Genomic DNA, 41,302 nt, shown 5'->3' with positions numbered 1-41,302 from the left:
ACGGGCCAGAATATATCAGTGGTAAGTTATCGGCATGGGCGGAAGGTCAAGGTATTCAGCTGATGTTTATCCAGCCAGGAAAACCCCAGCAGAATGCTTATATAGAACGCTACAATCGAACGGTGCGCTATGACTGGTTAGCCCAATACCTGTTTGAAAGTACCGAAGAGGTTCAGGATTACGCCACTCGTTGGCTCTGGCACTACAATCACGAGCGCCCTAATATGGGGCTTGGAGGGATCACCCCTCAACAGAAACTGGCCGCTGTGGTCTGAACTCTACTTTTGAAACCCTCTGAAAATGGGGGGATTACCTTGGCAAGGTTGAGTAAGTACGGACCCCATTTATCGAGTTTAACTAAGGCTAATTCTTTTGCTCTAACTTCGAGAACTGCCTAGCTCAGAGCAAGCTTGGTTATACACTAGACTGACAAGGAGAGGTGACATGTTGAAGTTTCTGGCAAGTACGGCAGGCATCATATTTATCATAGGCTTGGTCGTGGTTATCGGCCTATTAATGCTTATTTTCTGAGGCTATTATGGGGGAGCCTAAAAGGCCACAGAGATACCCATGACGGTTCTGAGTATTATTGCTGGTTATCTGGACATGTAATTTTACAAATATCTATTTGCTAGGTAAATCATCGTTTACTAGTGTGACAAGTGCACACGGGAAAGTGGTTAAACGCTGGTTACAGCTAACCGTGAAGAGAAAGATATCCCTTCATCAAATTGAAGAGGATATCTAGCCAATTATCGACTACGAAGGAGAGCTATCATGGCTGAACATCGTGGCGGTTCAGGTAATTTTGCAGAAGATCCCAAGCGCGCCTCTGAAGCAGGCAAGAAAGGTGGTGAGCATAGCGGAGGTAACTTCGCTAATGACCCCGAGAAGGCTTCTGAGGCGGGAAAGAAAAGCGGTGGCAACTTTGCCAACGATCCTGAAAAAGCGTCAGAAGCTGGCCACAAGGGTGGGCAGAATAGCGGCGGCAATTTCGCCAATGACCCCGAGAAAGCGTCTGAAGCTGGCAAGAAAGGCGGGCAGAACAGTCATGGTGGAGGCCGTAACTCCTGATGGCGCCAAGCCATAATTAAAGGAATTTTCAGTAAGCTTGGGAAAGGAATCCCCTGTATCTGCCAACGGTGTCTATAGCCGTTGGCGGTTTTTTTTAGGGCAAATGGAAAATATTGCTACGTTGACTTCCCTTTAACTCTTCGGCCGATGAATTGTAGAACGAATCTGTCGAGTCATGAAAGAAAATCAGCCAAGAACCCCGTCTGCTCCTATCAATCTCAGGGGAGCGTGCCTGTACCTATCATCTAGTATGCCATTAGCTAACTAACCAGATGCTCCCTCTTCTTTCCTGAGCGACTTGTTCAGTGTTGTCGAGCGTTCTTACAAGTTGGCCACATTGTCGGTTTCGTCGGCGATATCTTGCCCAAGAACACTTGCGATCGCATCCTTCAGGTTGATAAACCCTACCCAGATATCGACGGCGTTATACCCATGCAGAGGCTCTGCTGATCCCGAATATTATGTTTTATTAATCTAGGTCAGAGCCTTGATCTCACTACGTACGTCGATGCCGGGCCAGGCCCTGCGGTGTTAATTCAGCTAGCTTGATCCAGCGATCCTCAACTAGGTTGAAATTACCGCCATCTACTATGCTGCCCTTAGCCGACACATAGGTACGTGATAGGAGCCTGCCATGACAACACGATCACGAGACAGTATCGAAAATATCTGGGGAGAAAGAACGCCCTACGCTGGCCAATGGCTTGATCGCCTGGATTATCAGCTTGCCGACGATACGCCCGACCGCTGGGTACAATCGGCCTGCGTGCTGTGTTCGAACGGGTGCGGGTTAGACATCGGCGTCAAAGACGGGAAGATCGTCGGCGTGCGCGGTCGTAGTGATGACCGGGTCAATCGAGGCCGCCTTGGGCCGAAGGGAATGCACGGTTGGGTTGCCAATCACAGCGAAAATCGACTTACTCAGCCGCTGGTTCGCCGCGAAAGCGGAGAGCTGGAACCGACCAGCTGGGACGAGGCGATGGACCTGATTGTGCGTCGCTCAAAGGAAATCCACGAACGATATACAGCCAACGCGATAGGCTTCTACACCTCGGGCCAGCTGTTTCTGGAGGAATACTATACCCTCGCCGTGATTGGCAAGGCTGGCCTTGGCACGCCCCACATGGATGGTAATACCCGGTTATGCACCGCCACTGCTGCCGCAGCGTTGAAGGAAAGCTTCGGCTCGGATGGTCAGCCGGGTAGCTATACTGATCTGGACACGACCGACGCGATCCTCCACGTCGGCCACAACATTTCCAATACCCAGACCGTGTTATGGATGCGAATTCTCGACCGGCTACACGGACCCCGCCCGCCCAAGCTGGTGGTGATTGATCCGCGGCGTACGGCTACTGCGGCCGAGGCGGATGTTCACCTGGCGCCACGGGTCGGCACCAACGTGCCATTGCTCAACGGTCTGCTCAACTTGATCATTGAAGCGGGACACATCGACCAGGACTTCATCGACAATCACACAATGGGCTTCGATACGCTCAGGCAAACGGTGGCGAAGTATTCACCAGAGCGTGTTGAAGAACTGACCGGCGTGCCGGTAGCTGATCTGCGTGCTGCTGCTGCGATTCTCGGCGAGGCCAAAAGCCTAGTCTCGACAGTCTTGCAGGGCGTCTATCAGTCGAACCAGGCAACGGCTGCAGCGGTTCAGGTTAACAACATTAACCTCATCCGCGGGCTAATTGGTAAGCCTGGCAGCGGGATATTGCAGATGAATGGCCAGCCTACGGCGCAGAACACGCGTGAGTGCGGTGCCGACGGCGACCTGCCAGCCTTTCGCAATTGGGAAAACCCGGACCATGTCCAACAGTTGGCAGATGTGTGGAACATCGAGAAAGAGCAACTTCCAGCCTGGAAGCCGCCGACGCACGCACTGGAAATCTTCCGCTATGCGGAAAAAGGCACTTTGAAGATGCTCTGGATTTCGGCCACCAATCCAGCCGTATCATTACCGAACCTGCATCGTGTGCGTGCGATGCTTTCGCGTGATGATCTCTTCGTGGTAGTGCAGGATGGCTTTCATACCGAGACGACCGCGCTTGCCGATGTAGTGTTACCAGCAGCGATCTGGGGCGAGAAAACCGGTTGCTTCACTAACGTAGACCGAACGGTGCACATTTCACACAAGGCTATCGAGCCTCCGGGTGAAGCGCGCGCCGATCTCGATATCTGGCTCGATTACGCACGTCGGATGGATTTCCGCGATAAGGATGGCGAGCCGTTGATCAAGTGGAACACGCCCGAGGAGGCATTCGATGCGTGGCGCGAATGCACACGGGGACAACTCTGTGATTACACAGGGATGAGTTATGAAAAGCTAAGCGGTGGCTCTGGTATCCAGTGGCCATGCAATGAGCAGTATCCGGACGGGTGCGAGCACCTTTATACCGATCACGTCTTTCGCACATTTTATGATACAGCAGAAAATTTTGGCCATGATCTTGATACCGGCGCGGCCGTCACACCCAAAACATTCAAAGCTCTGCACCCCGCTGGTCGCGCTCTATTGAAGGGCACCGACTACGTTGCTCCTCACGAAACAGTGGACGACGATTACCCTTTACACCTGACCACTGGAAGAGTGGTGTACCACTTTCATACGCGGACCAAGACAGCCCATTCTCGAGAACTGAACGAAGCGGCGCCGGATGCCTTTATTCAGCTTAATGCCGAGGATGCAGCGCGTCAGGGGATCGAAGAGGGAGACATGTTGCAGATCGAGAGCCGGCGCGGTTGGGCATACGCTGTTGCGCGTCTTGGTGATATCGAACCTGGCCATCTGTTCATGCCGTTTCACTATGGCTACTGGGACGATGACGAGCGGTCACGGGCAGTCAATGAGATAACGCTGTATGAATGGGACCCGGTGAGCAAGCAGCCGTATTTCAAGTACGCCGCAGTGCGTTTACAAAAGATGCAGCTGGGCCAACCCTTCGAGCTGGATGATCCGAAACGCGACGAGCATTTAAAGGAAGCTTCAGAGAACCCCAGACAGCATGTGGCTGATTATCTCGGTCTGCTCGACGATAGCTCGCGCGCCACGGCCCAGGCGCTGTTTGGGGTGGCGGAAAAGCATAAGGCTGAGCCGGACATTGGTGCGATATGCAAAATGCTGGCGCGCTTCTCACAAGCGCATGCCGAAGACCTGCAGCCGTGTATTCAGCGCTATGGTGAAACCCAGATAAGAGAGGCAGACAAGCTGCTTGAGGTGCTTCAGCCAAGCCACCATGAAGGGCCTCTCTCGCTTCTGCGCGACCTGCATGACTGCTGGCTATTGGCACAGGAGTCGCATATATCGATTGTCGTATTGCAGCAGGCAGCGCAGGCGCTGCGCGACGATGAAATGATGGAACTATTGCAGCGCATGTCGGGGCACAATAGCCGGCAACTGGCTTGGCTGAAGACGCGGATCAAGCAGACCGCTCCGCAAAGCCTGATAGTGCCCAGCTGATGAGCGAGAACATGAAGAAGAATGTAAGATCGTTTGGCGGCCCGGAGTGGTTCTGGTCGCCGGTTGCCGCTGCACTCACGACGCTATTGATCGGGGGTGTAGCGCTAGTTGCCGGCCAACCTTGGCTATTCCCTAGCTTGGGGCCGAGCATTTATTTACATATGCACAAGCCCAACCTAGAGTCAGCCAGGCTTTACAACACAGTAGTAGGGCACGCGACTGGTGTGGCCGCAGGTGCAGTCGGTGTTCTGCTGACCGGGGCAAGCCAGGACCCATCGGTGCTGTCGAGCCAGACTATGGCTCTGTCGCGTGTCGGCGCGTCGGCCATCGCGATGGGCGTTTGCTTGTTTATTCAGCAACTACTCAAGGCCTCGCATCCACCTGCTGCGGCCACAGCTTTGCTAATCGCCTTAGGCGGTTTCAAGTTGATACCTTCCGATATACTTGCCATTGCGGTAGGGGTCGGGCTGATCGCCTTGGTCGGGGAACCGTTGCGGCGCGCGCGCGTGGGTATTTTGTTCGGTGGCAAGCGTAATCAATAGCTTGGGCCTAAGCGGGTTGCGGCGTATTTCGTGAAGCTAACAGTATGATGTAGTTATTTTCACGGCAAGGTTCTGGGGTGTCGCCGAGCTTATTTCCCTTTGCTACTGATCGTCCTTTATCGGCATCTTCGTGGCGCTAATTTCTAGGAGCTTTTCTTGTAGGACGCGGTAGGAGTTCGGGGCCCCATCTGCTCCATAGAATTATAATGGCGGCCTATCAACTCCAGTATTTCGTACAGCCAGCACTATTCCTTCTGGACAAGAATCGCATCCAGTAGACCTGGAAACCGACTATTCATGTCATCTTTACGTAGCGAATTCATGTGGGTCGTGCCGATAGTCTGAGTATGTACTAACCCGACATCTCGCAGTATCCGGAAATGATGCGACATGGTGGACTTCGGGCGGCCACCATCTAACTCGCCGCAGCTTGCCTCACCTAATTCGTCAAGGTGCCGAACAATTTCCAGACGCACAGGATCACTCAAGGCGTAAAGTAGACGCTCAAGAACGAACTCACTAACGGGGGGATGTTTGAAAGGGCGCATGGGTAAATCATACACGAATTTGCCCTTTGTCCATAGTTCGAATATTATCGAAATTAAGTAATAACCCTTTCGGAGAAACCTTAATGTCTGCGCTGTTCCAACCCTTCACGCTGAAAGACGTCACCCTGCGTAACCGGATCGCCATTCCCCCCATGTGCATGTACTCCGCCGAAGATGGCCTGATCAATGAGTGGCACCGTGTGCACTACGCATCCTTGGCACGCGGTGGAGCGGGGCTGGTGGTGATCGAGGCAACCGCCGTCTCGCCGGAAGGCCGTATCACACCCGGGTGCGCTGGTATCTGGAATGACGAGCTTGCCCAGGCCTTCGTGCCAGTGGTGCAATCGATCAAAGCGGCCGGTTCGGTGCCGGGTATCCAGATTGCCCATGCAGGGCGCAAGGCCAGCGCGAACCGTCCGTGGGAAGGCGATGACCATATCGGCGAGGATGATTCGCGTGGCTGGCAGACCATTGCCCCGTCGGCGGTTGCCTTTGGCGCCCACCTCAACAAGCAGCCGAAAGCCATGACGCTGGAAGATATTGCTCAGGTGCGCGAGGATTTCGTGGCGGCCGCTCGCCGTGCGCGCGACGCTGGCTTCGAGTGGCTGGAGCTGCATTTTGCCCATGGTTATCTGGCCCAGTCATTCCTCTCCGAGCACTCCAACCATCGTGATGACGCCTACGGCGGTAGCTTCGACAACCGTAGCCGTTTCCTCCTGGAAACACTGGCGGCGGTTCGCGAGGTATGGCCGGAACACCTGCCGCTGACAGCTCGTCTCGGTGTTATCGAATACGACGGCCGGGACGAACAGACCCTGAGCGAGGCTATTGAGCTGACACGTCGCTTTAAGGATGGTGGGCTGGACCTGCTCAGCGTCAGTATCGGTTTCACCATTCCCGAGTCCAATATTCCCTGGGCCCCGGGCTTCATGGGCGACGTTGCTCAGCGCGTACGGCGCGAGGCGGGAATCCCGGTGGCCTCGGCATGGGGCTTCGGCACGCCGAGCATCGCTGAAGAAGCGGTCAGAAGTGGTCAGCTGGATCTGGCGATGATTGGCCGGGCGCATTTGGGTAACCCGAACTGGTCCTACTTTGCCGCTCAAGAGTTGGGCGTAGAGCGTGCAGCCTGGACGTTGCCCGCGCCCTATGCACACTGGTTAGAACGCTACAAGTGATCCCGTCGGGGCGAGGACGGCCTTGAGTGGCTTAATCGCCTGATACACCAGCGCCGGGAGGCGTTGGTGGTTACTCGGCTGAGCCAGTTTCTATGGCTTGGTTCTCCGTATCATTAGCTGAGGATAACGCTATGTCTCGTGTCATACGCTTTCATCACACTGGTGGCCCCGAGGTTCTGCAGGTCGATGAGGTTGACGTGCCCGCTCCCGGCGCGAACGAGGTTCAAATTCGCGTCAAGGCGCTTGGTATCAACCGGGCCGAGGTGATGTACCGTACAGGCCAGTACGTTATCGAGCCGACTTTCCCTGCCATGTTGGGTTATGAGGCTGCGGGAACCGTAGCGGCAGTGGGTCCGGGCGTGGTCAGCTTCGCTGTTGGCGATGTGGTTAGCGTGGTGCCGGCTTTTTCGTTTGCCGAATATGGCTTGTACGGGGAGTTGGTCAACGCACCCGCACATGCGGTGGTAAAACATCCAGAAACGCTCTCTTTTGTCGAGGCCGCAGCGACGTGGATGAAGTTTGTCACAGCCTATGGCGCGCTGATTGAACTCGGTGGGCTGCAGGCGGGAGAGACAGTGCTGATCCGTGCGGCGTCCAGTAGCGTGGGGCTTGCCGCTATCCAGATTGCCAGCATGGTAGGTGCCACCCCTGTGGCGCTGACCCGGACTAGCGACAAGCGTGAGGCCTTGCTCAAGGCAGGAGCGGCGGCAGTCATTGCGACCCAAGAGCAAGACATGGTGGCCGAGGTCATGGCTATTACCAATGGCGAGGGTGCTCGCATGGCCTTCGATCCGGTGGGCGGACCCGAAGTAGCCCTGGTGCTTAAGGCGCTAGCAAAACACGGCATCTTCTTCCAGTACGGCGCTTTGGACAGTCGGGATATCCCTGTGTCGGTCATGGATCTGCTCGGCAAGCATCTAACGCTGCGCGGTTATCAGCTTTTCGAGATTACTGAAGATCTAGAAAAACTCGAACGGGCCAAGTATTTCATCAATAAAGGGCTCGCCTCCGGGCAGCTGCGGCCGGTAATCGATCGTACATTCGGCTTCGACGAAATGGCCGAGGCTCACCGCTATATGGAGTCGAATGCCCAGGTGGGAAAAATTGTTGTCGCGTTGTAATCCAAATTTGGATTCTTCGCTATATGGTCGGTATGAGCATCTACAATACATTCGTGCCGATCGAACAGCGCCTCTCAATTAATCATAGACAGGAGGTTTGATGACAGTTCCCCTAACACTGGTCGCTACGCTACTCGCCAAGACCGGCTCCGAAGCCGAGCTCGAGCAAACGTTGCAGGACCTGCAAGCCCTAAGCCGAGCCGAAGCAGACTGTATCCAGTACGACTTCCATCGTGATGCCGAGCAAGCTCGCACCTTTCACATGATCGAGCAATGGCGGGACGAATCGGCGCTGACTGCGCACGAAGCGACATCGCATTTTCAGGCAGCGCTGCCAGTCATCGAACGCACTGCTGAAAAATTCTCCGTTACGAAAATGTACCGCGTTTCCTGAGGAACTCCGAATGAAAGCTATCGCACACTTCAAATGTTTGCCTGTTGAACACCCTGATGCCCTGGTGGAAATCGACCTTCCTGATCCAGTGCCGGGGCCGCGCGATTTGCTCGTAGAGGTCAAGGCCGTATCGGTCAATCCTGTCGATACCAAGGTGCGGCAGGGCTACGTGCCCCACGAGGACGAAAGCCAGCCGCGTATCCTCGGGTGGGACGCCGCGGGTGTGGTCAAGTCGGTTGGTTCCGACGTGACGTTATTCAAGCCTGGTGACAGGGTCTGGTACGCCGGGTCGCTGATCCGCCCGGGCAGCAACAGCGAACTGCAGCTGGTAGACGAGCGTATCGTCGGCTCAATGCCTGAGTCGTTAGACTTCAGCCAGGCGGCGGCATTGCCACTGACTTCCTTGACCGCTTGGGAGCTGCTCTTTGATCGCTTGGGTGTTGCGCGCGATACTACCGATCACGACGAAACGCTGTTGATCATTGGCGCTGCAGGCGGGGTGGGCTCGATCTTGACTCAGTTGGCGCGGCAGTTCACCGGGCTGACCATCATTGGTACGGCTTCGCGTCCAGAAACCCAGGCATGGGTTACCGAGCTTGGCGCACATCACGTCATCGACCATACCAAGCCGCTCAGCGAAGAGCTCAAGCGCATCGGTATTCCTGAAGTCAATTATGTTGCAAGCCTGACGCAGAGCGATCGGCACTACGAGCAAATCATCGAGTCGCTGAAGCCCCAGGGTAAGCTGGGACTGATCGATGATCCGGCCACGCTGGACGTCGTACCGCTGAAGCGCAAGAGCCTGTCGCTGCATTGGGAGCTAATGTATACCCGTTCGCTGTACGAAACAGAGGACATGCAGGAGCAGCACAATATCCTCAATGAAGTTGCGCGGCAGATTGATGCGGGTATTTTGCGCACTACCTTGGGCGAGAACTACGGGCGCATTAGTGCCGAAAATCTTCGTCGTGCTCATGCGCTGCTGGAAAGCGGCAAGGCGAAAGGCAAGGTCGTGCTGGAAGGCTTCTGATTGGACAAGTTTGTTACCGGCCCAGGAGGGCCGAAAAAAGCCCGCTGACTTCCCAGCGGGCTTTTTATTACAGAATGTGGAAGTTCAAACCTCCCCATCTGCCTTATAGAGTTAAATATATTAGTCCAGCTGCTGGTGGGTTAGAACGGTAGAACGCCGCTGAAACCAATCCCCAGTACGGCGATGATCACGACAACAACGACAATAACGGTAGTAGAAGGCATTTTACATTCCTTGTAAGTGGCTTGGATGGTCTTTCAGCTTAGCGCATGGGCTGCGTTTTCGCACGATAGAGGGATTTTATAGTTTGATTGAAGTGAGATGCAGGGAGAGCACTTTGGCTACGCTAAACCAAAAGCGCCCGGCAGAGGCTGCCGAGCGCTGTATCTTGTTGTCTAACCTGGTACTGCCTAGCGATCACTTACCGCAATTGCAATTATGACCACAGCCGGTAGAGCCGTCTTCATGGCCAATGGCGCACGACTCAGAGCAGAATTTCTGGCCGTTTTTCTCAATGGCCTGACTATCAACTGAACAATCGCACTTGGGGCATGCACATTGTTGCTGAGACATATTGCACCTCCTCTATTGGTACATCACAGCATAGACTCGACCGCCAGTGTTATGTAATTGCGTTTATGGCTTATCGCTTTATGTTCATGAAACGTTTTACATCAAGGCCCACAATGTCTGCTCGAAAAATGGCAGTTTATCGTCAAAGCTTTGCTGAGCTACATTTTTAAAAGTATCAATAATAGCTAAGCGTACTGCTACATCGGCTCGTTAGCTAGGAGGTACATATTATGTCAAACGGAACAGAACCTGCCTTTTCTATTCAGCATGAGGAAGGAGAGACAAGAGGTCGCTACGTGATTCATCTCGATAAGGGGAATGCGGAAATGACCTACTCCAAAGCGGGTGATTCGCTGCTGATTATCGACCATACCTTCGTACCTAGCAGTATGCGGAAACAATCAATTGGCGCTGCATTAGTGCGTCACGCAGTAGAGGAGGCGCGACACGCCGGTAAGAAAATTATGCCACTGTGCTCATTTGTAAATGCTCAATTTGCGCGCCATCCTGAGTGGAATGATGTGCTCGACCGCTAATCAAGCCTGTCTTGAATATGGCTGATGCCCGTCTCGCCCCAACGATAATACTGAGTCCATTTCCGCTCGGGGATTGCTGCAAAACGATTACGCAGAGAGGAATAGGCAGATGCAAAACGGCGCACAAGGTGGTTAACCAAGTGCGCCGTTTCGATACCCAGTCCGGTTTATCGCGTTTTAAAGAAACCGTGCAACAGGGCTACTTAAAAAGCTATAAGGTGATAGTGCCTGACAAGTAACCAAACAACAGCAGTACCAAGCTAAAGCCCCACATGATGCCAAAGGAGTAGCGGATATGCTTGCCCATTTCCAGCCCGGCAAGCTGTAATGCAAGCCAGACGGCCGGGGCCAGCGGGCTAACAAAGGTGCCGATAATATTACCGATTACCATTGCATAGGCAGTGGAAACCGCCGGTACGCCTGCGTTGCCTACCACTTCAACTACGATGGGCAGAAAGGCGAAGAAGTACGCATCGGTACTGAGTATAAGGTCAAACGGAACGCCGAAAATGCCAATCAATATATGCATATAGGGCACTACCGCGGCCGGCAGGATGGCGACGATATCCGCCGATAGCTCGCTCAGCATATTGGAACCGTTAAGGATGCCCAGGAAAGTACCGGCGGCAATAATGATCGTTGCCATGATCAGGGCATTGGGAGCATGTCGCTTGATACTCTGCATCTGGCCATCCATCTGGGAGATATTCACTGGCAGGGCGATGGCAACTCCTACCATGAAGACCAGCGCAGGCGGTAAAACGTCGGTCGTCAGTGCGCCAACCACGGCAATCAATAGCAGCGCGTTAAACGCCATTCGCCAGCCAGGCACCTTGTCTACCGGCTGCGTGTCAGCGGTTTGCTGGATAGCGGCGCCACTGACTGTATTATCGTGGGCGGTAAGCGGAGGCAGGCGTTTGATTCGGCGGTTTTCGCGCAGGCCCAATACCACGGCCAGCGCCAGCAGAAGCAGCAACGCAAATATCTGCAGCGGGATTAGCGGACGCCATAACTCACCGGCGCTCATGCCGAGTACGGAGCCAATCCGGGCAAGCGGGCCGGCCCAAGGCAGCATGTTCATGATGCTAGCGCCCAGGCCAACCAGCAGTAACAGCAGGTAAGGACTCATACGCAAACGTTGGTAGGTGGGCAAGAGGGCCGGGATGGTCAGCAGAAAAGTGGTCGCCCCGGAGCCATCCAGGTGCGCAATACTGGCAACCAGTGCGGTGGCGACGGTAATGCTGACCACGTTGCCTCTGGATATCGACAGTACCTTAAGAATGATCGGCTCAAAAAGCCCTGCATCCTGAAGAATGCCGAAAAACAGAATGGCAAATACAAACATGACGGCGACAGGAATAACCCGAGCGAACCCTTGTTCATAAAATGTCGCGATGTCGTCGATACCAAAACCAGTAACCAGGGCGGCCACAATAGGCACCAGCACGAACGCCACGAGGGGGGATACACGTCCGCTTAATAGCATGGCTACGATAGCAGCAATAGCAATTAGGCCCGCTAAGCTTAGCGACATTTTCAGCTCCTTGAGCATGCTTTTCAATCTAGGCTATTTCGTAATTTCCTAAATTAAACTAATGGTTAATAGACTAAGGTCGCGCGAATTATGGTGACTCTGTTTTAGGTGCACAACCTAGACTTTGTGCTTAGGAGCCATAAAAAAATCATGATTATCTGATACTAACGGGCAGAAAGAAGAGAGGAGGATGAACCAGCGCCTGGTTGGCCGTGCCTTATACCAAGCGGTTTAAGGCACGGCCCAACTGGCTGAAGTAATCGTGAAAAGCTGCATTGATGGCCTGGCGTGCGCTGCCTTGCGGATAAAGGCCCAGCTCGGCCTCCGGGGTGGCTTTTGTGCCTTTAACGAGAAAGTGATTCCTGATCGGCGCGTCCTGTACAAAGGCTTCAAACGCCCGGGCGCAAAGTTCTTCGGGCTTGCTGTAATAGGTTTGTCCCAGTGTTTGATCCATTTGCACTGAACGTTGAAACAGTTCGCTGGGGTGGCTGCCATCGGGCGTTAACAGAATGGCTTTAAAGCAGGCCATCAGGCGCTGGTTCAGGGGATGCTGAATGGGGCATGCATCCGCTAGCCAAGCGGTCGAGGCAAACATGCCGCGAGGGATGCTCGGGAAGCACTTTTGCGCAATATAGTGATCAAAGGCGTGAAACCACTCATGGGCGATGCTTCCCGGTCCTGCATTTTTAGCCAGCGCAAAGCTGCGCTGCGCGGGGTCGTAATGAGCTGCCACCCCTGGTCGTCCACCGCAGCCATATTGCAGCGCGAGCGAACCGCGTAACGACACCAGCGTTTCGGGTCCTTGTAAAATCAACATCAAATCGCAAAGCGCATCATGAAAAAGCGCCGCAGCATGGTCGCGCTCGGCAGGGGTTACCCAGCGCCCAATTTCGATGGAGCGAAAATCGAACTGGCGCCGGATAAGGGCGAAGCTGCTGGGCTCATTCTGACGGTGAGATGGCCCGTTACGATAAAACGTTCGTGCGTTGATGCTCACGGCCGCTCACTTGTTAACTACTAAAAGATTGATAATGCAGACTCTGCACAAGTTACATCTGAAAGGCTATGCAACCCTATAGAAGCCTGCCATCTACGCGATTAATCCTTAGCTTCTACGTTCCTAGCCTGAATAAAGTGCTGGCGCAAACGTGCCAATGACGCATCATCCCAGCCGGGCGGTTCAGAAAGCGCCGTCCAGGCATCAATATAGTGCTCCGCTGCAAACTCATGGCCAAAGCCTGGGGGGGCACTGCCGGTTGCCAGGTCTGCCAGTAGCTGCAGCATCGTGACTACCGGATACCAGCGCAGCTCGGGGGAAACATCCGGACCACGCGGCTCGCGCATCCAGGCCGGTTCACGCCAGAAAGCAGCAGGTTCGAAAAATGTGATGGGGTCGCTGGCATATTGCAGGTAGGCAATACGGAAATCTCCCCAATCGCCTGAAAGTGCTTGAAGCCCCTGGTTCTGGTTCATAAAGCGAACAACCGAGCCGCCACGGAATGTGGGGAGCCAAGCTGGCGAGCCAGGGTCGCGGTCTGCCGTGACACTTTGCCATGTATCGCTTCGAAAGGGCGGGCCGCTCCAGAGCACACCATTAAACGGGTCGTCAATAATATCGTAGAGGTCAAATGAGAGGTCTGAGTTGAGCGCTCCCAAGCTGAGCCCAAACAGATACAGGCGGGGGCGCGCATCGCTGGGAAGGCTTGACCAGTAGCCATATACTTCCGTGAATAACGCACGGGCATTTTCGACGCCATATTTTGCTTCAGCAATCAGCGATAGATGACTGGGGAGGTAGGAGTATTGGGCGGTAACCGTGGCAATATCGCCGCGGTGAAGGTATTCCACCGTATCCTGGGACCCAGGGTCTACCCAGCCACGCCCTGTGGGGGTAGCTAATATCAGTACTGAGCGTTCAAAGCCGCCGACCCGAATCAGCTCAGCCAGGGCCAGTTCGGCCCGCTCGCCAGGTGTTTCAGCGGCATTAAGACCTACATAAACGCGGATGGGGTCAGGCGCCTCTTCGCCCAAGAAGTCACCGATCTGCGCACCGCTGGGACCCTCGGTCACAAAACGGCGGCCCCGGCTTCCCAGTGCTTCCCAACTAATCAACGATGCTGCGCTGCCTGGCTTCATGGGGTTTTCAGAAGCAGCAAGATCGCTTTGCATCAGCTCGTCCATCTGCTGATAAGAGCGGTCGGCTACCTTAAGGGCATAAGAAAAGAAAACTCCTTCAATAACGAGCCAAAACAGTGCAATAGCGGCTACCGTTCCCAGCACATATGCCATTCGGCGCGGCAGGATATACGCTAACTTGCGGGAGAGCAGCCGGAATGTACGCTTGAAAAGCAGGGCTATGAGCATCAGAAACGCGAAAACGGCCAAGGCAATCAACGCGATAGAAAAAGGGCGCGTACCGCTGGCGGGCTCCATAGCCATGAGCTGACGAATACTGTTTTGCCACTCGGCGGCCCGCCATAGAAAAATGATCGCGATACTCAGGCATAGCGTTGCGACTAGCCATTGAACATACGTTTGCAACTGTCGAGTCGGTTCGGGCAAATGGAGATAACGCCACAGTCCATGTCCCATTACTCCCAAGGCATAGCCTGCAGTGAAGCTAAGACCCGAAACGATGCCCTGCGCGATGAGCGGGCGGGGCACTAGGCTGGGCGTTAGCGAAAATGCAAAAAAGAGCGTGCCCAGTACCAAGCCTACTCCTGAAAAGCGCATAAAGTGCAGAATAATCCTTTGCCGCTGACTGCTTGGTTCCATTCTTTACCCGTTTAACGCTGTCAGGCGTGTTGAAAAGTTCTTATAACTCTTTGATCGGAAGGACCAACAACCTGCCTAAACGTCGCTGGTACGTCGGCGTTGTACTGCAGGATGGCTTTATTCTATTTCAGGCGGGATTGACATGCGAATGTGGGCGGACGATTTGAAACAAGGCCACGATAAGCTGATTTTTAAGATTTCAGGGCGGTCACATGAAAAACAGCCCTCAAAGTGAGGACTGTTTTTCGTTACCTTAACCTTCCATGATGTTGCATTGCTCTCCATGAGCAGTCATTCCCTTGTGAGCGGTTTCCTTGCCGCGAACAGTACAGGCTGTAGCGAATAGTTAAGCAGTGTACAAGTAAAATTGTAAATATAGTGTACAAAAGCATTGCGAAACTGATTTAGAAACAAAATAAATCATATATAGGATCACGGTAGCCTATTTGAAAACCCTTGTTTGCAAGTAAGGATACGTTTCCAACGGTGGCATCTGTTGTACAGCCCTCTTCTGACGTAAGTTAGGGGCCATTACATGGCCGTAATTTATCGTCCAAACTGGTTTTTATAATGCTTTAAAATGACGAAATGAGTACAAATTGATGAATTCTAGTATCTTAATACATACAGGTTTGTACATAACGCTATTTATTCTTTTGTCCATAAAAGTTTGGCAGTTTTTTTAATATTTATAATATTGTACTGTTAGTTGTTGGGTCTTTAACTTATTTTATAATCTTTATTTTAAGAATAAGGAAAGATTTAAAAAAAATATAAGAGTTAGCTGTATTTTCTTATATTTATATTGATTTATATCTTTGATTGGTAATTAATTTTCTTGTTGTAATGATTATTTTGTTTGGAATATTAGTTGTTTTTTTGTTTTTTCATAACCTAGGTTAGATAATTAACAGACGATAAGGTCCATTGTGCGTTCATCGCATAAGGAAATTGCTTTAAGGGAAATCGAACTAGGAACGTTCGAAGTACACAAGGAGGGCAGGCAAGGACTGCTTGTAGGTCACAAGGAGGGGCAGGCCGGGAATGCTTGCAGACCATAAGGAAGAGCAAATAAGGAATGTTTGCAAATTACAGGGAAGAGTAATTAAGGAAGATGTGTAAAACACTACATGGATGAGCAAACAGGGAGTGTTTGCGGTGTATAGGGAAGAGCAAATCAAGGATATTTGCAGCGCACAAGGAAGCATGAACAGGATGTTCGTGATGCAGGATTAAGGACGAAATAATCCCCCCGCCAGTTATGGACGGGGGTTTTTTATTGCTGCTAAATAAGTGGATACTTAATTAGTAAGTTGTCAAGGCGATGGCAGCAATAAGGGCATAATGAAGTATACAAATAGTGTGATCGCAATAGCGCTTACAATATTCATGGCAAATCCTGCTTTTGCCATTTGTTTGATGGAAATACGTCCTGTAGAAAAAACCGCCGCATTAGGCGGGGTCGAGATAGGCAGCATAAACGCGCAAGTAGTTGCTAGCGCAACGGCTACCATCAAGCCTAATGGATTGCCGGTCGTGATTGCGGCGGCCATACCTGCAGTGATAGGTAATGCCATATTGGCAGTCGCTGTATTCGAGATAATCTCGGTCAAGAACAGCATCAACAGCACCATGATCAACAGTAGCCAGAAGTAATTCACCCCGTCTAACAGTTGGAGCTGACTGCTGATCCAGCCGGTTAGGTCGCTTGCGACAAACGCGGCGGCCAGCGTCATACCACCCCCCCAAAGAATAAACAGCCCCCACGGCAGGCTCTTCATATCGTCCCACACCAGCAGGGCGCGTTTCTCGTTATGGGCAGGAATCACAAACAACGCAATAGCGGCGGTGACCGCAATCAGCGTATCGTTGATCGGCAAGTCAAAAAATGGCGCCAGCCAGCCGCGTAACGCCCAAGCAAGAGCGGTTACCACAAATACCCCAAGCACGCGCTTTTCTTCCTGACTCATGGGACCTAGGGACTCAAGCTCCTGGGCTACAAAGTCAATTTCTAGAGGCGTGTTGGGTATCCTTGCATATAGCCGGGTGAGATAGACATACAGTACCACCAGCAAAATCAGGGTTAATGGCAGCGCAAAAATCATCCACTGCAGGAAGCTGATTTCCACGCCTTCGAAAAACTGAGGGATCATCGCTACCACGATGGCATTGGGGACGGAACCGATAATCGTTGCCAGCCCGCCAATGGAGGCAGAGTAAGCGACGGTCAGCAGCAAAATACGTGCAAAGCTATCGCGCTGGTCGCGTTCAAACTGGTCACGCTCGTCCAGTTCATTGGTAAGCGCGACGGCAATAGGGAGCATCATAAGCGCCGTGGCGGCGTTTGAAATCCACATGGAAAGAAATGCCGAGGCAATCAAAACTCCCAGCACAATACTGCGCAGGCTGTTGCCAATGCGATTAACAATGGCCAGTGCAATACGCCGATGCAAGTTCCAACGCTCAATGGCAATTGCAAGGATAAACCCGCCCATGTACATATAGATAACCGGGTTGGCATAGCCCACTACGGCTTCATCCAGCACCATCACGCCGCTTAAGGGCAGTACCAGCATGGGTAAAAAAGAGGTAATGGGGATAGGTACGGGTTCGGTTACCCACCAAGTGCCCATCCAAACGGTCAAAGCAAGAACCGTACGAGGTGCGGGGTCAATAAGCGTCTCGGGCAGCACGAGCTGTATCAGTACAAAAAGAAGTGGCCCTGCTAATAATGGCATCCAGTGGCGCCAGTTCGATAATAATATTCCCATACGCCTCTCTCCCAGAACACAGTAAGTTTATTAGCAATTCGCTAATATAAGGGGAAGGCATGCTACCACTTTCGTTTATAGGCCGTTGGTTGTAAGCCATAGACTTTGGTATGGGTGTCTTGTGCCAATTTTAGAAATAGAGTGTGTTAACAGGCGTGAGTATAGAAGAGAGCATTTAGCTGGCTTAAGGGCAGCGATACCGACGTTTGGCAGTTAAGGCAGCGAAGCGTCGCGGTGTCTTTATCTGTTCCTTCCAGCTGGAAACGGTTTAGATAAGGCGTTGTGGCTGATTCTGCATTACCGCAGCGGCGGCAAATTATATCCAGCCCATGGATTTTATGGCTTACCATGATGTCGAGCATGATGGTCTCCTTCTCTTTCTATGGTTGTTTCCCCAATTGGCGCATCCGTTGGCGCATCCGCGTAGCATATCCAATGTCGATGTATTCCAAGTATAAGCAGCATGCGCTGGGTGCGCCCATTGATTAGCCCTGATTCGGTCGGTGTCTGGTGTTCCTAAGAAAGCTTAGTATTTTTTTATCCTAGATTAATGAATTTGAAACAATGAATCTTCAAGCTAGGTTTGATCACAGGGAAAGGTGGGCAGGAAGAGCAAGCAGGGAGCGCTTGTGTGACCCCAGGGATGTACAAACAGGACGTTTGTTAGGAAGGATTACGGAGGAGTCATTACTACCCCGGCCAGCAATGGCCGGGGTTTTTTTCGCCATTTAGGCCGGTTTTTCCTCGCTGTTGTCAGGTTTTGCGTGTCCTTGGTGGGCAAGCGGGCTTGCCTGATCAAGGCGCGGATGATTATCCAGAAACTCACGCTCCAGGTTAGGCAGTTTATCCAGCGCTTGCAGAGTGTGGGTGAGGGCATGAATGGCGGCCAGCACGTCCTGGGTGTTCCCGGTTTCCGAAATGGTATGCATATTACGGATAGGGAAGCCAATTGACGTGGCGGCGCTGTCAATCGAAGCCAGGACGCCTGCCATGCCGTCAGTACCCGTATCAACACCCACCATATCGCGCTGCATCGGAATATCCTGCTCCTTGGCTGCGGTGGCGATAATGCGGTTCAACTGCTCGCTGGCAATCGAGCCCACCGACATGGTAAATCCCTTGCCCATTTCCAGCGGCTGCATGCGCTTGTCACCAATGCCCGGGGCGGCCACGTAGTCATGGTTCACGTCCACACCAATCAGCGCATCGGGTTTTAGCTCGCCGGCCATTACGCGGCTACCAAAACGGCCAATCTCTTCGTAGCTTGCAATCGCAAACAGGACGCGCACGTTTTCGGTGCCGCCTGCCTCAGCAATCAACCGAGCAACTTCAGCAGTCACAAAGCAGCCTAGGCCGTTATCCAGGTAGGCGCCGTAGAACGTATTAGGGCTGAAGCCGGGACGAATCGGGCGGTCAAAAATGATCGAGTCGCCGGGGCGAACGCCCAGGTTCAGTACCTGCTGCTTCTTGTTTTCGCCGTGAATCTGCAGGTCCAGATAGATCTGCTCTTTTTTAAGCCCTTTACTGCCATCGCGCTGCGCCGGGTCAGAGAAGTGAATGGCGCCCAGCGCTTCTACGGTGCCTCCCTCGATGCAGCGATAGCTACCAGGTTGTTCCGGATCTTCGCTGAACAGCTTGACCTCATGGCCGATCAGTACCGTCGGCAGGAACGAATCGGTGTTGATCCAGATCTTGCCGTCTTCGCCGATCGAGCGCACCTGCATACGAATTTTGTCCGCATGACCGATGATCATGACGGTAAACATATCGTCGCGCTCAGGGTGAGTGTCCAACACCACGCCCGCGTTGCCTTTGAACTGATGTAGGTGCCAACCTTTAGGCGCAAAGCTTTCAAAATGTGGCTTGAGTACACCGTATGTCATCGCCGCTTCCAGGCCCACCGGGCTAGGGGCTGCCAGAATCTCGCGCATCAGGTTGAACTGCGCCTCAGGCATGGGCTGCGTCCAGGGTTTGGCTGTATCGGTCATCTAAACTCTCCATGTGGTCATTCGTATGACTAGTCTGCCAGATTAATGCAGGTCTTCCACTATTAGACGATGTGGGGTGTGGCCATGTACACGTAATATGCAGGCTAATTATTTGGAAACAACGGCCCAGGTAATAATAAGCAAGTGCGACAGGAGAGAGCATGAGCACAGCATCGCTACGCATTCAGCGTCTTAAAGTCTTACTGGCCGGGGTCTTCAGCCAACTCCTGTGTATCGGGATCGCCCGCTTTGCCTATACGCCGCTGCTGCCAGTCATGCAGCAGCAAACCTGGATGGGCGATGCTGACGGTGGCTGGCTTGCTGCACTTAACTACGCAGGTTATATGCTGGGTGCTGTGCTGGCGGCCTTGATTCACAGCATTTATATCAAGGATACGCTTTACCGCATTGGCCTGGTGCTGGCAGTGATCACCACCGTAGGCATGGCTCTAACCGACAACTTCTGGCTGTGGGCGGGGCTACGTTTTATCGCGGGCCTTTCCAGCAGTGCCGCCATGCTCCTGGCATCAGGGTTGATTCTTCACTGGCTAATGCATCACCGGCAGCGCGGGGAGCTTGGCATTCATTTTGCCGGGCTTGGTTTGGGTATTGTCCTGGCGGCCGTGGCGGTAGAATTCATGCTTTCACGCTCGCTTGACTGGCAGGCTCAGTGGTGGATTTTCGGCCTGTTGGGGGCGGTGCTGTTGGTGCCTGCCTGGCACTGGCTGCCACGTCCGGTAAAACCGGTTGCTGGCGCCCGAGCTGAATTGCCTGCCGCCATGCCGCCTTCGCGTACCTTTATGTATTTGATGTTGCCTGCCTATTTCTGTGCCGGATACGGCTACGTGATTAACGCCACCTTTATAGTCACCATCGTGGAGCGCGAACCTCTGCTGGCAGGAATGGGCAACTGGACCTTTGCCGTGGTGGGTCTGGCAGCCGCACCGGCCGTTATGCTGTGGGATCTCATCGCCCGGCGGGTAGGCTACCTAGGTGCGTTGGTTATCGCGATGAGTATTCAAGTGGTAGGTATTGTGCTGCCTGCCATTACCGCCAATCTTGCCGTCGTGATGCTGAGCGCCGTGTTGTATGGTGGCACCTTTCTGGGCTGCGTGAGCCTGGTGCTTACCATGGCGGGCAAGCTTTACCCGGCAAGCCCTGCACGGCTAATGGGCCAGATGACCTTGGCGTATGGTGCCGCGCAGATTTTTGCGCCCGCGTTAACTGGCGTACTGGCCGAAACGTCGGGTCATTATACCTTGGGACTCTGGCTGGCCAGCGGTTTTGTGCTGTTGGGTGCCGTGCTGCTTGCCTATCTACGCCAGGTGGATCAAACCGCCCAGCGGCTTGACGCTGAGGCAAAAGCGCTGGCGGTAGCACGCTAGTTAAATTTCAAGGCCTTGGTCTGACAGCAGTTTCTAAAAGCGTTAACGAGAGTTTTGTGCTTTTTACGTGAAATCCTCTAGGATAAGCGCTTTTTTCAAACAAGAAGGATGGTCATGGCGTCTTCCGAGCAACCTCGCATCCAGTGGCTGGGCCGCTGGGGGTTTGTGCTAGCGGCAACGGGTTCTGCCGTTGGGCTAGGCAATATCTGGAAATTTCCGTATATCACCGGCGAGTATGGCGGTGGCGCATTCGTGCTGGTCTACCTGGCGTGTATTTTTGTCGTGGGCGTGCCGGTGATGATGAGCGAGATTGCTTTTGGGCGGCGCGGGCGTGGCAGTCCCATTGATGCGATTCGTCGGGTAGTGAATGAGTCAGGCCGTTCGTCGGTGTGGTCGCTGCTTGGCTGGATGGCCATGCTGTGCGGCTTTTTGATCCTATCGTTTTACGTGGTAGTGGCAGGCTGGTCGTTTTCTTATCTGTGGAAGATGTTAACCGGTAGCCTGGTGGGGACGAGCGTTGACGACATGGCCGCCGTTTTTGGGGCCAACAATGCCAACCCGCTTAACCTGGGCTTCTGGAGCACCCTGGTGACACTGATCACCATGGTAATTGTGGGTAAGGGCGTTCAGGAAGGGATCGAGAAAAACGTCGGCTGGATGATGCCGGGCCTGGTCATCATGCTGCTCTTGCTGATTGTCTTCGGCATGTTTTCCGGTGGTTTTGGCGATGCCGTACGCTTCTTGTTCTCCTTCAATGCGGACAGTCTTTCTAGTGAAGGCATGCTGGCAGCACTTGGCCATGCATTCTTTACCTTGTCGCTTGCCTCGGGCGCCATTCTTACCTACGGAAGCTACCTGCCCAAGGGTGCTTCCATTGGACGTACTTCCATCAGTGTGGCAATTGCCGATACCGCTGTTGCCTTGATGGCGGGGCTGGCAATTTTTCCGGTCATCTTTGCCAACGGCATGAACCCCGGCGAAGGCCCTGGTTTGATCTTCATGAGCCTGCCCTTGGCTTTCCAAGCCATGCCGCTGGGCACGCTGTTTGGCATTCTGTTTTTCGTGATGCTCTCTATGGCCGCGCTGACGTCTTCAATCTCGATGGTCGAAGCCACCGTTTCCTGGCTGTGCGATAACAAAGGGTTCTCACGCCGCTCGGCCGCGTGGAGCACGGGTATTGTGCTTTGGTTGATCAGCACTGCAGCCATGCTGTCATTTAATGTGGGCGCTGACTGGACGCTGGCAGGCAAGACCTTCTTTGATTGGCTGGATTACATCACCTCACGCTGGATGATGCCGCTGGGTGGTTTAGGCACCGTTGTGCTGGCAGGTTTTGTACTCAAAACTGAGACGTTCCGAGATGAGCTTGGCTTGGCGCCGCTGCCGTATACGCTATGGCTTGCCATGGTGCGCTACGTCAGCCCCTTGGGTATTTTGGTTATTTTTGCCGACGCACTAGGTGTTTATACCGTTACCTTATCAGTGCATTGGCCGTGGTTGCTGGGCATTCTTGTTCTGATGGGGATTACCGGCGAGCTGGTTAGTCCGCGGCTTCGCAAGGCGTTAACGACACGCTAACCTCTTTTCCCGACAGCCAGCGCTGCTGATAAACAATAACGGATTGTTCATGCAGCGGTGTCTGGCAGTGGGCATGCACTTCTCTTAAAAAATCTCTCTTAGCCCCTTTAAAAGGCCCGCTGAGAATGACGGCCTGGGTTAGACTTTCCAGCACCTCAGCGCGTTCTTGCTGCTCAAGGTTGGCATACTGACTGAGCGTCTCGGGCCAATCGATATCGACGCTTTGGGGTTTGTTCGGCAGCGTTGCCAGCAGCTGCGACAGCAGCAGTACTAGGTTGGGGTGGGGGTGGCGGTTACGCATCATTAGCTCGCCAATTCCCTGCACAATTAGTTGGCGCTGGGCAAGCGGCAGCTCGTTGAGTTTTTCCATCAAGGCGTTGATCCGCGGCGGGCCATAAGCCACCAGGTGCGCCTGATGCATTACGCGTGCTGCAATCCAGGCGTTCCAGATGGCGTATAGTGGCCCCATTAATATAGGAATAAAGCCGCGTAGAGCAAGGCGCCCCAGCAGGCGGCGCATTACTACGCGCAGAAGAAAGCTGCTCAAACTTATTTTTAACCGGTAAAGCAGGACTCTAAGAGTCAGCTTCCAACCATGCAGATAGGTGTGAGGATTAATTCCATACATGGTATTGCCGGAGCTTGGGTATTCAAGCGCAATCCGGGCGACTCAGTGAACGGTCAATCGCATTGACGGCACAAACGCATCGAGCTGTGAATATTCCAAACCCGCCAGATGGATAATATGGGTAACGCCCCGCAGTGAGTTCCAGTACAGAAACCCGATTTCGATGGCGGTAATCACGCCTGCCGCCGCGTAATAGGTCATCCAGTAAGGCATCTGCTCGCCAAGGCTCATATCCGACCAGCCATCAATAGCAATAACCTTCATCCACCACTCGCCACCGCCAATAAGCGAGCCGGAAATAATCCCGGCGGCGGCGGCCCATACCATTGTCCAACGTTTGATGTGCTTGATGGCAAGCGGATTGGGAGAACTTAAAGGGGGCTTACGCGTCAGCAGGTGACTGATATAGCGATGCGCCCAGCGTTGCGCCAGATCAGGGGTGGGGGCGAACTCTCTATCAGGCCTTTCCAATGGCATAGCGGCAGAATTTTCCTTTGTTTAAGTCCCCTAGGTTAGCGGCTGCTTGCGTAAAGCGCACTCTCTGATGGCACCCGGGTGGGTGCCGGCCTGCATGAGTTCATCCCAGCGAGTGGTGTAGCGCTTTGAACGATGCGCGCAGCGCAGCTGCCAGGCGGCATCGGCGTTCGTCATGCCAAAACTGATGGTGCCTTGCCCCATGCGCTGGTTGATATCATCTAACGTGGCCATCAAGTGGGGATGGCGGTTACGCGGCGGCGGACTTAGCAACGAGAGCTGGTGCTGCTCGGCATCCACAAGGTCAAGCAGCATGACTCCCGCCTTCATAAACCGGTAACCCGGCCGGTAAACCTGTTCAAGCCCTTGGCGTACGGCCTCCAGAATGGTTCGCGTATCGTCACTGGGGGCTGGTAAGGGAATCATGGCGTGAGGGTAATACTGGGGCTGGTCGCGGCGGTGGCGGTTGGTATTTAAAAATATCATCACTGCCCGCGTCAGGCTGCGCTGCTGGCGAAGTTTTTCCGCACTGCGCTGGGCATGGCGGCGCAGGGCATCATGTACTTCTTCCTTTGCCCCGGTAGGTTGACCGAACGAGCGCGAGGTCATGATGCGGTGGCGCGGCTGGCCAAGGTCATTCATATGCAGGCAGGGCGTGCCGCGTAATTCCAGCGCCGTGCGGGCCAGCACCACGGAAAAGCGTTTACGCAATTGCTTGAGGTCGGCTTCGTGCAAATCCCAGGCAGTATAAATCTTGTTAACAGCGAGTCGCTCGGCTAACCGGCGGCCAATACCCCATACGCTGCCCACGGGCGTTTGTTTAAGCAGTGCCATCGTCGTGGCACTTTGTGCCTGTAGCAGACACACGCCTTGGTAATGCGGCGACGTTTTGGCCAGATGGTTGGCCAGTTTGGCCAGGGTGTGTGTGGGTGCAAGCCCGACGCACACGGGCAGCCCTAAATGGCGGCGAATACGCCGACGTAGCCACTCACCCAGAGTCAGACACTGCTTGTCACTGAACTCCTCCAGATAGATAAACATTTCATCGATGGAGTAGGGCGATACCGCAGGACACGCATCGCGCAGAAGCTGGCACAGCCTTGCCGACATGTCGCCATACAGCTCATAGTTGGATGACTTCAGGTAGATTTCGCCACGCTTGCGCAGGCTTTCGAGCTTGAAAGATGGAATACCCATAGGAATGCCCATGGCTTTCATCTCAGCCGAGCGGGCGATAATACAGCCGTCGTTGTTCGACATGACACCCACGGGTTTGCCTTCCAGAAAAGGGTCGAACACACGCTCACAACTGACATAAAAGTTGTTGGCATCCACCAAGCCGATCATCGCAGATATTCGTGGATAACGGCACGCACCACGCCCCATAGCTGACAGTCGGTATTTTTCAGAGGAAGAGGAGGGTAGTGAGGGTGTGCTGAACACAGGTGAGGAGTGCCGCGGTAAAGCGCGTAGCGTTTGATCAGCACTTCTTCTTCCAGCATCGCGACCAGAATATGACCCAGGCGAGGTTTGATGCTGCGGTCAACGATTAGTAGATCGCCGTCAAAAATCCCCCAGCCCTCCATGCTGTCGCCTGCCGCCGTAAGATAAAACGTTTGGGTCGGGTTCTTGATCAAACGCGTATTAAGGTCGAGCGTGCGCGGCTCGTAATCCTGCGCTGGCGATGGAAAGCCGCTAAAGCCAGCGCGGCCTTGCAGGGAAGAGTAAGGCAGCGGCTGAAACGTTAACGGCAAGGCTGGCGCGACGGGCGATGGCGGAAACGACATCGTCGGCATCCTCACTGAATTTAATGTGTATTTATATACAGTATTTATTCAGAGGGAGGAAATTGCAAGCACTGCACCTATATAGCATTTAGGCTAGCGGGCGAGCCACAGGCCCACCACGATGGCGCTCACCACAACAATAAGAAAAACAAGGTTACGGGCGCGCGTATCGCGACGTGGTTTCATAAAGTCACCATCAACAATTGAAAGGGAAAAGCGGCAGAAGAATTGCGCTTGGCATGGTAACGTTTGTCGCTTATACCGTCATCTATGCATTTCATCCTGCCCTTTTTAACGGGCTGGATGGCCATTTTGCCAGGAAAACAATACTTGCCAGAGAAACAATATTTGCCAGAAAAACAATACTTGCCAGAAAAACAATACTTGTTAGGGGACACAGGATTTGTCAGGGAAAAAACGGATGCCTGAACCGACCGCTATGCGCGCACCTCACGCTGCGCAATCGCTTTTACTTGCCGAGGGGCGTTTAGCGGCGCTTGGCTGGGGGCGAATCGGCGCACCAACGTGGCTGGCCCTGCACGGTTGGTTAGACAACGCCGCAAGCTTTACCCGCTTGGCACCACTGCTGGCCGATGCCTTGGATATTCGCATTGTGGCGATTGACTTTCGGGGCCATGGCCATTCAAGGCACGTCCCGGCAGGTAGCGACTACGCGCTTTGGGATTACTGCCATGACGTGCTGGATGTCATGGACGAACTAGGTATTGAACAGGCTTCGCTGTTAGCTCACTCCATGGGCGCGGCGGTAGCCTGTCTGCTGGCCGCTGCCCTACCAGAACGGGTTGCCCGGCTAACCCTAATTGACGGGCTGGGCGCACTCAACACCCCGGCTGACGAAACTGCCAACCAGCTGCGTAAAGGGCTGATTGCTTATCGACGGCCGCTTTCACGGCCGCCGCGCTACCCGGATATTGAACGTGCCGTCGCTGCACGAGTAGCGGGTGGTGTCACGGCGCTGGATAGCATCACAGCCACACCGCTTGTCGAGCGCAACACCGAAGCCACCGCTGATGGCCATGTGCAGATGCGTACCGATACCCGGCTGCTGAAGCCTTCGTTGGTGCGATTGACGCCCGAACAGGTGTTGGCCCAGCTAGCCTGCATCCAGGCGCCGGTACTGTTGATTGAAGGCGAACGGGGGATTTTAGGCGAACGCGAGTGGGCCAAGCAGGCGCGCCAGTCGGTTAGTGATCTTACTCGCTACGTGCTGCCTGGAGGGCATCACCTGCATCTGGAACCCAGAGGTTCCACCGCCGTGGCCGATAAGGTGGCCTCCCATTGGCAGCAGGCAGCAAAAAGATAACAGTAAGATTTTGACAAGCATAAGAAAAGCAGGAATGAACATGGATCAACTGACGCGCATGGGCGACGGTAAAAAGGTTGCTATGGTACTGGGCAGCGGCGGGGCGCGTGGCTATGCCCATATCGGTGTGATCGAGGCGTTAGAGGCACGTGGCTTTGAGATTATTTCTATCTCCGGGTGCTCCATGGGCGCGCTGATTGGTGGTATCTACGCGTCGGGAAAACTGCCCGAATATCGCGAGTGGGTGTGTAATCTGGACTACCTGGACGTGTTAAAACTTGTCGATGTGACCTGGAGTCCCATGGGTGCCATGCGCGCCAATAAGGTGATGAACAAGCTGGAAGCCCTGATCGGTGATGTACTGATTGAAGATTTACTGATACCCGTCACAACGGTTGCTACCGACTTAGTTCGTCAGCGCGAGGTATGGTTTCAAAGCGGCTCGCTGCTGCGTGCTATTCGAGCATCTATTGCCGTGCCGGGCGTTATCACGCCCGTCACTATCGGCGATCAGGTGCTTGTGGATGGTGGGCTGCTGAATCCTCTACCCATCATGCCAATTGTCGCCGCCCACGAAGCCGAGTTTGTCATTGCCGTTAACGTTACGGCCCATAGCCCACAGCCGGTGTCGCTGGAAGACCTGCTGCCCCAAGACCATGAAAAGAATGACAGCCGTACAGCGCTGGAGCGTAACCGTGATGAGAATATCGGTGGGTGGCTGAGCGACGTGCGTGAAGCCACCCAGCGGCTATGGGGTGGCTTGGGTGGCAGCAATGAAGGCAAAGGGGATGACGACAGCAACAATGGAGAGGAAACCCCCGAGACTCGCGGAAAACGCGAATGGGGAAAGCTCGACATGATTCTGGAGTCTTTCGATATTACCCAGGCGGCGTTGGCGAAGTATAAGATTGCTGGTTATCCGCCGGATGTGTTGATCGAAATCCCCAAAACAGTATGCAGCACGTATGAGTTTCACCGCGCCAAGGACTTGATCAGGTTGGGGCGGCATCTGGCCGACGAAGCGCTTGAAGGGCGCATGCCTGGTACCGCCCCAGATGTCACTAAATAGCTTGTGAGGCTGATCTACGCCCCGCGCTTGCGCAGCAGTATGTAGACAGCCCCGGTGCCGCCATCGATATCAATCGCGGAGCAGAATGCCAGCACGCCCGGCCATTCGCGCAGCCAGGTATTGGTATGGCTTTTAAGCACCGGAAAGTCGGCATTCGTGCCCCATGCCTTGCCATGGACCACCAGTACGCAGCGCAGCCCCTGGCTTGCTGCGTCACGCAAAAAGCTTTCCAGCTCCGCGCGGGCTTCTTCCAGCGTGTAGCCGTGCAGGTCAAGCCCCGCCTGCCACTCCGTTTGGCCGCGCTTTAGCTGACTAAAGGTGCGCCAGGGTAAGTCCGGTACGCTAAATTCCAGGTACTCGGAAGGGCGCACGGCTTCCACCCGGCCATCGGAGGTGCGCCCGCTGGCCTGGGGAGTACTGCTTTCAACCGCCGCGTTGCGCCGCGCCTGATGAGCATCAGCGTTGCGCTTGGGCTTACCGGGGTCCGCCTGATTGGTTGCAATGCGGCGCACGCCTGCAGCTTGCAGCGCCTGGCGAAAGGCGCTGATATCGTCATCGTTAGGCAGGTGGCGGCGTCGCGTCATGTCAGGCTCAAGTGGTGAAAAGTAAAAGGGGCTTTGAGAATACTAGCAAGAGGCAACAGTATAGCGAGCTGAGCGCTGCTGTGAACCAGACGGCGTCAAAGGTACAATCTTTTCTTTATCAAACGAGTGTAGCCGTATTATGGCTGCGCGGATGATTTTCGCTTAACAGGAGTCGCTGTGACCACGCACCTCAATGCCGAGACCTCTCACTCAACCCTTTCGTTGCCGGATACGGCATTGGTGGGCGATCTCTTTACGCTACGCGACTATCTGCGCTGGGTGTCCAGCGAGTTCTATCTGGCCGGGCTGCACTATGGTCACGGCACGGAATCTGCTTGGGATGAAGCGGTGGCGCTGTGTCTAGGCGCGCTACATCTGCCCTGGAACGTTGACCCCAGCGTGCTGGAGGCCCGGCTTCTGCCCGTTGAGCGCCAACGGATTATCGCCTTGGCACGAGCGCGCGTTACCACACGTCAGCCGTTGCCGTACCTGCTGGGCGAGGCCTTTTTTGCCGGTCATCCCTTTAACGTGGATGAGCGGGTATTGATTCCGCGCTCGCCGATTGCCGAGCTGATTGAGGACGGATTTTCGGCCTGGTTCCCTGAGGAGCCGCCGGAAAGTGTGCTGGACTTGTGCACAGGCTCTGGCTGTATCGGTATCGCGACCAGCCTTTATCTGCCTACCTGCGAAGTGACACTTGCCGATATCAGCCAGGATGCGCTGGCCGTCGCCCGAGAGAATATAACCCGTCACGATGTAGGTGACCGGGTGCGGGCGGTGACGTCAGATGTCTTTGACGGGCTTGAAGGCCAGCGCTTTGATTTGATTGTTTCCAACCCGCCCTATGTCGATGCGCGGGACCTGGCTACCATGCCTGCTGAGTTCCGCCATGAGCCCGCGCTGGCGCTGGGTGCCGGCAAGGATGGTCTGGATATTGTGCGGCGCATTCTGCGCGAGGCGCGCAGCCATTTGACCGATACAGGCTGGCTGATTGTGGAAGTTGGCAACTCCGACCGCCATGTGGAAGCTGCGTTTCCCGACGTGCCTTTCATGTGGCTTGACTTCGAGCGTGGCGGCCAGGGCGTATTTGTCTTGAGTGCCGATGAACTCGACGCCCATGCGGCGTCTTTTGCGTGAGGAATTAACGCCCATGTCTGGCAATAGCTTTGGCAAACTGTTTACCGTGACCACTTTTGGAGAAAGTCACGGAATTGCGCTGGGTGCAATCGTGGATGGCTGCCCGCCAGGGCTTCCACTTTGCGAAGAGGATTTGCAGCGCGACCTGGACCGCCGTCGCCCCGGCAGCTCTCGGCATACGACACAGCGCCAGGAACCTGATCAAGTGCGTATCCTTTCAGGCGTCTTTGAGGGCAAGACCACCGGCACCTCGATTGGTCTGCTGATCGAAAATACCGACCAGCGCTCGAAAGACTACTCAAAGATCAAGGACCAGTTCCGGCCTGCCCATGCGGACTACACCTATCACCATAAGTATGGTCATCGTGACTATCGCGGCGGCGGCCGTTCAAGCGCCCGTGAAACCGCCATGCGCGTGGCGGCAGGCGCGATTGCCAAGAAGTTTCTGGCCACACAGGGCGTGCAGGTCCGCGGTTACATGAGCCAGCTTGGCCCTATCAAGATTGAATTCAAGGAGTGGGAGGCCATCGAGCAGAACGCCTTTTTCTGCCCGGACCCTGCCCGCGTGACCGAGCTTGAAGCGTATATGGATCAACTGCGCCGCGACCAGGATTCAGTAGGGGCAGAGATCACCGTCGTTGCCGAAGGCGTGCCGGTCGGGCTAGGTGAGCCGGTGTTTGACCGTTTGGATGCTGATCTGGCGCATGGTCTGATGAGCATCAACGCGGTAAAAGGTATCGAGATTGGTGCCGGGTTCGGGTCGGTCGCCCAGCGTGGTAGCGAACACCGTGATGAGATGACCCCGGATGGCTTCTTATCCAACCATGCCGGTGGGATCCTTGGCGGTATTTCCAGCGGGCAACCCATTGTGGCCAGGCTGGCGTTAAAGCCGACCTCCAGCATCACTACACCCGGGCGTTCAATTGATGTTAATGGCCAGCCGGTCGAGGTGATTACCAAAGGGCGCCACGACCCGTGTGTGGGTATTCGGGCAACGCCTATTGCCGAGGCCATGATGGCGATTACCCTGCTTGACCACTGGCTGCGTAACCGCGGGCAAAACGGTGGCGTGCGTGTTGATACGCCGCGCCTGGTGCAGGCCTAGTACGGCGTTGGTATAGGCCTGGCACCGTTAACGCCCCTACATTTCGTATAACGCTGCTACACTCAAAAAAGACGGTTGAGGAGCTGCCCATGAAGATTAACGTTGAGTTTGATCTGACCCCAAATGAATTTCGCCAAGCGCTGGGTCTTCCCGATATTGAAGCGTTCCAGCAGAGCCTGCTGCAAAATATTCAGAGCCAGATGGAGTCAGGCGCCGACGGTTACGATCCCATGAGCCTGATGCGGCCCTTTTTGCAGCAGCCCATGATGCAGCAGGGGCTTTCGCAAGGACTGGCAAACTTTGGTACTTATCAGCAGATGATGCTGGATATGTTGCGCCAGGCAGGTAGTGTCGGTACTGGCAAGACGAGCAGCAACGCGAGTGAACGGGAGCCTTCAACTGGCAATACATCTGATGGAGAGACGGCTGCCAAGACGGCAGCGTCTTCCCGCTCGCGTAGCAGTAAAGGAAAGGCGGAGTAAGAGCGCAAGGTGCGTTCACGGCTTGGTCAATAAGCGAACGCTTGGTGAATAATATTACATCAAGTGTTATTGCAAACCACTAGGCCAAGGATTACTCTTTTTTGCAGTGCAGCAAATCACGTTCTTATGAGCCTACGTGGCTCATGCCCGGAATCGACAGAGGAGCAGACACCATGCAAGACAAGATGATGGACGCCTTTAACGCCCAAACCCGCCAGATGTTTGAGCCCATGCGCAAGATTAATTCGCTGATGCTCAACAATATGGAAAAAATGACTCAGTACCAGCTGGAAGCAATGAAACGCTATAGCCAGATGGGAACCGAGCGCATTCGAAGTGCAACCGCCGTTCAAGATGCCGAAAGCTTGCGTGATTTCGGGGCCCAGCAGGCTGAAATGATGAACGAGATCTCTCAGCAAATGCAGGAGGATGCTCGCGCCATGAGTGAAATGAGCCTGCAGTTCAAGACCGAGATGGAGAAGCTGTTCAGCGATGCTGGCCAGCAGATGGCAGAACAGGCGACTTCTGCTGCCAAGAGCGAGCAGCCTGGAGCCGCTTCCAGTAACTCTTCCCGCAAGTAACCTTGCAGCCTGTTCGCGGCGCCTTCGGGCGCCGTTCGCTTATTGTCTTGATGATACGCGAGGCCTGTGCAGCGCTAAGCGTAAGGGGAACAAGTATGCAGTCAGCGTGGGAAACGTCGTCGGCTTCCATGTCATATGAAGACATGCAGGCATGGGATGCCCAGCTTAAAGAGGTTGGCGACCAGTATCAGGGGCTGATGCAGGACCTGCTGGCGCGTATGGTACCTAGTGAGGCCGCGGGCTCGATTCATGAAGATATGCGCAAAAGTTTTGAAGCGGGCGCCCAGGCCTTGATGAAAAACCCGGGCTTGCTGTGGCAAACCCAGATGCGACTTCTGCAGGACCAGTGGCTGCTATGGCAGCAGAATATGCGTGCTTTGGCGGGTGAGCAGGTTGCTCCATTGATCACTCCTTCCAAAAACGATCGGCGCTTTAAGGACGAAGCCTGGACCCAAGACCCCCATTATGCGTCGATCATGCAGCAGTACCTGCTGTTTTCGAAGATAGTGGAAGACCTGGTTGAAAGTCTTGAAGGCATGGACAGCGCTCAACAGCGCAATTTGGCGTTTTATGCCCGCCAGATAGTCAGCGCCATGGCGCCCACCAATTTTTTGTCTACTAACCCTGAGGTCATGCGGCGCACGCTTGAAACCCGCGGGCAGAATCTAGTTGAAGGACTGGCTCGGCTGCGTGAAGACCTTGAAAATTCTGCTGAAGGCATCAACGTGTGCATGACTGAGCGCAATGCCTTTGGCATCGGTGAAAACGTTGCCGTTACCCCCGGCGCGGTTGTGTATGAAAATGAGCTGATTCAGCTTATCCAGTACGCGCCGAGCACGGAAAAAACCTTCAAGACGCCGCTATTGATCGTGCCGCCGTGGATTAACAAGTACTACATTCTTGATCTGCGCCAAGATAATTCCATGGTCAAATGGATGCTTGATCAAGGTCATACGGTGTTTTTGATCTCGTGGCGCAATCCAGGCCCCGAGCAGCATGATATTACCTGGGCCGACTATATGCAGATGGGGCCGATCAGCGCTATGGACGCCATTGAGCGCGCCTGTGGAGAAAAGTCGGTTAATCTGGTGAGCTACTGCGTAGGTGGAACACTGGCGGCTTCGACCGTTGCCTACCTGGCCGGTACGCGACAAGCGCGCAGGGTCAAATCGGTCACCTACATGGCCACGTTGCAGGATTTTCGAGACCCCGGCGATATCGGCGTGTTTTTGAACGAATCCGTGCTGCAAGGGCTTGAGAAAACCATGCAGCTTAAAGGTTATCTGGATGGTCGCTCCATGGCGTATACCTTTAACCTGCTGCGCGAAAACGATCTTTTCTGGTCGTTTTACATCAACAACTATCTAAAGGGTGAAATGCCCTCGGCTTTCGATCTGCTCCACTGGAATACCGACGGCACCAACTTGCCTGCTGGTACCCACGCCTGGTACCTGCGTCATATGTATCTTGAGAATCGTTTGGTGGAGCCTGGCGGCATTGAGCTTGATGGTGTGAAAATTGATCTGCGCAAGGTGTCAACGCCCAGCTACTTTGTGTCGACCAAAGAGGATCATATCGCCAAGTGGAACAGCACGTACTATGGCGCGCTCCTGCCCAAGGGGCCTGTGACCTTTGTGCTGGGCGGCTCCGGGCATATTGCGGGTATTGTTAATCCGCCCCAAAAGAACAAGTATGGCTACTGGAGTAATGATGCGCTGCCCGAAAGCCATGACGCGTGGCTGGAAAATGCCACGTACAATGAAGGCTCCTGGTGGCCGCACTGGCAAGCCTGGATGACCCAGAATGGTTATGCCGATGCGCAGAAAATGGTGCCATCAAGAAAGCCAGGGCAGGGCAAGCTTGACATCATTGAACCGGCCCCTGGGCGCTATGTGAAAATGACTATTCCTGAGGTACTCAGCGAGATTTCCTGATGCGTGGCCACGGAAACGGATAATTAGCGCCTGACAAAGCCCTGGCTAGCAGTAGTCAGGGCTTTGTCGTTTTTCGGCCCTATCATTGAACAGCGTGTAGATGCCCCGTGCTTGACATAATGTCGCAGGTGGGTTGTAGAAGCGCGGGATCAGGCTATGGTAGCCAAAGTTTAATAAACGCTGCATAAAGGCACGACTTGCTGGCTTGACGTAATCGTTGGCTGTACGGCTTTAGTGCAGCCATCCCCCTTTGAAAGGAGTATTCAGTAATGGCGAATAACTTACCCGGCGTGCTGATTGGCCGAGCTTGCCAGGGCATGGCGTTGAGCGCTCTTACGCTGCTGTTAATGGCGGGTGTTGCCCAGGCACAAAGCCTGGAAGTCACCAACGCCCGATTAAGTCTGCTGCCTGGTGACACCCCCGGCGCTGGCTACTTCGAGTTGCAAAACTTAAGCGATGAGGCTGTAGCCCTGGTGGGCGCTGAAAGCCCCGCCTTTGAAAATGTTGAGATGCACGTAAGCTCGGAGCATAACGGCATGGCACATATGCATGCCATCGAATCCATCGAGATTGCCCCCGGCGAGCGTATCGAGTTTGCCCCTAAAGGGCATCACCTGATGTTTATACGTCGTGCTACACCTTTAAGCGAAGGGGATGAGGCTGACGTAGTGCTCAAATTTAGCGATGAGCAGCGCCTGCCCGTCACGTTTGAGGTTGTCTCTCCTGCATCAATGTAAGTACTTGATAGGAAATAAATATGTATAAGTTGTTGCTCGCGGGGCTAGTGACGCTTTTATTGGTAGGTTGCAGTGACCAGAGCTGGCGTACCACCGATATTGGCGACATCATGCCTAAGCTTGATTTTTCGTTGACCGATGAAGAGGGTGAAGCGGTGCAGGGCGAGGATTACCGGGGAAAAGTAACCCTCGTTTATTTTGGCTACACCTTTTGCCCTGATGTATGCCCGATTACGCTGGCAAGACTCGGCGATGCGATCAGAAAGCTGGATGAAGAAACACGTGATGAGATTCAGGTACTGTTTATTTCGGTCGACCCAAGCCGCGATACGCCTGAGGTGTTAAAGCGCTATACCCATGCCTTTGGCCCCGAGTTTGTGGGGTTGACCGGCGATAAAGCGGAAATTGATGCCGTTACCAACCGTTATCGGGTAGCGTACGAATATAGCGAGGCGAATGAGAATGGCGACTACCTAGTAAATCACTCAAGCGCTGTTTTCGCCTTTGATCGGGAAGGTCAGGCGCAATTCCTGGTACGCGATAGCCACCCGGTGTCTGATGTTGAAGCCGATATCAAGCGGCTGGTAGCCAAGGGCTAGCGTTCAATAGGGCATAAGCGGTAAATAAAAAAGGGGCGACTGCAAAGCAGTCGCCCCTTTTTTGATGGCACTATTTAAAGCAAGACAGGAGGCGGTTTAGCAAACGGATGATAGGCCACAGCGCGACTTGTACAGCCGCGAGTTGATATCCAGCTCGATATTCTCGCTGTCCTTATCGTAGAAGAATGATGCATAGCCGCTTTCCGAGGAGACCGTACGGTATAGGCCGCAGATACCATAGCCATACTGCACTTCTTGTAGCTGCGAAAGCTCGATCTCACTAGACGTATCAAGCTTCTTGGCCAGGGCACGCTGAATGTCATCATCCACACGGCTATCCGACATGGCTTGGCCGCCAAATATAGCGCCCGCCAGAACCACCACAAGCGCCAACGGCAGAATAACCAGCAGAATAAAGGGGCGTGATTTGAGCATGGCGTTACCCTCAGCCTGATTGAATAGGTTAAAGAAGGCTATTATAGCGCTAGCCTGAGGCACCGCCTACTCACCGCGACAACGTGTCAAGCGGAGACCTGGCAGTACCATGAGAGCCGCTAATAACCATGCGGGCCAGTTGCCGGTACGGGTGAAAGGCGTCAGCCCTTCCATGGCGTAAAATTCGCCTACCAGAGCTGTCGTCTCAAACTGCGGGGCACGGGCCACAATGCTTCCCTGGTCGTCGATGATGGCGGTGATGCCGTTGCTGGTAGCGCGTATCACATAGCGGCCATTTTCCAGCGCTCTTAATCTTGCCATTTGCAGGTGCTGATGGGGTCCAATGGAGGCGCCAAACCAGGTGTCGTTAGAGACAGTGAGCAGCACATCACTTTCTTGCGCACGGCGTGCGACTAACTGCGAGTAGATAATCTCATAGCAGATCGCATTGCCAAAGCTTATACCTGCCGCTTGCATCGGCGACTGCTCGGAGGCGCCTTTGGTAAAGCTCGACATGGGCAGGTCGAAAAAGTCGATCGCCCCGCGCAGCATGCTTTCAAGCGGCAAATATTCACCAAAGGGCACCAGATGCTCTTTTTGATAGCTGCCGTCAACGTTACCTACGCCAACCACGCTGTTGTAATACTGGCTTGCCTCATCCAGTTGAACGATGCCGGTTAATAGCGCCACGCCGGGAGGCAGATTGGCCTGCACGCGTTCTAACACAGGGCGGGCCTGGGCTTCCATCATCGGTAGGGCGGTTTCTGGCCAGATGATGATATCTGCATCGTCAGCCACTGCAGCGGTCAGACGGCTATAGGTATTGGCGGCAGTGCGCTGCCCTTCGGGTGTCCATTTTAAAAGCTGGGGCAGGTTACCTTGAAGAAGCGCGACCCGGGTGGGCTCACTGGCAGGGGTCGCCCACTGGTGGGGCAGGGCAAGCGGAATAAGCCAGATGGCGGCAAGGGGAGCCGCTGCCCACCACTGGCGACGCAGAACAAGCTCCGCCCCCAAAGTGCCACTGAGTACTACCCATAGGGAAAGCAGGTAAACGCCGCCAATGGGCGCCCAGCCAGCCAGCGGTGAATCGACGTAGCCTGAGCCCATCAATAGCCAGGGAAAGCCGGTGAACAGGTAGGTGCGCAAGACTTCACCCAGCACCCAAGCACCTGCAAAGGTTAATAGCGCAAGCCGCGCACCCACAAACCGTCGGTAAAGCCACAAGGTGCCTGCATAAAAGAGCGCCAGCACTGCGATAAACAGAGCAGTCAGAAAGACTGCCAGAGGCACGCCGGTATAGCCATAGTCGTGAATCGAGACGTATACCCAAGAGGTACCACTGGCAAACAGCGCAGCCCCATAAAACCAGCCTTTCAGTGCGGCCTGGGCAGGCGTTAAGGTGTGCAGGCCCACATACATCAGGGCAATCGCGACAGGGCCCAGCCACCAGAGCTCAAATGGCGAGGCGGTTAGCGTGGTAAAGCCGCCCGCCACAAGGGCAAGCAGCAGTTGAAGCATGAAAGCGGGTGTCGGCCCCATGGCGATATCCTATTAGCAAGTCATTGGTCGGCAAAGATAGCCAGGGCAAAGATAGCCAGGCTAGTCGCTAGCGTGCTCGTCGGTATCAACGTCGCTGTCACGAGAGGCTTCTAAAAGACGGATACGCCGATTATCAGCGTTGAGGACAACAAAGCGCCAGCCGCCAAAGCGGGTATGCTCTCCACGCCCGGGCAGATGGCCAAACTGCTGCATTACAAGGCCCCCCACCGTGTCGAATTCGTCATCGGAGAATTCAGTGCCAAAACGCTCATTGAAGTCTTCAATAGGCGTGAGAGCGCGAATGGCAAAGTGGCCGTTTTCCAGCGTGCGGATATCGTCTTCTTCGTCAGTGTCGTGCTCATCTTCTATATCGCCGACGATCTGCTCAAGAATATCTTCAATGGTGATAATACCTGCCGTGCCACCGTACTCATCCACCACAATTGCCATGTGATTATGGGTGTCGCGGAATTCCTTGAGCAGGCTGTTCAGGCGTTTGGATTCAGGGATGAACATGGCCGGGCGCAGCACGTCTTCAAGCTTGAAGGCATCCCGGCTCTCCTGAGTTTGGGAGAGCAGCGGAAGCAAGTCCTTGACCAGCAGAATGCCTTTTATATCATCCAGGTTTTCCCCGATGACCGGGTAGCGGGAGTGGCCGGTTTCCTGAATAAGAGGTAAATAGCCGTCGCTTGTCTGATCAATGGCAATCGCTGAGACTTGGGAGCGAGGGATCAGCACTTCCCGCACCTGCTGGTCGCTGATTTCAAGCGCGCCTTCGATGATCATGATGGCGTCCTGATCCAGCTTCAATTTTCCTGCCGTATGGCGTAAAAACGTCATCAGCTCATCGCGTGAGCTGGGTTCGTCGGAGTCTCCGGTTAGGGCGCCAAAGAGTTTCTCGAGCCAGGATTTTTGATTGGGATTGCTCGATCGGTCTTCGCTCATGCGTCAAATCTCTTGTTTACAGGGCAAGCAGGTGTCTTCATGTACATAAAAACAGTTCACCAGCAGACGTTTTATCGCTGACAGGTTTTATTACTGACACGGAGCGTTATACCAGCCGCGCGGTGTCAATGTAACGGCTTTTGGATCAAATATGATAAGGATCAGGAATATCAAGCTCAGCCAGCAGTTGTCGCTCAAGCTGCTCCATCTCTTCTGCTTCCTGGTCGTCAATATGGTCATAGCCCATTAAATGCAATGTGCCGTGAACGACCATGTGGGCATAGTGTTGAATCAACGGCTTTTGCTGCTCGTCGGCCTCTCTTGCCACCACCGCGTGACAAATAATCAGGTCACCCAAAAGGGGGAGCGTAATGCCAGGCGGGTTTTCAAACGGAAATGACAGCACGTTGGTCGGCTTGTCTTTACCGCGATAATCACGGTTGAGTGTCTGGCTTTCCTCTTCGTCTACAAAACGAATGGTAAGCTCCTCGCGCTCATCGTCAGGGTGATGAGAAAACACACAGCCCACCCATTGGGTGAGCTGTTCAAGTGTTGGCAGCAAGGGTTCATCAATCGCTGCCTGACGGTCAATCACGATATCAGTCATCGCGATGCATCTCCAAAACGCTCCTGGGCCTGCAGGCGCGCTTCACGTTCCTGCTGGCGTGCCTCACGGCGGGCGCGCTCTTCTACTTCCTGCTGCGACTCAAATTCGTCATACGCTTCGATAATGCGCTGCACCAAGGGGTGGCGTACTACGTCTTTGGCGGCAAAGTGAGTCACTCCGATTCCCGGTGTTTCCTTAAGGACGTCCAGCACCTGGGATAAGCCTGAACGCTGCCCGCGGGGTAAATCCACCTGAGTGATGTCACCGGTAATCACAGCAGTTGAGCCAAAGCCAATCCGGGTCAAGAACATCTTCATCTGCTCCGGCGTGGTGTTTTGGCTCTCATCAAGAATGATGTAGGAGTTATTCAACGTGCGGCCACGCATATACGCAAGCGGCGCTATCTCAATCACCTGGCGCTCGATCAGTTTGGCAACCTGTTCAAAGCCGATCATCTCGTATAACGCGTCATACAGCGGACGCAGGTAGGGGTCGATCTTCTGGGCCAGATCCCCCGGCAAAAAGCCAAGCTTTTCACCCGCTTCTACCGCCGGGCGTACCAGAAGAATGCGGCGTACTTCCTGCTGGTTGAGCGCCTCAACGGCAGCGGCCACGGCAAGGTAGGTCTTACCGGTACCCGCCGGCCCAATACCGAAATTGATATCGTGCTCGCGAATGCTGGTAACGTAGCGCTGCTGATTCAGGCCGCGTGGCTTGATCATGGTACGCGGCGTGCGCATGATCACTTCATCGCTGCCGCCTTCGCCATCCTCTTCTTCTTCCAGCGCTTCCAGACCAGACTCCTGAAGGAACAGGTGCACGGTGTCAGCGGAAAGCTCGCTTGCTGCGGTTTCCCGGTAAAGATGTTCCAGTACATTGGCTGCCGCTTTGATACGGTTGGCAGCGCCGGCCAGCTGGAACATGTTGCCCCGGTTGCGCAACGTCACATCCAAACGGCTTTCAATCAACTTCAAGTGCTCGTCCTGCTGGCCGCAAAGACTCGCAAGACGCTGCGGATCATTGGGTTCAAGGCTTAGGGTAATGATGCGATTGGCCTGAGATGATGGTTGGCTCAAGAGTAGGAAACCCGTCAGTTGATGTATGTAGGTCTCAGCTTACTGCCCCGATAGGGGGCGGGGCAATTACCTAAGATAAGAGAGTGTTCAATAACGCTCTGATGACGCCAGTTCACCGCGCAGCGAGTTGGGGAACGCTTCGGTAATTTCGACATCCACGAAGTAGCCAATCAGCTCAGTAGGATTGGCTGCACGGAAGTTGACCACCCGGTTATTTTCGGTGCGTCCTGAAAGCTGGCCGGGGTCCTTGGGCGAGAAGCCGGTCACCAGAATGCGCTGGGTGCTGCCCACCATACGTCGGCTGATTTGAGCCACGTTCTGCAGGATACGGTCCTGTAGAATCGCCAAGCGCTGTTTCTTGACGCTTTCGGGGGTCTCATCCGGCAGCGAGGCCGCTGGCGTGCCGGGGCGGGCCGAGTACACAAAGCTGAAGGAGTGATCGAAGCCGATCCGGTGGATAAGATCCATCGTGGCTTCAAAATCTTCTTCGGTTTCACCGGGGAAGCCAATAATGAAATCAGAAGAGAAGCTGATATCCGGGCGGTTGGCGCGAATACGCTCCATCTTCTCGATATACTCTTGTGCCGTATGACCGCGCTTCATGGCGCTCAGAATGCGATCAGAGCCCGATTGAACCGGCAAGTGCAAATGGCTGACAAGCTCGGGGATATCAGCAAACGCATCAATCAGGCTGTCGGTAAACTCGACCGGATGCGAGGTGGTAAAGCGTATGCGATCGATACCATCTACGGCGGCTATACAGGCGATTAGCTCGGCGAGGTCGATTTCATCGCCATCCTCGTTATCACCCCGGTAGGCGTTAACGTTCTGGCCCAGCAGGTTGATTTCGCGTACGCCCTGATCGGCCAGATGGATGACCTCATCCATGACCTTTTCAAACGGACGTGAGACTTCTTCACCACGCGTGTAGGGCACTACGCAGAAGGTGCAGTACTTGGAACAACCTTCCATGACCGACACAAACGCCGTTGCGCCGTCCGATTTTGGCTGGGGCAGGTGGTCAAACTTCTCGATTTCCGGGAAGGTGACATCCACTGCCGCAATCTGGTTGCTGCGCCGCGCATCCAGCATGGAGGGCACGCGGTGCAGGGTCTGTGGACCAAACACCATGTCCACAAAAGGTGCACGCTTGCGCAGTGCTTCGCCTTCCTGGCTTGCCACACAGCCGCCTACGCCAATCACCAGGTCGGGATTGGCGTCTTTAAGCTTTTTCCAGCGCCCTAGCTGATGGAATACCTTCTCCTGGGCCTTTTCACGAATCGAGCACGTGTTGAGAAGGATAACGTCGGCTTCCTTCTCGTTATCGGTGAGTTCAAGCTGATGGGATTCGCCGAGCAGATCCGCCATTCGGGAGGAGTCATACTCGTTCATTTGGCAGCCGTGCGTTTTGATGAAGAGCTTCTTCGCCATCGGTACCTGTCATCTATGGGTCGTCGGGGGACGAGGGATGAATGAAGTGTCGGTTCAGTGGCTTATGCCACCTTTGAATAACCCTATTATACGGGCACAGGAAACCCGGTGCTAGCATTCGCCTATAATCGATACTTGACCTGAACGTTTCAATCAGTATACTACGCACCGTGTTTGAGCAGTTCCTCGATAGCTCAGTTGGTAGAGCAAATGACTGTTAATCATTGGGTCGCAGGTTCGAGTCCTGCTCGAGGAGCCAACACACCAAGTGCTGGTTCTGCTTTAAACACAATAGCTTAAAATTGTTCCTCGATAGCTCAGTTGGTAGAGCAAATGAC

38 protein-coding genes, 2 tRNA genes and 1 pseudogene (1 of these 41 only partly in view) are annotated in these 41,302 nt (G+C 54.2%); 23 read left to right on the top strand and 18 right to left on the bottom strand.

Annotated features, from left to right (window positions below; all coding sequences use genetic code 11):
- From ELY38_RS14985 to ELY38_RS14970, 5 genes are all read left to right on the top strand, one after another.
- On the top strand, positions 1 to 275 hold a 275-nt coding region (locus ELY38_RS14985), incomplete at its 5' end, for an integrase core domain-containing protein (RefSeq protein ID WP_148113540.1).
- 169 nt (positions 276 to 444) lie between these two features.
- Positions 445 to 531 carry a small membrane protein YohP gene (locus tag ELY38_RS19750; RefSeq protein WP_479694246.1) on the top strand — a complete coding sequence of 29 codons (87 nt, stop codon included), beginning with the start codon at positions 445 to 447 and terminating at the stop codon, positions 529 to 531.
- A 246-nt stretch (positions 532 to 777) separates the two neighbouring features.
- On the top strand, positions 778 to 1,074 hold the full coding sequence (locus ELY38_RS19745) for a con-10 family general stress protein (RefSeq protein ID WP_127063046.1): 297 nt from the start codon (positions 778 to 780) through the stop codon (positions 1,072 to 1,074).
- 634 nt (positions 1,075 to 1,708) lie between these two features.
- A complete protein-coding gene (locus ELY38_RS14975) occupies positions 1,709 to 4,540 on the top strand; it encodes a molybdopterin oxidoreductase family protein (RefSeq protein ID WP_127063045.1) in 2,832 nt (943 codons plus the stop codon).
- A gap of 11 nt (positions 4,541 to 4,551) precedes the next feature.
- A complete protein-coding gene (locus tag ELY38_RS14970; RefSeq protein ID WP_185858997.1) occupies positions 4,552 to 5,082 on the top strand; it encodes an HPP family protein in 531 nt (176 codons plus the stop codon).
- 245 nt (positions 5,083 to 5,327) lie between these two features.
- On the opposite strand, the gene ELY38_RS14965 is transcribed toward ELY38_RS14970, so the two are convergent.
- Positions 5,328 to 5,630, bottom strand: coding sequence for an ArsR/SmtB family transcription factor (locus ELY38_RS14965; RefSeq protein WP_185858996.1), 303 nt, complete (start codon positions 5,628 to 5,630; stop codon positions 5,328 to 5,330).
- An 83-nt stretch (positions 5,631 to 5,713) separates the two neighbouring features.
- Between ELY38_RS14965 and ELY38_RS14960 the strand changes: the two genes are divergently transcribed.
- The 4 genes from ELY38_RS14960 to ELY38_RS14945 all read left to right on the top strand — a co-directional run bounded on the left by ELY38_RS14960 (position 5,714) and on the right by ELY38_RS14945 (position 9,350).
- On the top strand, positions 5,714 to 6,805 hold the full coding sequence (locus ELY38_RS14960) for an NADH:flavin oxidoreductase/NADH oxidase (protein WP_127063042.1): 1,092 nt from the start codon (positions 5,714 to 5,716) through the stop codon (positions 6,803 to 6,805).
- Between the two features lie 131 nt (positions 6,806 to 6,936).
- Positions 6,937 to 7,926, top strand: coding sequence for a zinc-dependent alcohol dehydrogenase family protein (locus tag ELY38_RS14955; protein ID WP_127063041.1), 990 nt, complete (start codon positions 6,937 to 6,939; stop codon positions 7,924 to 7,926).
- A gap of 100 nt (positions 7,927 to 8,026) precedes the next feature.
- Positions 8,027 to 8,320, top strand: a complete 294-nt coding sequence (locus ELY38_RS14950) for a putative quinol monooxygenase (protein ID WP_127063040.1) — start codon at positions 8,027 to 8,029, stop codon at positions 8,318 to 8,320.
- A 10-nt stretch (positions 8,321 to 8,330) separates the two neighbouring features.
- The gene (locus tag ELY38_RS14945) at positions 8,331 to 9,350 is read left to right on the top strand and encodes a zinc-binding alcohol dehydrogenase family protein (RefSeq protein WP_127063039.1); all 1,020 of its coding nucleotides are present in this window, start codon (positions 8,331 to 8,333) and stop codon (positions 9,348 to 9,350) included.
- 417 nt (positions 9,351 to 9,767) lie between these two features.
- On the opposite strand, the gene ELY38_RS14940 is transcribed toward ELY38_RS14945, so the two are convergent.
- A complete protein-coding gene (locus ELY38_RS14940) occupies positions 9,768 to 9,923 on the bottom strand; it encodes a metallothionein (RefSeq protein WP_127063038.1) in 156 nt (51 codons plus the stop codon).
- Between the two features lie 230 nt (positions 9,924 to 10,153).
- Between ELY38_RS14940 and ELY38_RS14935 the strand changes: the two genes are divergently transcribed.
- Positions 10,154 to 10,459: a GNAT family N-acetyltransferase gene (locus tag ELY38_RS14935; protein WP_127063037.1), complete on the top strand. Its 306-nt coding sequence runs from the start codon at positions 10,154 to 10,156 to the stop codon at positions 10,457 to 10,459.
- 211 nt (positions 10,460 to 10,670) lie between these two features.
- Here ELY38_RS14935 and ELY38_RS14930 read toward each other — a convergent pair whose 3' ends face one another.
- From ELY38_RS14930 to ELY38_RS14905, 6 genes are all read right to left on the bottom strand, one after another.
- Positions 10,671 to 11,993 carry a CitMHS family transporter gene (locus ELY38_RS14930; RefSeq protein ID WP_127063036.1) on the bottom strand — a complete coding sequence of 441 codons (1,323 nt, stop codon included), beginning with the start codon at positions 11,991 to 11,993 and terminating at the stop codon, positions 10,671 to 10,673.
- A 217-nt stretch (positions 11,994 to 12,210) separates the two neighbouring features.
- Positions 12,211 to 12,990 carry a CLCA_X family protein gene (locus ELY38_RS14925; protein WP_127063035.1) on the bottom strand — a complete coding sequence of 260 codons (780 nt, stop codon included), beginning with the start codon at positions 12,988 to 12,990 and terminating at the stop codon, positions 12,211 to 12,213.
- A gap of 101 nt (positions 12,991 to 13,091) precedes the next feature.
- The gene (locus tag ELY38_RS14920; protein WP_127063034.1) at positions 13,092 to 14,768 is read right to left on the bottom strand and encodes an alpha/beta hydrolase; all 1,677 of its coding nucleotides are present in this window, start codon (positions 14,766 to 14,768) and stop codon (positions 13,092 to 13,094) included.
- A gap of 1,316 nt (positions 14,769 to 16,084) precedes the next feature.
- Positions 16,085 to 17,539 carry an SLC13 family permease gene (locus tag ELY38_RS14915; RefSeq protein ID WP_127063033.1) on the bottom strand — a complete coding sequence of 485 codons (1,455 nt, stop codon included), beginning with the start codon at positions 17,537 to 17,539 and terminating at the stop codon, positions 16,085 to 16,087.
- A gap of 146 nt (positions 17,540 to 17,685) precedes the next feature.
- Positions 17,686 to 17,901 carry a hypothetical protein gene (locus ELY38_RS14910; protein WP_127063032.1) on the bottom strand — a complete coding sequence of 72 codons (216 nt, stop codon included), beginning with the start codon at positions 17,899 to 17,901 and terminating at the stop codon, positions 17,686 to 17,688.
- Between the two features lie 366 nt (positions 17,902 to 18,267).
- Positions 18,268 to 19,527, bottom strand: coding sequence for a M20/M25/M40 family metallo-hydrolase (locus tag ELY38_RS14905; RefSeq protein WP_127063031.1), 1,260 nt, complete (start codon positions 19,525 to 19,527; stop codon positions 18,268 to 18,270).
- A 161-nt stretch (positions 19,528 to 19,688) separates the two neighbouring features.
- On the opposite strand from ELY38_RS14905, the gene ELY38_RS14900 reads away from it, so the two are divergent.
- Together ELY38_RS14900 and ELY38_RS14895 are read left to right on the top strand one after the other, a co-directional pair.
- Entirely contained in the window at positions 19,689 to 20,912 is a 1,224-nt protein-coding gene (locus ELY38_RS14900; RefSeq protein ID WP_127063030.1) for a YbfB/YjiJ family MFS transporter, read from the top strand.
- 114 nt (positions 20,913 to 21,026) lie between these two features.
- Positions 21,027 to 22,490 carry a sodium-dependent transporter gene (locus tag ELY38_RS14895; protein ID WP_127063029.1) on the top strand — a complete coding sequence of 488 codons (1,464 nt, stop codon included), beginning with the start codon at positions 21,027 to 21,029 and terminating at the stop codon, positions 22,488 to 22,490.
- Here the strand turns inward: ELY38_RS14895 and ELY38_RS19725 are convergent.
- The 3 genes and pseudogenes from ELY38_RS19725 to ELY38_RS14880 all read right to left on the bottom strand — a co-directional run bounded on the left by ELY38_RS19725 (position 22,453) and on the right by ELY38_RS14880 (position 25,379).
- A pseudogene (locus ELY38_RS19725) lies at positions 22,453 to 23,595 on the bottom strand (LBF_2804 family protein). The gene ELY38_RS14895 and the pseudogene ELY38_RS19725 overlap by 38 nt on opposite strands.
- Before the next feature lie 30 nt (positions 23,596 to 23,625).
- A complete protein-coding gene (locus ELY38_RS14885; RefSeq protein WP_127063028.1) occupies positions 23,626 to 24,939 on the bottom strand; it encodes a Y-family DNA polymerase in 1,314 nt (437 codons plus the stop codon).
- Positions 24,936 to 25,379, bottom strand: a complete 444-nt coding sequence (locus tag ELY38_RS14880) for a LexA family protein (protein ID WP_127063027.1) — start codon at positions 25,377 to 25,379, stop codon at positions 24,936 to 24,938. The genes ELY38_RS14885 and ELY38_RS14880 overlap by 4 nt, the downstream gene beginning before the upstream one ends.
- A gap of 421 nt (positions 25,380 to 25,800) precedes the next feature.
- On the opposite strand from ELY38_RS14880, the gene ELY38_RS14875 reads away from it, so the two are divergent.
- Together ELY38_RS14875 and ELY38_RS14870 are read left to right on the top strand one after the other, a co-directional pair.
- On the top strand, positions 25,801 to 26,703 hold the full coding sequence (locus ELY38_RS14875; RefSeq protein ID WP_127063026.1) for an alpha/beta fold hydrolase: 903 nt from the start codon (positions 25,801 to 25,803) through the stop codon (positions 26,701 to 26,703).
- 40 nt (positions 26,704 to 26,743) lie between these two features.
- Positions 26,744 to 27,772: a patatin-like phospholipase family protein gene (locus ELY38_RS14870; protein WP_127063025.1), complete on the top strand. Its 1,029-nt coding sequence runs from the start codon at positions 26,744 to 26,746 to the stop codon at positions 27,770 to 27,772.
- 14 nt (positions 27,773 to 27,786) lie between these two features.
- Here the strand turns inward: ELY38_RS14870 and ELY38_RS14865 are convergent, their stop codons facing one another.
- Positions 27,787 to 28,356 (bottom strand): Smr/MutS family protein, encoded by a 570-nt coding sequence (locus ELY38_RS14865; RefSeq protein WP_126951886.1) that lies wholly within the window; start codon positions 28,354 to 28,356, stop codon positions 27,787 to 27,789.
- A gap of 177 nt (positions 28,357 to 28,533) precedes the next feature.
- Between ELY38_RS14865 and prmB the strand changes: the two genes are divergently transcribed.
- The 7 genes from prmB (at position 28,534) to ELY38_RS14830 (ending at position 34,931) form a co-directional block, all read left to right on the top strand.
- Positions 28,534 to 29,493 carry a 50S ribosomal protein L3 N(5)-glutamine methyltransferase gene (prmB, locus tag ELY38_RS14860; RefSeq protein WP_127063024.1) on the top strand — a complete coding sequence of 320 codons (960 nt, stop codon included), beginning with the start codon at positions 28,534 to 28,536 and terminating at the stop codon, positions 29,491 to 29,493.
- 13 nt (positions 29,494 to 29,506) lie between these two features.
- Entirely contained in the window at positions 29,507 to 30,598 is a 1,092-nt protein-coding gene (aroC, locus tag ELY38_RS14855; RefSeq protein ID WP_127063023.1) for a chorismate synthase, read from the top strand.
- Between the two features lie 89 nt (positions 30,599 to 30,687).
- Positions 30,688 to 31,080, top strand: a complete 393-nt coding sequence (locus ELY38_RS14850) for a hypothetical protein (protein ID WP_127063022.1) — start codon at positions 30,688 to 30,690, stop codon at positions 31,078 to 31,080.
- Between the two features lie 173 nt (positions 31,081 to 31,253).
- Positions 31,254 to 31,661, top strand: coding sequence for a phasin family protein (locus ELY38_RS14845; protein WP_127063021.1), 408 nt, complete (start codon positions 31,254 to 31,256; stop codon positions 31,659 to 31,661).
- A gap of 95 nt (positions 31,662 to 31,756) precedes the next feature.
- Positions 31,757 to 33,595, top strand: coding sequence for a class I poly(R)-hydroxyalkanoic acid synthase (gene phaC, locus ELY38_RS14840; RefSeq protein WP_127063020.1), 1,839 nt, complete (start codon positions 31,757 to 31,759; stop codon positions 33,593 to 33,595).
- A gap of 269 nt (positions 33,596 to 33,864) precedes the next feature.
- Entirely contained in the window at positions 33,865 to 34,332 is a 468-nt protein-coding gene (locus tag ELY38_RS14835; protein ID WP_127063019.1) for a copper chaperone PCu(A)C, read from the top strand.
- Positions 34,333 to 34,352: 20 nt separating this feature from the next.
- Positions 34,353 to 34,931: an SCO family protein gene (locus tag ELY38_RS14830; protein WP_127063018.1), complete on the top strand. Its 579-nt coding sequence runs from the start codon at positions 34,353 to 34,355 to the stop codon at positions 34,929 to 34,931.
- Between the two features lie 96 nt (positions 34,932 to 35,027).
- On the opposite strand, the gene ELY38_RS14825 is transcribed toward ELY38_RS14830, so the two are convergent.
- From ELY38_RS14825 to miaB, 6 genes are all read right to left on the bottom strand, one after another.
- Positions 35,028 to 35,366, bottom strand: coding sequence for a hypothetical protein (locus ELY38_RS14825; protein ID WP_127063017.1), 339 nt, complete (start codon positions 35,364 to 35,366; stop codon positions 35,028 to 35,030).
- Between the two features lie 66 nt (positions 35,367 to 35,432).
- Positions 35,433 to 36,905: an apolipoprotein N-acyltransferase gene (gene lnt, locus ELY38_RS14820; protein ID WP_127063016.1), complete on the bottom strand. Its 1,473-nt coding sequence runs from the start codon at positions 36,903 to 36,905 to the stop codon at positions 35,433 to 35,435.
- A gap of 60 nt (positions 36,906 to 36,965) precedes the next feature.
- On the bottom strand, positions 36,966 to 37,850 hold the full coding sequence (locus ELY38_RS14815; protein WP_127063015.1) for an HlyC/CorC family transporter: 885 nt from the start codon (positions 37,848 to 37,850) through the stop codon (positions 36,966 to 36,968).
- Between the two features lie 145 nt (positions 37,851 to 37,995).
- A complete protein-coding gene (ybeY, locus tag ELY38_RS14810) occupies positions 37,996 to 38,457 on the bottom strand; it encodes an rRNA maturation RNase YbeY (RefSeq protein WP_127063014.1) in 462 nt (153 codons plus the stop codon).
- Positions 38,454 to 39,533 (bottom strand): PhoH family protein, encoded by a 1,080-nt coding sequence (locus tag ELY38_RS14805; protein WP_127063013.1) that lies wholly within the window; start codon positions 39,531 to 39,533, stop codon positions 38,454 to 38,456. Before ELY38_RS14805 ends, ybeY begins: the two co-directional genes overlap by 4 nt.
- A gap of 87 nt (positions 39,534 to 39,620) precedes the next feature.
- Positions 39,621 to 40,964 carry a tRNA (N6-isopentenyl adenosine(37)-C2)-methylthiotransferase MiaB gene (miaB, locus tag ELY38_RS14800; protein ID WP_127063012.1) on the bottom strand — a complete coding sequence of 448 codons (1,344 nt, stop codon included), beginning with the start codon at positions 40,962 to 40,964 and terminating at the stop codon, positions 39,621 to 39,623.
- A gap of 183 nt (positions 40,965 to 41,147) precedes the next feature.
- Between miaB and ELY38_RS14795 the strand changes: the two genes are divergently transcribed.
- Together ELY38_RS14795 and ELY38_RS19125 are read left to right on the top strand one after the other, a co-directional pair.
- Positions 41,148 to 41,223: transfer RNA gene (locus ELY38_RS14795), tRNA-Asn, on the top strand.
- Between the two features lie 47 nt (positions 41,224 to 41,270).
- Positions 41,271 to 41,302: transfer RNA gene (locus tag ELY38_RS19125), tRNA-OTHER, on the top strand (it continues 83 nt past the right edge of the window).

Source organism: Vreelandella nanhaiensis, assembly GCF_003990185.1.
In the GTDB taxonomy this organism is placed as follows: Bacteria; Pseudomonadota; Gammaproteobacteria; order Pseudomonadales; family Halomonadaceae; genus Vreelandella; species Vreelandella nanhaiensis.
Note: the sequence above shows the minus strand (reverse complement) of the source record. Positions and strands in the feature narration are given on the sequence as shown.

Coding starts and splice junctions, on each gene's coding strand:
- ELY38_RS19750 (WP_479694246.1), top strand. CDS start 445: ATGTTGAAGTTTCTGGCAAGTACGGCAGGCATCATATTTATCATAGGC.
- ELY38_RS19745 (WP_127063046.1), top strand. CDS start 778: ATGGCTGAACATCGTGGCGGTTCAGGTAATTTTGCAGAAGATCCCAAG.
- ELY38_RS14975 (WP_127063045.1), top strand. CDS start 1,709: ATGACAACACGATCACGAGACAGTATCGAAAATATCTGGGGAGAAAGA.
- ELY38_RS14970 (WP_185858997.1), top strand. CDS start 4,552: ATGAAGAAGAATGTAAGATCGTTTGGCGGCCCGGAGTGGTTCTGGTCG.
- ELY38_RS14965 (WP_185858996.1), bottom strand. CDS start 5,630: ATGCGCCCTTTCAAACATCCCCCCGTTAGTGAGTTCGTTCTTGAGCGT.
- ELY38_RS14960 (WP_127063042.1), top strand. CDS start 5,714: ATGTCTGCGCTGTTCCAACCCTTCACGCTGAAAGACGTCACCCTGCGT.
- ELY38_RS14955 (WP_127063041.1), top strand. CDS start 6,937: ATGTCTCGTGTCATACGCTTTCATCACACTGGTGGCCCCGAGGTTCTG.
- ELY38_RS14950 (WP_127063040.1), top strand. CDS start 8,027: ATGACAGTTCCCCTAACACTGGTCGCTACGCTACTCGCCAAGACCGGC.
- ELY38_RS14945 (WP_127063039.1), top strand. CDS start 8,331: ATGAAAGCTATCGCACACTTCAAATGTTTGCCTGTTGAACACCCTGAT.
- ELY38_RS14940 (WP_127063038.1), bottom strand. CDS start 9,923: ATGTCTCAGCAACAATGTGCATGCCCCAAGTGCGATTGTTCAGTTGAT.
- ELY38_RS14935 (WP_127063037.1), top strand. CDS start 10,154: ATGTCAAACGGAACAGAACCTGCCTTTTCTATTCAGCATGAGGAAGGA.
- ELY38_RS14930 (WP_127063036.1), bottom strand. CDS start 11,993: ATGTCGCTAAGCTTAGCGGGCCTAATTGCTATTGCTGCTATCGTAGCC.
- ELY38_RS14920 (WP_127063034.1), bottom strand. CDS start 14,768: ATGGAACCAAGCAGTCAGCGGCAAAGGATTATTCTGCACTTTATGCGC.
- ELY38_RS14915 (WP_127063033.1), bottom strand. CDS start 17,539: ATGGGAATATTATTATCGAACTGGCGCCACTGGATGCCATTATTAGCA.
- ELY38_RS14910 (WP_127063032.1), bottom strand. CDS start 17,901: ATGCTCGACATCATGGTAAGCCATAAAATCCATGGGCTGGATATAATT.
- ELY38_RS14905 (WP_127063031.1), bottom strand. CDS start 19,527: ATGACCGATACAGCCAAACCCTGGACGCAGCCCATGCCTGAGGCGCAG.
- ELY38_RS14900 (WP_127063030.1), top strand. CDS start 19,689: ATGAGCACAGCATCGCTACGCATTCAGCGTCTTAAAGTCTTACTGGCC.
- ELY38_RS14895 (WP_127063029.1), top strand. CDS start 21,027: ATGGCGTCTTCCGAGCAACCTCGCATCCAGTGGCTGGGCCGCTGGGGG.
- ELY38_RS14885 (WP_127063028.1), bottom strand. CDS start 24,939: ATGATCGGCTTGGTGGATGCCAACAACTTTTATGTCAGTTGTGAGCGT.
- ELY38_RS14880 (WP_127063027.1), bottom strand. CDS start 25,379: ATGTCGTTTCCGCCATCGCCCGTCGCGCCAGCCTTGCCGTTAACGTTT.
- ELY38_RS14875 (WP_127063026.1), top strand. CDS start 25,801: ATGCCTGAACCGACCGCTATGCGCGCACCTCACGCTGCGCAATCGCTT.
- ELY38_RS14870 (WP_127063025.1), top strand. CDS start 26,744: ATGGATCAACTGACGCGCATGGGCGACGGTAAAAAGGTTGCTATGGTA.
- ELY38_RS14865 (WP_126951886.1), bottom strand. CDS start 28,356: ATGACGCGACGCCGCCACCTGCCTAACGATGACGATATCAGCGCCTTT.
- aroC (WP_127063023.1), top strand. CDS start 29,507: ATGTCTGGCAATAGCTTTGGCAAACTGTTTACCGTGACCACTTTTGGA.
- ELY38_RS14850 (WP_127063022.1), top strand. CDS start 30,688: ATGAAGATTAACGTTGAGTTTGATCTGACCCCAAATGAATTTCGCCAA.
- ELY38_RS14845 (WP_127063021.1), top strand. CDS start 31,254: ATGCAAGACAAGATGATGGACGCCTTTAACGCCCAAACCCGCCAGATG.
- phaC (WP_127063020.1), top strand. CDS start 31,757: ATGCAGTCAGCGTGGGAAACGTCGTCGGCTTCCATGTCATATGAAGAC.
- ELY38_RS14835 (WP_127063019.1), top strand. CDS start 33,865: ATGGCGAATAACTTACCCGGCGTGCTGATTGGCCGAGCTTGCCAGGGC.
- ELY38_RS14830 (WP_127063018.1), top strand. CDS start 34,353: ATGTATAAGTTGTTGCTCGCGGGGCTAGTGACGCTTTTATTGGTAGGT.
- ELY38_RS14825 (WP_127063017.1), bottom strand. CDS start 35,366: ATGCTCAAATCACGCCCCTTTATTCTGCTGGTTATTCTGCCGTTGGCG.
- lnt (WP_127063016.1), bottom strand. CDS start 36,905: ATGGGGCCGACACCCGCTTTCATGCTTCAACTGCTGCTTGCCCTTGTG.
- ELY38_RS14815 (WP_127063015.1), bottom strand. CDS start 37,850: ATGAGCGAAGACCGATCGAGCAATCCCAATCAAAAATCCTGGCTCGAG.
- ybeY (WP_127063014.1), bottom strand. CDS start 38,457: ATGACTGATATCGTGATTGACCGTCAGGCAGCGATTGATGAACCCTTG.
- miaB (WP_127063012.1), bottom strand. CDS start 40,964: ATGGCGAAGAAGCTCTTCATCAAAACGCACGGCTGCCAAATGAACGAG.